The organism is Microcoleus sp. B5-D4 (assembly GCF_036705145.1).
Classification (GTDB): domain Bacteria; phylum Cyanobacteriota; class Cyanobacteriia; order Cyanobacteriales; family Microcoleaceae; genus Microcoleus.
On record NZ_JAUBTV010000042.1, the window covers coordinates 1 to 57,671 of the forward strand.

At 45.8% G+C, this 57,671-nt stretch carries 56 protein-coding genes (1 of these 56 running past the window's edge); 35 read left to right on the forward strand and 21 right to left on the reverse strand.

Translation table 11 applies throughout. The features are described 5' to 3' along the window. Positions 1-119 precede the first annotated feature (119 nt). From QUB10_RS19285 to QUB10_RS19305, 5 genes are all read right to left on the reverse strand, one after another. A complete protein-coding gene (locus tag QUB10_RS19285; protein WP_333204640.1) occupies positions 120-1,256 on the reverse strand; it encodes a phosphodiester glycosidase family protein in 1,137 nt (378 codons plus the stop codon). 34 nt (positions 1,257-1,290) lie between these two features. Continuing rightward, the gene (locus QUB10_RS19290) at positions 1,291-2,448 is read right to left on the reverse strand and encodes a transposase (protein WP_333204739.1); all 1,158 of its coding nucleotides are present in this window, start codon (positions 2,446-2,448) and stop codon (positions 1,291-1,293) included. Further along, positions 2,372-2,989 carry an IS607 family transposase gene (locus QUB10_RS19295; protein WP_333204642.1) on the reverse strand — a complete coding sequence of 206 codons (618 nt, stop codon included), beginning with the start codon at positions 2,987-2,989 and terminating at the stop codon, positions 2,372-2,374. The genes QUB10_RS19290 and QUB10_RS19295 overlap by 77 nt, the downstream gene beginning before the upstream one ends. A 325-nt stretch (positions 2,990-3,314) precedes the next feature. Further along, positions 3,315-6,440 carry a phosphoenolpyruvate carboxylase gene (ppc, locus tag QUB10_RS19300; protein WP_333204644.1) on the reverse strand — a complete coding sequence of 1,042 codons (3,126 nt, stop codon included), beginning with the start codon at positions 6,438-6,440 and terminating at the stop codon, positions 3,315-3,317. 556 nt (positions 6,441-6,996) lie between these two features. Beyond that, positions 6,997-7,239, reverse strand: coding sequence for a hypothetical protein (locus QUB10_RS19305; protein WP_333204646.1), 243 nt, complete (start codon positions 7,237-7,239; stop codon positions 6,997-6,999). A gap of 614 nt (positions 7,240-7,853) precedes the next feature. Between QUB10_RS19305 and QUB10_RS19310 the strand changes: the two genes are divergently transcribed. The 4 genes from QUB10_RS19310 (at position 7,854) to QUB10_RS19325 (ending at position 14,904) form a co-directional block, all read left to right on the forward strand. After that, positions 7,854-11,372, forward strand: a complete 3,519-nt coding sequence (locus tag QUB10_RS19310) for a hypothetical protein (protein WP_333204648.1) — start codon at positions 7,854-7,856, stop codon at positions 11,370-11,372. Positions 11,373-11,478: 106 nt separating this feature from the next. Beyond that, positions 11,479-14,352, forward strand: coding sequence for a zinc-dependent metalloprotease (locus tag QUB10_RS19315; RefSeq protein WP_445300779.1), 2,874 nt, complete (start codon positions 11,479-11,481; stop codon positions 14,350-14,352). 183 nt (positions 14,353-14,535) lie between these two features. Then, positions 14,536-14,679: a hypothetical protein gene (locus QUB10_RS19320; protein WP_333204652.1), complete on the forward strand. Its 144-nt coding sequence runs from the start codon at positions 14,536-14,538 to the stop codon at positions 14,677-14,679. Positions 14,680-14,691: 12 nt separating this feature from the next. Continuing rightward, positions 14,692-14,904: a XisI protein gene (locus QUB10_RS19325; protein WP_333204654.1), complete on the forward strand. Its 213-nt coding sequence runs from the start codon at positions 14,692-14,694 to the stop codon at positions 14,902-14,904. A gap of 109 nt (positions 14,905-15,013) precedes the next feature. Here QUB10_RS19325 and QUB10_RS19330 read toward each other — a convergent pair whose 3' ends face one another. Together QUB10_RS19330 and QUB10_RS19335 are read right to left on the reverse strand one after the other, a co-directional pair. Next, complete coding sequence (locus QUB10_RS19330) at positions 15,014-15,637, reverse strand: Uma2 family endonuclease (protein WP_333204656.1); 624 nt, start codon at positions 15,635-15,637, stop codon at positions 15,014-15,016. Positions 15,638-15,770: 133 nt separating this feature from the next. Then, a complete protein-coding gene (locus QUB10_RS19335; RefSeq protein WP_333204658.1) occupies positions 15,771-15,977 on the reverse strand; it encodes a hypothetical protein in 207 nt (68 codons plus the stop codon). 151 nt (positions 15,978-16,128) lie between these two features. Between QUB10_RS19335 and QUB10_RS19340 the strand changes: the two genes are divergently transcribed. Continuing rightward, positions 16,129-16,968 carry an ATP-grasp domain-containing protein gene (locus tag QUB10_RS19340; RefSeq protein WP_333204660.1) on the forward strand — a complete coding sequence of 280 codons (840 nt, stop codon included), beginning with the start codon at positions 16,129-16,131 and terminating at the stop codon, positions 16,966-16,968. 162 nt (positions 16,969-17,130) lie between these two features. Here QUB10_RS19340 and QUB10_RS19345 read toward each other — a convergent pair whose 3' ends face one another. After that, entirely contained in the window at positions 17,131-17,487 is a 357-nt protein-coding gene (locus QUB10_RS19345; protein WP_333204662.1) for a DUF5615 family PIN-like protein, read from the reverse strand. Then, positions 17,487-17,732, reverse strand: a complete 246-nt coding sequence (locus tag QUB10_RS19350) for a DUF433 domain-containing protein (RefSeq protein ID WP_333154900.1) — start codon at positions 17,730-17,732, stop codon at positions 17,487-17,489. The genes QUB10_RS19345 and QUB10_RS19350 overlap by 1 nt, the downstream gene beginning before the upstream one ends. A 60-nt stretch (positions 17,733-17,792) precedes the next feature. Between QUB10_RS19350 and QUB10_RS19355 the strand changes: the two genes are divergently transcribed. Next, positions 17,793-18,107 carry a DUF433 domain-containing protein gene (locus QUB10_RS19355; protein WP_333204664.1) on the forward strand — a complete coding sequence of 105 codons (315 nt, stop codon included), beginning with the start codon at positions 17,793-17,795 and terminating at the stop codon, positions 18,105-18,107. A gap of 138 nt (positions 18,108-18,245) precedes the next feature. Here QUB10_RS19355 and QUB10_RS34285 read toward each other — a convergent pair whose 3' ends face one another. Further along, positions 18,246-18,428 (reverse strand): GNAT family N-acetyltransferase, encoded by a 183-nt coding sequence (locus tag QUB10_RS34285; protein ID WP_445300780.1) that lies wholly within the window; start codon positions 18,426-18,428, stop codon positions 18,246-18,248. A 45-nt stretch (positions 18,429-18,473) separates the two neighbouring features. Here QUB10_RS34285 and QUB10_RS19360 point away from each other — a divergent pair, with 45 nt between their 5' ends. Together QUB10_RS19360 and QUB10_RS19365 are read left to right on the forward strand one after the other, a co-directional pair. After that, entirely contained in the window at positions 18,474-19,244 is a 771-nt protein-coding gene (locus tag QUB10_RS19360) for a CPBP family intramembrane glutamic endopeptidase (RefSeq protein WP_333204666.1), read from the forward strand. Positions 19,245-19,259: 15 nt separating this feature from the next. Further along, positions 19,260-19,799: a DUF1349 domain-containing protein gene (locus QUB10_RS19365; protein WP_333204668.1), complete on the forward strand. Its 540-nt coding sequence runs from the start codon at positions 19,260-19,262 to the stop codon at positions 19,797-19,799. A gap of 151 nt (positions 19,800-19,950) precedes the next feature. Here the strand turns inward: QUB10_RS19365 and QUB10_RS19370 are convergent, their stop codons facing one another. Both QUB10_RS19370 and QUB10_RS19375 read right to left on the reverse strand, forming a co-directional pair. Then, positions 19,951-20,229 (reverse strand): Photosystem I reaction center subunit PsaK, encoded by a 279-nt coding sequence (locus QUB10_RS19370; protein WP_333204669.1) that lies wholly within the window; start codon positions 20,227-20,229, stop codon positions 19,951-19,953. A 298-nt stretch (positions 20,230-20,527) separates the two neighbouring features. Beyond that, positions 20,528-20,740 carry a chlorophyll a/b-binding protein gene (locus tag QUB10_RS19375; RefSeq protein ID WP_333041855.1) on the reverse strand — a complete coding sequence of 71 codons (213 nt, stop codon included), beginning with the start codon at positions 20,738-20,740 and terminating at the stop codon, positions 20,528-20,530. 578 nt (positions 20,741-21,318) lie between these two features. On the opposite strand from QUB10_RS19375, the gene hflX reads away from it, so the two are divergent. The 9 genes from hflX (at position 21,319) to QUB10_RS19420 (ending at position 32,704) form a co-directional block, all read left to right on the forward strand. Then, entirely contained in the window at positions 21,319-22,911 is a 1,593-nt protein-coding gene (gene hflX / locus QUB10_RS19380) for a GTPase HflX (RefSeq protein ID WP_333257124.1), read from the forward strand. A gap of 471 nt (positions 22,912-23,382) precedes the next feature. Further along, positions 23,383-23,745, forward strand: a complete 363-nt coding sequence (locus tag QUB10_RS19385) for a PEP-CTERM sorting domain-containing protein (protein ID WP_333204671.1) — start codon at positions 23,383-23,385, stop codon at positions 23,743-23,745. 468 nt (positions 23,746-24,213) lie between these two features. After that, positions 24,214-24,477 carry a glutaredoxin 3 gene (gene grxC, locus QUB10_RS19390; RefSeq protein ID WP_333141250.1) on the forward strand — a complete coding sequence of 88 codons (264 nt, stop codon included), beginning with the start codon at positions 24,214-24,216 and terminating at the stop codon, positions 24,475-24,477. 67 nt (positions 24,478-24,544) lie between these two features. Continuing rightward, positions 24,545-25,504, forward strand: a complete 960-nt coding sequence (gene gshB / locus QUB10_RS19395) for a glutathione synthase (protein ID WP_333204673.1) — start codon at positions 24,545-24,547, stop codon at positions 25,502-25,504. 173 nt (positions 25,505-25,677) lie between these two features. Further along, positions 25,678-26,817, forward strand: coding sequence for a Gfo/Idh/MocA family oxidoreductase (locus tag QUB10_RS19400; protein WP_333204675.1), 1,140 nt, complete (start codon positions 25,678-25,680; stop codon positions 26,815-26,817). A 102-nt stretch (positions 26,818-26,919) separates the two neighbouring features. Further along, entirely contained in the window at positions 26,920-28,734 is a 1,815-nt protein-coding gene (locus tag QUB10_RS19405; RefSeq protein ID WP_333204677.1) for a CHAT domain-containing protein, read from the forward strand. 166 nt (positions 28,735-28,900) lie between these two features. After that, positions 28,901-29,482 (forward strand): hypothetical protein, encoded by a 582-nt coding sequence (locus QUB10_RS19410; RefSeq protein WP_333056703.1) that lies wholly within the window; start codon positions 28,901-28,903, stop codon positions 29,480-29,482. 167 nt (positions 29,483-29,649) lie between these two features. Further along, a complete protein-coding gene (locus QUB10_RS19415; protein WP_333204679.1) occupies positions 29,650-29,922 on the forward strand; it encodes a hypothetical protein in 273 nt (90 codons plus the stop codon). A 280-nt stretch (positions 29,923-30,202) separates the two neighbouring features. After that, entirely contained in the window at positions 30,203-32,704 is a 2,502-nt protein-coding gene (locus QUB10_RS19420; protein WP_333204681.1) for a glycosyltransferase family 2 protein, read from the forward strand. Here the strand turns inward: QUB10_RS19420 and QUB10_RS19425 are convergent. Beyond that, complete coding sequence (locus QUB10_RS19425; RefSeq protein WP_333204682.1) at positions 32,701-32,970, reverse strand: hypothetical protein; 270 nt, start codon at positions 32,968-32,970, stop codon at positions 32,701-32,703. The two genes, QUB10_RS19420 and QUB10_RS19425, sit on opposite strands and share 4 nt — an antisense overlap. Before the next feature lie 66 nt (positions 32,971-33,036). Further along, positions 33,037-34,464: an ABC transporter substrate-binding protein gene (locus QUB10_RS19430; RefSeq protein ID WP_333204684.1), complete on the reverse strand. Its 1,428-nt coding sequence runs from the start codon at positions 34,462-34,464 to the stop codon at positions 33,037-33,039. 907 nt (positions 34,465-35,371) lie between these two features. Between QUB10_RS19430 and QUB10_RS19435 the strand changes: the two genes are divergently transcribed. From QUB10_RS19435 to QUB10_RS19445, 3 genes are all read left to right on the forward strand, one after another. Beyond that, complete coding sequence (locus QUB10_RS19435) at positions 35,372-36,283, forward strand: heme A synthase (RefSeq protein WP_333204686.1); 912 nt, start codon at positions 35,372-35,374, stop codon at positions 36,281-36,283. A gap of 307 nt (positions 36,284-36,590) precedes the next feature. Further along, entirely contained in the window at positions 36,591-37,568 is a 978-nt protein-coding gene (locus QUB10_RS19440) for a heme o synthase (protein ID WP_333204688.1), read from the forward strand. Between the two features lie 158 nt (positions 37,569-37,726). After that, positions 37,727-37,966 (forward strand): DUF4926 domain-containing protein, encoded by a 240-nt coding sequence (locus tag QUB10_RS19445; RefSeq protein ID WP_333204690.1) that lies wholly within the window; start codon positions 37,727-37,729, stop codon positions 37,964-37,966. A 1-nt stretch (position 37,967) separates the two neighbouring features. Here the strand turns inward: QUB10_RS19445 and QUB10_RS19450 are convergent, their stop codons facing one another. Further along, positions 37,968-38,255: a DUF433 domain-containing protein gene (locus tag QUB10_RS19450; RefSeq protein WP_333204692.1), complete on the reverse strand. Its 288-nt coding sequence runs from the start codon at positions 38,253-38,255 to the stop codon at positions 37,968-37,970. 122 nt (positions 38,256-38,377) lie between these two features. Here QUB10_RS19450 and QUB10_RS19455 point away from each other — a divergent pair, with 122 nt between their 5' ends. The 5 genes from QUB10_RS19455 to QUB10_RS19475 all read left to right on the forward strand — a co-directional run bounded on the left by QUB10_RS19455 (position 38,378) and on the right by QUB10_RS19475 (position 43,252). Further along, a complete protein-coding gene (locus QUB10_RS19455) occupies positions 38,378-38,614 on the forward strand; it encodes a DUF433 domain-containing protein (protein WP_333204694.1) in 237 nt (78 codons plus the stop codon). Positions 38,615-38,870: 256 nt separating this feature from the next. Continuing rightward, positions 38,871-42,020 (forward strand): phosphoribosyltransferase-like protein, encoded by a 3,150-nt coding sequence (locus QUB10_RS19460; RefSeq protein WP_333204696.1) that lies wholly within the window; start codon positions 38,871-38,873, stop codon positions 42,018-42,020. A gap of 301 nt (positions 42,021-42,321) precedes the next feature. Next, the gene (locus tag QUB10_RS19465; RefSeq protein ID WP_333204698.1) at positions 42,322-42,528 is read left to right on the forward strand and encodes a hypothetical protein; all 207 of its coding nucleotides are present in this window, start codon (positions 42,322-42,324) and stop codon (positions 42,526-42,528) included. An 87-nt stretch (positions 42,529-42,615) separates the two neighbouring features. Then, positions 42,616-43,029 carry a hypothetical protein gene (locus QUB10_RS19470; RefSeq protein WP_333204700.1) on the forward strand — a complete coding sequence of 138 codons (414 nt, stop codon included), beginning with the start codon at positions 42,616-42,618 and terminating at the stop codon, positions 43,027-43,029. Beyond that, positions 43,022-43,252, forward strand: coding sequence for an HNH endonuclease signature motif containing protein (locus QUB10_RS19475; RefSeq protein ID WP_333204702.1), 231 nt, complete (start codon positions 43,022-43,024; stop codon positions 43,250-43,252). The genes QUB10_RS19470 and QUB10_RS19475 overlap by 8 nt, the downstream gene beginning before the upstream one ends. Positions 43,253-43,662: 410 nt before the next feature. Here QUB10_RS19475 and QUB10_RS19480 read toward each other — a convergent pair whose 3' ends face one another. From QUB10_RS19480 to QUB10_RS19490, 3 genes are all read right to left on the reverse strand, one after another. After that, positions 43,663-43,800 carry a hypothetical protein gene (locus tag QUB10_RS19480; RefSeq protein ID WP_333204704.1) on the reverse strand — a complete coding sequence of 46 codons (138 nt, stop codon included), beginning with the start codon at positions 43,798-43,800 and terminating at the stop codon, positions 43,663-43,665. Between the two features lie 21 nt (positions 43,801-43,821). Further along, positions 43,822-44,421: a class I SAM-dependent methyltransferase gene (locus QUB10_RS19485; protein ID WP_333204705.1), complete on the reverse strand. Its 600-nt coding sequence runs from the start codon at positions 44,419-44,421 to the stop codon at positions 43,822-43,824. 314 nt (positions 44,422-44,735) lie between these two features. Further along, the gene (locus QUB10_RS19490) at positions 44,736-45,416 is read right to left on the reverse strand and encodes a DUF2834 domain-containing protein (protein ID WP_333204707.1); all 681 of its coding nucleotides are present in this window, start codon (positions 45,414-45,416) and stop codon (positions 44,736-44,738) included. Positions 45,417-45,667: 251 nt separating this feature from the next. Here QUB10_RS19490 and QUB10_RS19495 point away from each other — a divergent pair, with 251 nt between their 5' ends. From QUB10_RS19495 to QUB10_RS19505, 3 genes are all read left to right on the forward strand, one after another. Then, positions 45,668-46,831, forward strand: a complete 1,164-nt coding sequence (locus tag QUB10_RS19495) for a baeRF3 domain-containing protein (protein WP_333204709.1) — start codon at positions 45,668-45,670, stop codon at positions 46,829-46,831. 18 nt (positions 46,832-46,849) lie between these two features. Continuing rightward, complete coding sequence (locus QUB10_RS19500; RefSeq protein WP_333204711.1) at positions 46,850-47,542, forward strand: SRPBCC family protein; 693 nt, start codon at positions 46,850-46,852, stop codon at positions 47,540-47,542. Between the two features lie 316 nt (positions 47,543-47,858). Next, positions 47,859-48,233: a signal peptidase I gene (locus tag QUB10_RS19505; protein ID WP_333204713.1), complete on the forward strand. Its 375-nt coding sequence runs from the start codon at positions 47,859-47,861 to the stop codon at positions 48,231-48,233. Here the strand turns inward: QUB10_RS19505 and galK are convergent. After that, positions 48,223-49,302: a galactokinase gene (gene galK, locus QUB10_RS19510; protein ID WP_333204715.1), complete on the reverse strand. Its 1,080-nt coding sequence runs from the start codon at positions 49,300-49,302 to the stop codon at positions 48,223-48,225. The two genes, QUB10_RS19505 and galK, sit on opposite strands and share 11 nt — an antisense overlap. A gap of 262 nt (positions 49,303-49,564) precedes the next feature. On the opposite strand from galK, the gene rsmA reads away from it, so the two are divergent. Then, a complete protein-coding gene (gene rsmA / locus QUB10_RS19515; protein ID WP_333204717.1) occupies positions 49,565-50,386 on the forward strand; it encodes a 16S rRNA (adenine(1518)-N(6)/adenine(1519)-N(6))-dimethyltransferase RsmA in 822 nt (273 codons plus the stop codon). A 99-nt stretch (positions 50,387-50,485) separates the two neighbouring features. On the opposite strand, the gene QUB10_RS19520 is transcribed toward rsmA, so the two are convergent. Next, positions 50,486-52,039, reverse strand: coding sequence for an ATP-binding protein (locus QUB10_RS19520; protein ID WP_333204719.1), 1,554 nt, complete (start codon positions 52,037-52,039; stop codon positions 50,486-50,488). Between the two features lie 90 nt (positions 52,040-52,129). Here QUB10_RS19520 and ispE point away from each other — a divergent pair, with 90 nt between their 5' ends. The 6 genes from ispE to QUB10_RS19550 all read left to right on the forward strand — a co-directional run bounded on the left by ispE (position 52,130) and on the right by QUB10_RS19550 (position 56,362). After that, positions 52,130-53,107 (forward strand): 4-(cytidine 5'-diphospho)-2-C-methyl-D-erythritol kinase, encoded by a 978-nt coding sequence (gene ispE / locus QUB10_RS19525; RefSeq protein WP_333204721.1) that lies wholly within the window; start codon positions 52,130-52,132, stop codon positions 53,105-53,107. 183 nt (positions 53,108-53,290) lie between these two features. Continuing rightward, entirely contained in the window at positions 53,291-53,644 is a 354-nt protein-coding gene (locus QUB10_RS19530) for a DUF3082 domain-containing protein (RefSeq protein ID WP_333204723.1), read from the forward strand. A gap of 75 nt (positions 53,645-53,719) precedes the next feature. After that, positions 53,720-54,346, forward strand: coding sequence for a DUF488 domain-containing protein (locus tag QUB10_RS19535; protein WP_333204725.1), 627 nt, complete (start codon positions 53,720-53,722; stop codon positions 54,344-54,346). Next, entirely contained in the window at positions 54,324-54,776 is a 453-nt protein-coding gene (locus QUB10_RS19540) for a DUF488 domain-containing protein (protein ID WP_333204727.1), read from the forward strand. Before QUB10_RS19535 ends, QUB10_RS19540 begins: the two co-directional genes overlap by 23 nt. A gap of 65 nt (positions 54,777-54,841) precedes the next feature. Next, positions 54,842-55,522: a dual OB domain-containing protein gene (locus QUB10_RS19545; RefSeq protein WP_333204729.1), complete on the forward strand. Its 681-nt coding sequence runs from the start codon at positions 54,842-54,844 to the stop codon at positions 55,520-55,522. Between the two features lie 105 nt (positions 55,523-55,627). Continuing rightward, positions 55,628-56,362: a hypothetical protein gene (locus QUB10_RS19550; RefSeq protein WP_333204731.1), complete on the forward strand. Its 735-nt coding sequence runs from the start codon at positions 55,628-55,630 to the stop codon at positions 56,360-56,362. Between the two features lie 486 nt (positions 56,363-56,848). On the opposite strand, the gene QUB10_RS19555 is transcribed toward QUB10_RS19550, so the two are convergent. Further along, positions 56,849-57,671 carry the 3' portion of an AAA-like domain-containing protein gene (locus tag QUB10_RS19555; protein WP_333204733.1) on the reverse strand. Its footprint extends 353 nt past the window's final position, so 823 of the gene's 1,176 nt are visible here — the last part of the coding sequence; its start codon lies beyond the right edge, outside the window; it ends in the stop codon at positions 56,849-56,851.

Consider the following 57,671-nt stretch of genomic DNA (forward strand, 5'->3'; position numbering starts at 1 on the left):
TCATTATTATCTCCGATGATTCACTTTTACTTCCTCAATCCGCGTATGTGCCAGTTGGGGGTGCGGAATGTGGGTTAGATCCCGATTCAGTGCGCGTTGCCGAATTTCCTTCTGCTAGATCAATCAAAAAACACTGATTTGTCCGGCGTTGGTCGAGCACCCTTTTGAAAGCGTTCCCAAGACTGCTTTAACTGAGCCGGCGCCGGATATTCTTTATCGTAAACCACCAGCACATTCGTCAAATTCCGTCCCGGTGGCAATAAAATCTGCCCCTGATGAGCCAAACCCACCGAAGCGCCCCCGTCCAAATTCATCGCTTCAAAACAGCCGATTGCCTGCATAACTTTAGCTTCTGCTTCCAAAGACAAACTATCAAGAAAAGTCACCAAAAATAACTTATCTCTCGAAGCCGGAAAGCCGATCGCCGTTCTCGAACCCACGCCCAAAACACCAGCATCTTTAAAACCTTCCGACAAAGGAGACAGCCAAACTTTCCCCGCTTTAACCAATCTCGGCCCGCAAGTCAGAGAAAACCAATGTTGACTCCAATCCGGCTTACCTTCAATCCTAGCCGTCACCATTTCCAATTGATTTCCGGCTTTAATTCCCAAAGTCGTGCCGTAATTTTCCCATCGGCTGTATTTCTGAAACTTACCCGCCGCCACCATATTTCCCAGCACAGATTTCTGCTCATCTTTACCAAAAAAAGTCCCGTTAGCAACAACAGCAGCCCGGTAACGCGACACCATATTTTCAAAAGGTTCGTCGCCCCGCGTGACTTTAGAAGTATTTGCAAAGTCTGCATTATTAGCTAACCCAATTGTGAGATAAATTTCGGGGTCTGCGAGGTCAATAGTTGTGAGATAAAAACTTGCGCCAGCTACATTTTGGCTGCTGACTTGTACGGGTTTTGCTTGCTTAGCAGAACGTTTGATAATTTGAGGTTGAGACGGTTGCGTGACCGGAGAATTTTCGGGCGATTTTACAATAGGATTACTCGGCAGAGGTTGATTGGTTTTTGCCCATTTTACAATGGGATTGGTAGGGAGAGGTTGAGGAGTTTGATTTGATTGTATACTTGATAAAAAAGCGAGTGACTTTTGCCACAGTTGAGCCGCCAGAGTCAAGAAAGTATCTCGGTTTTGGGCGATCGCAAAATAGTCAGCCGCAACCCGCGCCAAAGCTATACCCGTTAAAAATAAAAAAGTGCGCCGCAGCATCGGGCGACAACCTTCAGACTGTTTGCGTTTAGACATAAAAAATCTCAGCTAGGATAGCGAACAGATACATTTAACCCGGTAAATTCAGGACTAAGCCAGAATTTGCCGTGTATGGCAAGATAGAGAAAGCTGCAAGCTTTTCTATCAGGGAGGTATCTCTCAAAGCTTTCAATAAAATATTGCAAGCGCCATTGAAATCTCTGTCCAGAGTGTGTCCGCATTCTGGACATTTAAAGATTTTAGACCCGTTTAATTTAGTGTGGATATGTCCACACTTTGAGCAAGTTTTCGATGTGTACTCTTCTGTTACGTCTACTACAAAGCCCCCATGTTTAGCGGCTTGATGCTTCAACATTTGTTTAAAACGATAATGACTCAAAGTTACCATCGCTCTAGCTGTTTTAGTTGCCAGTCTGCGCTTGCCTTTCTTGACCATTTGTTGCGTTTCAAAGGTCGGCAACAAAATTAATTTGTATTTGACTGTCAAATGTTTAGCAGCTTTTTTGTGCAATTCATTGACTAAGTTTTTAATCTTAATCCGAATTTTTGCTGCTGACTTTCTCAAGCAATACCTCAACCGCTTGAGTTGCCTTCCTTTGCTCAACCCTATACGTGACATTAATTTGTCTAGATGTCTTGCCAGTCGATAGATACGACCGATATCATTCTTTCCTATTTCGATAAATTCACTGCCGTCAAAGCCAGTAATAAAAGTTCTCACGCCGGGGTCTAAAGCAATAGCTAAATCGCTTTTAATCGCTTCTATTTTAGGTGCATCAACAGCATAGCAAATAAACCATTGCCCGTCGCTCAAGCTTAGTGTTGGTTCGTGTTGCATTTCTTCAAAAATAGGCTCCGATGCTTTAAAGCTTAACCCCTTAGTAGACAGCGGATAAAAAGTCCCGGATTTCCAATTACACTTTTGGAACCTGATAGTCTGAGATGCGTCGAAACGGCTTCTAAACTTTGCTATTCCTTTTGACTTCTTAGCTGCTTTATGTGCTTCAAAAGCTTGAAATACTGCCATTTGTCGCGGGTTGTAAGGTTGCTCTGATACCCAAGCAGGAGCCAAGTCCATTACTTTTTTTCTTAAGTCGTACTTGCCAATTCTTTCGTTTTTAACAATAGCAATTGCTTGGTTGTAACACCATCTACTTGCTGCAATCCAAGTCCTCCATTTCGCTGCTAGCCCGATTTCCGGGTAAACTCGGATCTTCTTTGATAGCAGATTTGTATTTTCGGAGTCCGTAGAGTCGGCAACTGAAGACGTGGATGATGGCAAGGATATCTTCAACCATTTCTCGCTCTGGAGACAATTCACTTCTACTGAGAACCATGAGTTCGCAATCGTTCTGCTCGCAGATCCATTTGATGAGGTCGCCACCAAACCGGCACAGTCTGTCTTGGTGTCCGACCACAACTGTTGAGATAGATCCTGACATGATTTGTCCCAAAAGGGCAAGCAGTGATTTTCTTTTGAAGTTGAGTCCGCCTCCGATATCTTTGAAGACTTTAGCTTGCGGGTAGAGACTTTGGAGGTAGCCAACTTGTCTTTCGAGGTCTTCTCGCTGTTTGTAGCTGCTGACTCTGGCATAGATAGCTGTGACTCGGTTGTGTTTTGTTCCGAGAACGCTGTCAATGTCGTAGCGGCGCTGGTTGGAGGGAGTTCTGATTGCTGATATTTTGTCGGCAAGCTCCCAGTTTCTAAGCGTTTTTTCTGAGACTTGCAGGATTTTGCAAGCTTCTCGCGGTGTGACATATTTGGTCATCGGTGGCGGTAGAATGTTCTTAATCTAAGTTACCACCATCTACCAGCATTTACCGGAAAATTCCGGAAAATTATTTATTTCACATTAACAGTTTTCTATGGCTGTGACTATAGCGGTTCTCGGAAAGATGAGGTATTCACCAATTAATTAAAAATTCCCCAATCCCCCAATCTAAAATCTAAAATCTAAAATCTAAAATCTAAACTTGTACCTCATCTATCTGAGAAAGGCTATATAATGGGCGATCGCCTGAATTCTGAAACTACCAGTAGCAAGGTGCGCGCTTACGCACCTTGCTACTAATTCAAAACTCACAACTATTTGCCTAGCCGGTATTCCGCATCCCCGCAGCAATTCCATTAATCGTCAGCAGAGCTCCCCGCAACAATTCACCCTTGCTGTAACGCGAGTGAATCACCCCCGGAACCCCGCCACTACCGTGCTGCCGCAAGCGTTTCAGCAACGAAACCTGCAACAAACCCAAAGGCACAATCGTCGCATTTCGCAACTGCACCGATCGCTGCAGCGATGGATCTTCGTCCAACAAACGTTGGTGTCCGGTAATCGTTAAAACCAAATCGCGAATCAAGTGAAATTCGGTCGCAATTTGATCGAATAAAGCCTTAAAACGCTCCTTATCAGCAGGCAAAGCTAACTCCTGCACGTAGTGTTCTGCAATCTGCAAATCCACCTTCGATAAAGTCATTTCCACCTTAGAAATTACCATTCTAAAAAACGGCCATTTCAAGTAGAAATACTGCAAAAGTTTCATGTGTTCTTCCGGTTCCTCTAGCAAAAACTCTTGCAAAGCTGTACCGACACCGTACCAAGAAGGAAGTAAAAAGCGGCTTTGAGTCCAGCTAAACACCCACGGAATTGCTCGCAAACCGCTGATGTCTTTTTTGCCACCGCGACGGGCCGGGCGAGAACTAATTTGCAACTGGCTGATTTCTTGAATCGGGGTAACTTGGTGGAAGAAATCGACTAAATCCGGCTGTTCGTAGATTAAATGGCGGTAGTGCGATCGCGATCGCGCCGATAACTCCTCCATAATCTCATTCCAAGGGTCGATGCCATCAAAACCAGTGTGCAGCAAACTCGCTTGAATTACCGCCGCCGCCACAGTTTCCAAATTGTAAAGCGCCAACTCCGGCAAAGAATATTTAGAAGCCAAAACCTCGCCTTGTTCGGTAATCTTAATTCGCCCGCTAATACTCTTTCCAGGCTGAGCCAAAATTGCCTTGTAAGCAGGCCCGCCGCCGCGCCCTACCGAACCGCCTCTGCCGTGAAAAATCCGCAACTCTACATTGTATTTTTCCGCAACCATTTGCAAAGCCTTTTGAGCTTTGTGAATTTCCCAATTGCTGCTGAGGAAACCCGAATCTTTATTGCTGTCGGAATATCCCAGCATCACCTCTTGCAATTTAATAATTTCGATTGGGCATTTGAGATTTTCTGCGTTTTTTTCCGCTACTTCCTGCGCGTATCCTCCTGTTAGCAAAGCCCGATAAAGCGGCAGTTCAAAGATTTGCTGCATAACTTCCGGCGCTTTTTTCAAATCTTCCACCGTTTCAAACAGGGGAACTACTTGAATGTTGCTAATTCCTGTCGCCGGATCGTAAAGTCCGGCTTCTTTTGCTAACAGCAAAACGGCCAGTAAATCGCTGACATCGTGGCTCATGCTAATCACGTAAGTTTCGCAAATTTCCGGGCCAAACTCCTGCTGCATTTGCCGCAATATTCGGAAGGTATTGATCGTCTCGCAAGTTTTGGGAGAAAATGGCAATTCTGCTGGAATTAAAGGGCGGCGAGTTTGCAGTTCCGTTGCCAGCCAAATAATTCGATCGCATTCCGACATTTGATTGTAAGGCTTGGGCAAAATTTGCAAGTATTCAGCAATTTCGCTCAAAGCCTCGGAGTGTACTGTTGACTCTTGGCGGATATCTAGGTAAGCCAAATTAAATCCGTAAATTTCTACTTGGCACAGCAGATTTTCCAAGTCCCGACAGCTCAAACCTGTTTCCACTAAATTGTGCTCGATGAGCTGCAGCTCGGTCAAAAACTCAGCGCCCGATCGATAAAGGCCCGTCATTCCGGGATGTTCTGACAAAGCTTCGCGCTCCCGCTGCAACTCGTCTCCTTTGTAGAGCCGCCAATTGCGATCGCGCGTATTTTCCAGTCGCTGCTGCACGTAGGCCAGCTTCAACCGATAGGGTTCTTGCCGATAGCGAATCGCCCACTGCTCGTAAACATCCGGGAATTCCGATTTGTCGCGATCGAGAGATTCCAGCAATTCCGGCAGCACGTCGCTCCAGTGCAGCGACAAACTCAAAAGTTCGTTCAGCCGTTTCACCGCGCTGATGTACTTCTCTAGCACTAAGTGGCGCTGATAGCAAGCCGTTTGCCAAGTAACTTTCGGAGTCACAGAAGGATTGCCGTCCCTGTCCGATCCCACCCAAGAACCGAACTTGCAAAAATTGTAACTAGGCGGTTTCAGATAAGGGTAAGAAGCGTGCAGAGCTTGCTTGAGGCGGTGGTAGAGTTCGGGAATAGCATCAAACAGAACTTCCTCGAAGTAGTGGAGAGTGTATTCCACTTCGTCAAGTACAGTCGGCTTGAACTGGTGCAGTTCGTCAGTGCGCCACCAGAGACGAATTTCTTCCATCAGTTGCTCTTGGAGAGCCGCCGCTTCCCAGCAAGACACCGGGTAGGGGCTTGGAGAGTCGGCCCCGATCACCTGAAATTTCTCGTCAACTTGGTCTAGCTGTTGGAGAATCTTCGCCATTCGTCGCTGCTTGGTGCGGATCGTGTGGCGAACAATTTCCGTCGGGTGAGCGGTGAATACCAAGCGGATGTCTAACTGATCGATCAAGCGCTGGATTTGCTGGCTGGGCACGTTCAAGCGCAGCAGCATCGGGAACAGTTGGTGAAAAGTGCCGGCATCTCGGGCGATCGTCTCGCCGCTGTCTGCACCGCGAGGAGCCATTTGGGCTGGGACTGGGCCTTCCCGGTGGCGCGGGCGATCGGGGGCATCAGTTGCTTGTCCTGGCAGCTTAGAAAACATCCGCCCACCAGCATCGTTGCTGCTAGCGTAAGCTAGCTGTTGGTCTCGCTGTTCGTAGTGCTGTTCGACAATGTTGATCAACTGAAAATACAGTGCAAAAGCCCTAGCGGCACGGATGGCGGCGTTGAGGTCGAGCTTTTCGATTAGCTGTACGACATTCGACTCGCGAAAGTGAGTGGCTTGTCCCTCGGCGGAATTGACTGATCGCATTTGTTGGAGCAAATCCACCAATTCCTGTCCGCACTCCTGTCGCAGCACCGATTCCCACAAGTCCTCTACAACTTTGAGGCGATTTCGCAGAAACAGGTCTGATTTTGAGTAAGCGGGAGAATGGGAAATAGATGTTGCATCAATAGCCTGTTCTGAAGACTGGAGGACTGAACTCATCGGGCTGTTCCTCAATAGCTGCGGGTGTCTGTGAAAATTGTATGGTTTAGTTTCGCCTAAAACACTTTTGTTTGCAGTCAAATCTGAGACAACTTATTGCAACGTAGAAAGTAGAAGGCACTTATGTACAAATTATAAGGAAAGATTAATTCTCAAACCACAGATTGTACCTATTGTCAAGCTTTCAGATCACTTGACTTGCGATTTGAGATTTTAGACGATCGGCGTGAGACGATCGGCCAGAAGTGAGTTGAGTCGCGCCAAGTCGAACAATTTGAGATTTACTCCAAAGAAGAATCTGGGAAGTTGAACTAGGGTCGAAAATTTTTATCTGTCCCCGACTCCTGTCGCGGGCTGGTATCCGTTTTTGGGCAGGGTCAATCGATTTGAGATTTGAGATTTTCGATTGACTTGCGCGAGATAAATGCTCTTTCTTGAGGATTTTCGATTTGAGATTTGGGATTGATTCCACGGATAAATCACGTGGCGGGTACCACCTTTGAAATTCCTGGTCACAAAATTTAACTTCTAGCTGCAGCATCCTTCCTTGGGCTTTCTAATCCTGTGATTGAGGAAAGTTGAGTACGGGAAGGCGCGAACCCCGAAAGACTTCTTCGCTTTCAACGCCGATCGACGCAACAAACTCAGCAGCAGCTTTAGCCACCACCAACCCGCCCAGCATGGGTAAGGCGACCAAGCTCAATAAAATGTCTGAGGGAACTGGCAACTTTGGACTGTTAGGTGTTTGAGTTTTGAGCAAGTCTTGGTTTTCCGACGGCATAAATTCCTCCTGTGTCAATCCGTAATCCTCAGTTTACAGGGCAAATAATCATCTTGACCGCTGTTTTCTGACTAATAACTTCTGAGATCAAAATGTGACATCCGACGAAAGATATCCTGCAAGCGATCGTCCCCCCGTAGACAAGTCTATAAATATCTTGTCGCGAGATCATAAGCTCGCACTCGGAAAAAACGCTTTGTATAAAATCGGGATACTCCCCGAAGGCGCTCGTGGGACTCTCTCCGCGGAGCATGGCGAAACCCCAGCACTACAGTCAGAAAATAATAGACATTTCCCGAAAAGCCAGTCTTGAACAGGCATTCTGCCTGTTCCACAAGAATTATGAGAGAGGTTTAATTATTATTCGGATGCAAACGGAAACGATATGACTAATGACGAATAACTTCTTGCTTGGCTTAATTTGGACTTATCTGTGCCAAAATGTCGAGGTATTATCAAAAAAATATTCCCCAACGACTCGAAGCCGAGGGGATACAAGGCAAGACACTAAGTCCAGCATGGCTTAAACCAGACAAAACGGTGAGGCTCGGCAAATCAAATAATTGTCTGTAAAATCTGTAACTGTGCTATTTCTAGAAAACAAAACCAGCTTTGGCAAAATTTAGAGTTTCATGTTGAATGCGAACGGGAGCATATTGGCAGACAATCGATCGAGCGCCTCGCAGTGGGCCGGGGAAGCTTTAGGGCTTCCCGAAGTTCAAGTACAAGCGCGTTTGCGGGGAAATCACCTGCACATTTTGTGCGAAGCAGCGCAGTGTCCGTCTCAAGAATTGGTGACGGCGAGATTTACCAACGCCCTCGAACACACTGATTTAACGCAACTGCTGCCCGATCGACCTAAAATTTACCAGTTGTTTCTGTGCGGCCGCAAAATCGGTTCCCGACAAAATGACTGGACAGTCCGGCTCGATTGCAGCAGTCCCAAGCGACAGCAACAGCCACAGCAACCGGAACCAAAAGTTGCCGAAGTGCCCCCGCCAGCGAGTTCCCCCGACGAACCGCCAGCAAGCCCTAAAAGAGGCGGATTTTTCGGCAAATTTAAGAATGACAACCAGAAACTCAAACAGACACCAAAACCAGTAGAAACAGCAGCCCACCCGCCGCAAGTACGGGAAGAACTGGATTTTGACGCCGACAGTCTGCCCATCGCCTCCCGCATTGAATACCCAGAAGCTTTTGAAACTTCCCCCGTGACGATCGACACTTCGGCTGCTGCGACGCGGGAAGCTTTTAGTTCCGCCGTTCCCCCGCAGCAGAAAGCCAACCGTGGCGCAGTGGCTTTGATTCAATCCCCCCAAGCTGACTCAGGCGAGGGCGATCCTGATGGAACATTAACGGTTTCGCCGGAAACCTTGGCGCGCCGGGGCTATCCAGATGCGATCGCCAGCTATCTCAGCGAAATCCTAGGGCCGATGGGAGTTTCGGTGAAAGTAAGCATTCGCGAAAAAGAACTCAAAACCAGCCGAGAAACCCTGCCGGTGAATGGGCCGGAAAATATCAAGCCCAAGGAACGCCGACTGCTGGTGCTGTGCGAGTCAGCTTACAGCCCAGACCCCTCATTGCTGGCCGAACCCATCGCCGGCAGGCTACGGAAACTGCAACTAGAGGATTTCCGGGAAGCCGTGATCGCCAGCCAAGTCAGCGGCGAAGCGAAGCCGGACTGGCTGCTGCGAGTGGATTTGACTTCGCCGGACAAAATTCTTAAGGAATGGGCCAGGTGGGGAGACGTACAGTCGATCGCCAAACTGCTAAATCAACACTTGGCTGCATCGAGAGTCGAAGTGCGAGCTACCCTCAAAGAAGCAACCCTCCATCTGTTTTGCAGCAAAACTGCCAAAAAAGGACAAAAGCCTAAAAGGCAAGAATACCCCGACAAGCAGCAAACCACCGACGCGATCGCCCCTTTGTTAGCCTCCTTTGCACCCCAAGGCATCCGCGCAGCTACAATCTACGGCGTAGAACCAGCCAAGGACTCTCAGGCGGCGCCGGAGTCCCCCGTGTGGATAGACTGGGTAGACTTGCCAGCAGCCCACCACCCCGACTTGGCTGCGAACGCTAGAACGCTGGCGATCGAGGGCGACCAATTGGCTTTGACTTTTTTATTGAACAGGTTGCTCAACCCCAATCTCAGACGCAAGCTGGAAACAGGAGGGATTCGGGCTGTCGTGCTGCAAAAAGCCAACGTGCTGCACGTCATGACAGAAGCTCTGACTTGCCCTTCTCAGTCGAAGATAGGCCAGCCGGTGGTCAAATTTTTGCGACAGTTACAAATTCCGGGAGTGGCTGGGGTGCGAGTCTACGGACGGCGCGCCGGCCAGAAACTGCCTCTGTGGCGCTACGCAATCGACCTCAGAACGGCTGTTGACGAGGAATCAGCGACGGCACCCGCACCGGTTCCCTCGCCAGTGGCGGTGTTGGAAAAGGAACCGGTGCCGGAGTTTGCGCCGGAGGAGGATGGGAGTTTTTCGGGTTTGGGCGACAATTTGGTGTTCGATGCTCCGATGCCCAACTCCTGGCGGCCGCGTTTCAAAATCAGACTCCCCGGATACAATCTGGGCGAGCAGTTAGTTCAAGCTGCGGTGCAACCGCTTGTGGCTTCGGGTTTGTTTGTTCCTAACGATGGTTTATCCACGAATGCTGCTGCGCCCGGTGGCGTGAGAGCCGATCGCGCAGCAGGCATGGCTGTGATTTGGGCGATCGCCGGCTGTCTGCTGACTTTCAATACCGATTGGCTCCTCGGTCTATTTCTGCAATCTGCGACGGTCAGTCAAGCTCCTAGCGTCTCGGAAGTTTGCAGCGGCCCAAATTGTCAAAATTCAGCTCCCAAGGCTTCTGGCGACGTTACAGCCCGACTGCCGAAGGAAACCCCGAACCCCGTTCCCCCTGCTGAGGAGGTGAATTTGCCTCAAACTCCGTTGCAGCCGTCGCCGGAAGCCAACCAGCAAGAGGCTTTCAATGGCTCTGGGTTTACGAAACCGGGAAATACTAGCGTTCCTGTAGCTGATGTTTCTGCTCCTCCGGTGTTCCCGACTTTGAGGAGCGAGCAGCTTGACGATCAGATAGCGCGCTATCAAGAGTACATTCACCTGCACAAAAAACCGCCGGATATTTTAATTGTCGGTAGTTCGAGGGCGCTGCGGGGCATCGACCCGGCGGTTTTGGAAACCGCTTTGGCAGCTTCGGGCTACCCGGGGCTGAGGGCTTACAATTTTGGGGTTAATGGAGCTACTCTCCAGGTTGTAGATTCGCTCATCCGCCGGATTTTGCCGCCGCAACAACTGCCAAAATTGCTGGTGTTGGCGGATGGGGCGAGGGCTCTCAACAGCGGGCGGCCGGATTTGACTTTTAACGCGATCGCTTCTTCGGAAGGTTACAGACAATTGAGCCGGGGTAGTTTTCTGATCCGCACCAATCAATTAGAATCCGAAACATCGAAGGAAAGCGCCAACAATCCGGTGGCGACTGCGACTGAATTGGTGAACAATTTGGGAGAAGCTCAAGCTAATGTTCAGCAATTGGTGAGTCAAAAGTTGGTTGATGGTTCTGCAACTTACAAAAAGCGCGATCGACTTAAAGGGTTTTTGCGATCGATCGTTAATCCCTCAGCCCCTGTGGCAACCGACAGCCCCCAAACTGTAGCCCTGGGTGAACAAACTACGGAAAATGCCCAGCCCACTGCTATGAGTAAACCAGTCAGCGAGTATCAACCAAATGGCTTTTTGCCGATCGATATACGCTTCAATCCCGAAACTTACTTTCAGAAGCACCCGAAAGTATCTGGTTATTACGACTCCGACTATCAAAATTTTAAATTGGTAGGCGAACAAGCTCTAGCACTCAAAAATCTGATCGAATTTACCAAAGTTCGCAACATCAATCTGGTGTTTGTTAATATGCCTCTGACTGAAGATTATTTAGACCCGGTGCGGACAGGTTACGAACAAGAATTCCGGCAATATATGCAAGAATTAGCAGCTCAAAGCGGACTAATTTTCCTAGATAAGAGTTTATTGTGGCCCCAGGCGCGGGAATCTTTTTCCGACCCCAGCCACCTCAACCGTTACGGTGCAGTTGCAGTTTCTAAGCGCTTGGCTCAAGATCCCATGATTCCCTGGCCGGCGAAACAGTAGTTATAATTTTTGAGTGGTGAGTTATTTTAGAAGTTAAATGCTCCCAACGTTGCGAGTGCGACGCGACTATCTCAAAACTATTCTTTCCTGCGGCTGGACACTGAAAATGAAAAGATTGATATTTCCTGAAAATAGCAAAAATACACAGATAAAAAAGCCTAGAAAAAATCTGCCTTTGATATTTTTTATATTATCTTTAGCATTTTTCTTTTTCAGTTTGTATAAAGGTTTCTTTTTACCTTTAGCTTTATCATCTGGGCCGCCCAGCAACGAACAAAGTAGCGAACAGCCAACTCTGGCACCCTTTGAAGAGGTTGTCAAAGACGCGAAAAAGTTAGAGGGACTATTTACTCTTTACCGCAATCAAGCAACTGATAAAGTATATCTGGAAATTAAACCGCAACAACTCGACAAAAAGTTCCTGTGCTTTGTGACATTGGCATCGGGTTTGGGGGAAGCTGGCATTTTGAGCGGAATGCCGATCGGCGATTTCTTGTTTCAACTGCGGCGCGTCCAAAATAACGTGCAGTTTGTGATACCAAATATAAATTTTCGCACAAGTCCGGGCGATCCGCAAGCAGGTTCGGTAGCACGGGGATTTAGCGAGTCGATTCTCTATTCTTTGCCTCTCAAAAGCATTCATCCGCAAAGACAAACTCTGCTAATCGATTTAGGCGATTTGCTGATGAGCGACAAACGCGATTTACCAGGGGTAAAAGCGATTTTGCCGATGCTTTTGGGCGCTTCGTACTCGATCGATGCAGATAAGTCTTCTTTTAAAGATGTTAAAGCGTTTCCGCTGAATGTGGAGATTGCTTCGGTCTATGGTTTTTCTAGCGATAATGACAGTGAGCTTAACTATTTACCTTCGATTCCTGACAGTCGGGCTTTTAACCTCCGCATTCACTACAGTTTCTCGGAAGTGCCGCTAAATAACGGCTACCGCCCCAGACTTGCGGACGAGCGAGTGGGCTATTTCCTTACAGCATATAAGGACTTTTCTGACAAGAGCAGCCGGGAGCCTTTTGTTCGCTATATCAATCGCTGGCATTTGCAAAAGCAAATCCCGACGGCGCCGATGTCGCCTCCGGTACAGCCGATCGTCTTTTGGATTGAAAATAATGTGCCTCCCGAATACCGAAACGCAATTCGCGAGGGAGTTTTGGAGTGGAACAAAGCTTTTGAAAAGGCAGGTTTTACTGAGGCAATTCAGGTCAAACAAATGCCGGACAATGCTAAATGGGACCCGGCTGACGTTCGCTACAATACTATCCGCTGGTCGAGTTCTTTTGAGCCTCAGTTTGCCGGCATCGGGCCGTCTCGTACTAACCCCTTGACGGGGGAAATTTTGGATGCTGACATTCTGTTGGATGCTAATGTTGTCCGGGAAATCAAACAGGGCTATCGGTCTTTGGTGGAACAAAATCGATCGCTATCTAAGAGTTTTCAAGGGCGAAACGGTTCTAATACCAATCCCTGTCAGTTCGGGATGTATTCTCGCTATTTGAATGTGCTAGAAAATGGGGATTTAGGAAAAAGCAGCGGGGACAATGCTCAAGGTGGAATGGCTGATGATTTGCCGACTTTGGTAGAAAGATACCAAGAGCAAAAGCGCTCGCCTTTATCGCGGTTGATGTCGAGTTCGGATATGTGTTTTGGGTTGGAATCGAGCCGCCAGTTTGCGATGGGGGCAATGTCGATGGATCTGTTGGAAAATGCAGCGCCTAGCAGTGGGGCGATTGACAATTATGTTAATCAATATATCAGATATTTGGCTGCGCACGAAGTCGGTCACACTCTTGGTTTGAGGCACAATTTTCACGGGAGTACGATGCTGCAACCGGAGGATTTGAACAATACTCAGGTAACTCGCACGCAAGGTATGATTTCGTCGGTGATGGATTATGTGCCGATTAATTTGGCACCCCAGGGAACTGTGCAGGGCGACTATTTTCCAACGATTGTAGGGCCTTACGACGATTGGGCGATCGAGTATGGTTACAAGGTGATTGGCGGCCGGGACCCCAACAGCGACTTACCAGCGCTGCAACAAATTGCCAGCCTCGCTGCCCAACCCCAATTAGCTTACGCGCCGGATGAGGATTCTGTTGATATTCTTGACCCCGCTGCAAATACCTTTGATCTCAGCGCCAATATGCTGAGGTATTCGCAATGGCAATTGGATAATGCTAGGGCGATGTGGCAGCGTTTGGAAAAGCGAATTCCGGTTGGGAAAGACGGTTATAACGAACTGCGGGTGATGTTTGATTCGGTGTTCGGGTATTATGTTCAGCAGGTGATGAATGCGACTTTGTATGTGGGGGGGCAGTCGTTTAATCGGATTCGCCCTGGAGATACTAATGGGAAGTTGCCGTTTGTGCCGATCGAACTTTCTGTGCAGCGAGAAGCATTAGCAACCCTTGAAAAGTACGTTTTTGCGCCGGATGCGTTTAGTTTTGCGCCGGAATTGCTGAATAAATTGGCGCCTTCGCGCTGGGAACACTGGGGAAGTCCGGCTTTGGTGTTTCCTCTAGATTACCCGATCGGCGATCGAATTACTTTTTTGCAGCGGTTTGTGTTGCGGGTTTTGCTATCTCCGATGCGTTTGGCGAGACTGCGGGATGCAGAGTTAAAATCCGCGCCGGAAACTGCTTTGAGGTTGCCGGAAGTGTTGAATACTGTGCAAAAGGATATCTGGCAAGAGGTTTTGCAGCCGGAAAAGAAGATGCAAATTTCAACTTTTCGGCGTTCTTTGCAGCGGGAACATTTAGCAATTTTGATCGGAATGGTGCTGCGAAAAACGAGTGTTCCAGAGGATGCGCGGAGTTTGGCTTGGTATGAGTTGCGGCAGTTGCGGGAGGGTTTGAGCAAGAGTATTCGGAATTTGGATCGGAATGCGGATGCTTATACGCGGGCTCATTTGGAGGAAACGCGCGATCGAATTTCTAAGGTTTTGAATTCGCAAATTCAGTCTAATTAATTTTATATAGGGCTTACGCATAGGGGCCCAGAAACCGGGTTTTTTACGAGAATATTTCGTTGCAACCCGCAGATTCGGTAAAAAACCCGGTTTCTTAGAATCTCAGTCAAGTTAAAATAATTAAGTAAAGAAACCAGGTTTTCGCATGATCGGTTTTGACTCAAACACGGAGGAGATTATCCAATGGCAACCACAAATCAACCCGTAGATCAATGGCGTGAAACGTTGGAGAAAATTCTCCAATACTATGCGGATCTTCCTTATACTTATGGGGAGGTGATTACCTATGTGGTGGTCAGCCGCGATTCCTTCGGAAAGCTTCGCTAACGCAACCATTTTATGCTGATACATGAAGGTTGGGAAAATCATCTGCGAGTTCATGGCTATGTGGTTCATGCCGAAATTCGCAATGACAAAATCTGGATTCATTATGATGGTATTGAAGACGGCATCACTGATGAACTCGTCGCCTCTGGCGTACCCAAAGATCGGATTGTTCTGGCTTTTCATCCACCGGAAGTCCGAGAGTACACTGGATATGCGATCGCATAGTTTCTCCTCCCTCTTGACGAAAATTTTAGATAATATCAGCTTGATAGCGTATATCGTACCTTAATAATTTTTTGGCAATATGGAGTACCTTACAGATAAGTTAGAAACACTAAACTTCTGTCATGGCAAGAATTTGAGCGATGGTTAATACCAACTGAGGAAAAGTTGGAGAAACAATAATGGCTTCTCCTTGATATCGCTGTGCCTGATATTCACCATCGATTAAGCGGTTGATAGTCACCGTAGACTGTTTTGGAGAACCAATATACTGAACGCCTCCCAACCCTGCATAATCAACGATCCAATACTCCAGGATTCCTAAAGTTTCATACTCATTCAATTTGATGCGGTAATCATCCCGCCAATTCGTACTGACAACTTCGATCACCAAGGGAGGTGGAATATAGGCAGCAGCAGAGGCAGAACTTTGACGCATTCTGACCCATTCTTCCTTGGCAAACACCACAATGTCGGCTTTACGACTCGATTCACTTTCACCCGGGGCAGCGTTCAATCTGACTTGTTTACTTTGTCGAGGAACGTAGGGAAGGTTCAAGGATTGGCAATGATCTACCAAGAGACGACATAAACCATCGACGACATCCTCATGTTTGGCTGTGGGTTCACTCAGGGGCATGGCAACTCCATTGACTAGCTCAAATGACCTGCCGGAGTCGTCATCCCAGTTGAGAAATTCCTCGAAGGAAAGGGTTTTTTGGGCGATCGCAACCATTGATATTAACCTTTTGCGTAGGTTGGCTCTCTGTTGTCTGTTTCCAGCTTAACGTGAGGTAGAGAGATAGATCGCTGCTCTTGTAGGGTGCGTTAACGAAGTATACCGTAAACTTTGACACCTCTTCTCGTTTTTACTGCCCGCGCCCTGGTTTGGAATCTACGAAACCTAATGCTTCTGTGTCGAGAAAACTGGCGATCGAAATGGCGATCGAAACTGCGATCGGATATTCAATTTCCGCAGCACGCGCGATCGGAGCCGCTTGAATTCGTTCTGGCAAGCGTCTCAAAATGACTTCGGCATCAGCAGGAGAAAGTTGTTGTTGAAGTTTGGCTTGCATGGCATTCACCTGTCAGTGTCTAAGCTTCCTTTTGCAGCCATTGATTTTAATGATAACAAGACTGGTGTGGGCGATCGCTCCTGGTTTTTAGTCGAAATTTGCGCTACAATAATAAATTAATCTGGCATATGACTTGGGCGAGGGTAGCTAGATGGTTAGCTGGATTCTAGAAGATGGTGTATTTGGCTGCTCTATGGCTCCACTTGCAACGGAGATTCGCAAGCAAGGACACAATGTTAAGATTGTTGACTATACCAGAGGCATAACAGACTATCAACGCTTCTTTCCCCAAACAGAGTGTGTCATCTTCTATGGGTCACTCTATATAGCTGAACAGATTATCAGTTGGGATTTGTCTTGGACACCAGGAATTATCGGGACTATTGAACATTATCATTGCACAGCCTATTATCCTCATCTTAAACCTTGGCTGTTGAATGCAGGGGGTTATATTTGGCCGCTATCAGAGTTGTCTTCCTCTGTGGTTGAAAAGCCTAAATTACTTTTCAACATTGAGGAGAGTAAACGTTTGTTTATCCGTCCCAACAGTCCACTTAAACCTTTTGCAGGTAGTCTGTATTCTCCTAGAGAAGTGACGGACTTAGACAGTTTTATGAAACGCCATTACCTCGAAGACCCGAACATTTTGGTGGTGGTTGCACCGGAACAGTCCATTGAAGCAGAATGGCGAGTGATTATTGCCGAAGGGCAAATCTTGTGTGCTTCTCAATATCGGCAGATTGAGAAACCTTACTATCAATCCGGAATGCCTGAGATTGTGCGACAAGTAGCAGAAGCGGTGGCGCAACAACAATGGCAGCCTGACCCAATTTGGGTTCTAGATCTTTGTTGTTCTGGTAATTTGGCTTACGTTCTAGAGATTAATTTTCTATCGTGTTCAGCCTTGTATCAGTGTGATTTGAGCTTAGTTGTGAGAGAAGCATCAGAGGCGGCCTGGAAGCGGTGGGTCCAGAAGCAGCAAGGGATATAATATTTGGCACCTTGCGATCGAACGTCAAAATTACCCGTTGCTCAATCGATCGAAACTCACACCGCGATATAATTCCTCGATCGCCACTTCAAGCTGAATACTCTGAAATATCGTCACCCAAAGCCTGCCTCAATCCCCACAACTACTTGCTTCCGGCAATAACTACGGTAGGGGGCGTTGACGAATTTGATCGCGCTCCACCACCGTAAACCGTTCCTCAAATTGCAATCCTTCGGTCTGTAATAAATTTAACAATATTGATGCTGGTTCTTCCGGCGTGTGAGGACGAAACCGCAAATAAATGACACCTCTTGGCGAGCGCAGCCGCAAGCGATAAATAAGTTCGCCGTAATCGCGATCGAACGTCAAAATCACCCGTTCCTCATCCGCTGCACGAGCCAGAACCTCGGAATCCTCAATACCTGGAGAATCCTCGGTAACAGAAGCGACTTCAAGCTGCGCTTGCCGTAGAATTCGTACACTGAGGAGTGGAAAATTTTCATTTGCCAGAAACCGCATTAACTTGCCTCAGCAAACAGTAAAGGCGTGTAAAATACGTCTTCTTTGAGGCACTCCGCCGCGAAAGCAAACACAGCTTGTAAAGATTCAGCATTAAGTGTTGGGTAGTTTTCTAGAATTTGTTGCTGCGTCCAACCTTCTGAAAATAACCCTAGAACGAACTCCACTGATATTCGTGTCCCCTTAATTACAGGCTTGCCAAGCAGAATTTTAGGATTTGAGTGAATGTGTGCTTTCCAGTTCATAGCCAGTGCGCCTCTATAGGGTTTTCATCTATTATCAGCATAGTTAAAATTATAAAATTTATGACCGCAGCAATATCTATTGACATTGGTACGCTCATTACACGCACTCCCGGACTGCATGGTGGATGTCCCCACATCGTCGTCGGTAAAGGCGTTACCATTCGCCGCATCCTAACCTGGTACAAGCGAGGATTGAATGCTGAAGAGATTTGCGATCGCATTTCTCATCTCACCCTCGCCGAAGTCTACGCCGCACTCACCTACTATCATGCCAACACCCAAGAAATTGAAACTTATTTGCTCAATCAAGCAGCAGAAGCCAAGGGTCTTGAAGCTTTGCACAGCAACTTTGGTAAATATGAAATGCTAAGATAATAAATCATACATCGCCCACAGAAAAATCTACAAGATAATCACTATCCTCAAACTGGGAAAGAGAAACTGATGTTTACCGGATAAATTTAGGGGGTGTAGGAGGAATATCGGCAATGAAGTAAAGTTTGGTAACAAGACTCAACACTTGTGCTCCTTAACTAAACTGTAAAGTTCGAGCTCTTCAAACTGCCCTCGGTGAAAAACACGCTGTTTTTGGCTACCTTCCTGCGTCATCCCCAGCTTTTCTAGCACCTTAGCCGAGGCTATATTCCGCCTGAGACAAGTTGCATAAATGCGATCGAGCTTTAATGTTTCAAATATTCAAGACTGATTTAGTGTAATTGATTCGTTTTTTTCTCAAAAATTATGTCTGCTAACACTGCAAAAAATCATTACTTCCGATTGGCATTGTTTTGGGCGTTTCTGGGTAGTTTGGGAAGCTTGGCGGTGTTCCCTTATGCCCTGTCTCTCAATCCGGCACTAAGTCAATTGCCTGCACCGCTACCTGTTGTGGCGATCGCCTCCGCCCTGCAAACCGGAATTTTTCTAATTCTCTTTTGTTGGATTGGGCTTCGCCTCGGTAACTCGATCGGACTTGATACCCCCATAGCTCGTGCTTTGGTATATCGACAGCCTTTCGCGCCAATATCTAAATCTGCCCTTAACACGGCGCTAATTGTAGGCTGCATCGGTGGAATCGTCCTGATTGGATTGAGTTTAGGGTTTGAACCTTGGATGCCGCCAATGGCTTCAACAACTGCGTTAAAAATTGACCTCTGGAAACGCATATTAGCTTCCTTCTACGGAGGCATCACCGAAGAACTCTTGCTGCGACTGTTCGGTATGACATTGATTGCGTGGCTACTTTGGAAGATTTTTGAGCGAGACAAACCGCAACCCTCTACATTGATTTTTTGGCTGGCAATTGTGGCGGCGGCAATATTGTTTGGTGTGGGTCATTTGCCTGCGGCTGCCAATCTCTGGGGACTAACCCCAATCGTGATTTTCCGAACCATTTTGCTCAATGCCCTCTTAGGGATTCCCTTTGGTTTTCTTTACTGGCGTTGGGGATTAGAATATGCTATGTTATCTCATTTTTTGGCCGACTTGGTACTGCACGGAATTGGAGGAAGTTAGCAGGAGATGGAAACAATGCAATGGTACAATGAACCTTTACAATGGCATGAGGATAACGATGTTATCCACATTACCGCCGACGCAAAGACTGACTTTTGGCGGCACACTCATTACGGATTCATTCGCGATAACGGCAACTTTTACTACCGTCAAGTCTCAGGCGACTTTACAGCCGAAGTCAAAATTACTGGTTGCTATCGATCGCTCTACGATCAAGCAGGATTGATGATTCGAGAGAGCGAAAATATCTGGCTCAAGTGCGGTATTGAGTTTGTTGAGGGAGTGCAAAACGTGAGTGCGGTTGTGACACGAGACTATTCCGATTGGTCTGTTATGCCGCTTGAAGTGCCGCCTGTTTCCCTGTGGCTGCGGGTAAAGCGCCGAGCTGAAACGGTGGAAGTGCTATACTCGTTGAATGGGTCAGACTATTCAATGATGCGACTGGCCTATTTAACTGAGTCACCAATCGTTCAAGTTGGGTTAATGTGTGCGGCTCCCCAAGGTGAAGGCTTTGCAGTCGAATTTGAAGGCTTTAAGCATAGTAAGCTGAGCTAATGTGGATGGTAAAAAAACCGATTTCGGCGCCACTCCATATATAAAATTAAAATTAGGGGTGAGTGCTTTTCACTTACCCCTGCCATTTTTTCTCTGCTTTTTAACAAACAAATTGCAGCAAGAAATCGCCACAAAAGAGGAGCAATTGCTACTAGATAGCCTTGTCGATACTCAGCGACAAAATCGTGAATACTCCCAGCAAATGACCTGCGCTCATGCAAGCCAGAAATGCTGGTACGCTAACATTGTTGAACAAAGACGGGAAGGGCAAAGGCATTTTTGGCCCGACGTGGGGATACCAAATTCGGCGGCTGAGAACTAGCAATGCTAAGATATTGCAAACAAACATCACTAGAGGCTTTTGCCAATTTCCTGATGCTGTGTCAGTCACAGTCGATGCTACTACTGCCAGTAAATTTGAGTTAATCATCGTTGATGCTCCTATTTTTCATAAATTATCAGAAATGCTCGATGAGATTTCTTGCCAAAAATACAGCAGGGGCGATCGCCTTTACGTAATAAATATCTGTTGCTATTAATATTAACCGCGCCAGCGACAGCGCCCCCACCCGTAATTATCTAATCACAGCAAGAAGTCTTTTAATGCCATTCAAAAGTAACGAAAGATACAAAGGGACAAAACCATACTCGCTGCCATTTGTAACTTTTAGCCTGTCGGGCAGTGGCGGCATTTCCTCACGCTGCCAGACAGGATAGACTGCTCGTCATTACTGAGCAATGTAGGTAGGCAGAAAGTGGAGAATGTCGCGCAGAACGCTATATCCAGCAGCATCCCAGAGCAAATAAGCTAAGAAACCGATCATCGCTAAGCGACCGTTCCAAAGTTCTGCTTGCGGGTTGAAGCCAAACAAAAAGGCATTCCGATCTTTGCCGTTGTAAGCATTAGCTGTAGGAGGCAGGTTAGTAGGACGAGTTTCCATGTTTTTACATTCCTTAACAATGTTCGCTTCTCATGGTAGCGGCCTAATTTCTGCTTTGCTATCTGTCTCTAGGCTCAAGATACACACAAGTCTAAAGGAGGATTTTGAAACGGAAAAAAAAGTGTTAACTTTTGTTTCGCGATATTTTTCAGCGATCGCCTGTATCTGTAGATACTAAATACAACTGCAAGTTGAGATTGCTGCTGTGAAAAGCCCGATCGCCCCGTAGCGACAAACAACGGCGCTGGTGACTCGACAATACTGAAGCCGCCAGCTCCTAGACGCAAGAAAATTTAGTAAATTTCAACTTAAAACCCGAACACGATCGCCCTTGAGTTAACTAAAATAGGAGATAAACAGATCGATCGGGAGAAACAGTTATCGAAACCATCTACGGCAATCTTCAGGGTTTAAAGTCCAGCCAGCTCAAGCAACTCGAAAAGCTTTACCACCAGCGACTACCGGGCGATCGCATCACCACTGCGGAATTCGCCCAGCGCGTCGCGGCCATCAGCACGGAAATAGACAAACCAATCTGCACCTACATCAACCGCCGCGGACAAGTAATTCGCGTCGGGGTGGGTTCACCCAGGCAAACGCAGATTGCGCCCCTAGAATTACCCCGGTATGGGGGAGGTCGCCTCAGCGGCATTCGCTGTATCGCCACCCACCTCAAGCCAGAAACCCCAAGCGAAGCAGCTCTCACCGCAATGGCTATTCAGCGCCTGGACGCCCTGGTTTGGCTGACACTGACGGGGGGAGGATTTCAGCGCCGCGGCGGTGGTGGGACTGGTTACATCCAAGAAGCTTATCTCGCTCACCTGATACCCCAGGGAGACCAGCCAAATTTTGAGTTCTCTGTTTTGAGCGCTCAGTTAGAACCAGATTCAACTGATGAAATAGAAGAGCCTTCAATTCCCAAGTCACTAATTCAAAATCCACACTTTCCCTGGAAAATATCAGAACCGCTGAATTTGGACGAACTCGCCGACCAAGACTTTCTGGATTTGGTGGAAGGACTCGAAGCAGAGTTTCAAGCAGAGTTTGTCGCTAAGCAGGTCGATGCAGACCAAGATAAAGTGCTGTTAGTAGGTGTCATGACTCAGCACATGACTCAGTTGGAGTTTGAGGACGGCCTGGCAGAAATCACGCGGCTGGTTGAAAGCGCCGGCGGTCAGGTACTGCAAACAGTGCGCCAAAAACGATCGCGCCCCCATCCGCAAACAGTCGTCGGCGAAGGCAAAGTTCAGGAAATTTCCCTCACCGCTCAGACGATTAGCGCTAACCTCGTTGTATTCGATCGCGACCTGTCCCCCGCACAAATACGGAACTTGGAAACTCAGATAGGTCTTCGCGTTGTCGATCGAACAGAGGTAATTCTCGACATCTTTGCCCAAAGAGCTCGATCGAGCGAGGGTAAATTGCAAGTCGAACTCGCTCAGCTAGAGTACGCCCTGCCCCGGCTCAGAGGTCGCGGTCAGGCAATGTCGAGACAGGGTGGCGGTATCGGTACCAGAGGCCCTGGGGAAACCAAACTAGAAACCGAACGCCGGACGATCGCCAAACGCATTTCTCGATTGCAGCAAGAAGTAAATCAACTGCTGGCGCACCGCTTCCGGCTGCGGCAGAATCGGCATCATCACGACGTACCCTCAGTGGCGATCGTCGGCTACACCAACGCGGGTAAATCGACTCTGCTCAACCTGCTCACAAATTCCGAAGTCTATGCCGCCGACCAGTTATTTGCCACCCTCGACCCCACAACTCGACGGTTGACCATTTCCGGCGTCACCGGGGAACCCCTGTCGATCGTCCTGACAGATACAGTGGGCTTTATTCGTGAACTGCCTCCCGCTTTGATCGACGCTTTCCGGGCTACCCTCGAAGAAGTCACTGACGCTGATGCTTTGCTGCATCTCGTCGATCTCTCCCATCCCGCGTGGCAGAGCCAAATTCGATCGGTGATGAATATTTTGACCGATATGCCCGTAACTCCCGGCCCAGCCCTTGTAGTTTTTAACAAAATTGATGCCGTGGATGGAGAGACTCTCGCCCTCGCCCGAGAAGAGTTTCCTCAAGCCGTATTTATTTCAGCGGCCAAAGGTTTGGGGATGGAAACTCTCCGCGACAGACTAGCTCAGCTCGTTCAATACGCCCTCTACCCTCGGTAAACACTTAAATATTCCTTTTGAATAGTTGACATGGGGGAATATACGTACATATACTGAGGACAGATCTAGTCGAACTATGAGATTATAAAAGAGTAGTCAGATTGTGCATGGCAAAGTACAATACAGCAGCTCTATTTTGCGATCGGTTAAATAAATAATTTCCGGAGGCCGCGGTCAAGGTCAAAACACTCTTTGTTAATGGCTGTAAGGGCTGTTGGTTCAGAGGTTGCAAAAAGATGTTGCTTCACTCTGGCCCAACCACGGTACGCGACGTAAAAGTGAAAGAGAATAATATTATTATGAAAGTGTTTGGGCACTCACCTCAAGCGCTATACTATCTTTTACAGACGTCGGCCAGAGAATACATCCATTTATTGATTGTAAGAACTCTAAAATCCTTGCCCGTCGTACAGCGCTAATCTCTAGGACTATTTCTATTTTTCGATTTTACCACTGTTTAACTAAATAGTTATGTGTACGCCACTGGCAAAACTAGCAATTGGACTCTCTGCCACAATGGCAACAGCGTTTTACTATCTAGCTGCCGCCCCTCCGGCTTCAGCAAAAGTAGATGTGTGTGGGCCTTTTAATTACTCTAGTGCCTGTCTCCCCGACCCGGAATCAACACCCCCCAGCCCGGAACCAACACCAACGCAACCAGACCCACCATTGGCGAGTCCGGGGAGTTTGTCCCAAATATACAGCACACCTTTGAGAAACGCATCATCAACTGCTATTCCTGAACCGGGTACTGCGATCGCAGTCCTACTGACAGGTGCAGGAATGATCTGTTCGTGCAGAAAGAGAAACAAGCAGGTTGGTCCGCAGCGCTAGGCAGGCTGATGACCAACCTGTTTGCCTTCAAAATGTCTCCGTTTTTTTAAGCGTGAGTATTTGTTTACTTAAATTTATATAAAAAATAACTTGACACCTAGCTTGTGCGCTGCAAATAGAGCCGGATGTTGAAGGAAGAAAGCTATAGCGACTTCAGTCAGGATAAAAAGAAGGAAGAAGACAAATGCACTTCCCGGCAAGGGTTTCAGCAATGAATAACTTCCGGTGCAAAAGAGCAGGTTGCTATATATAATAAAAATTAAAATATAAAAATAAAAATAAAAATAAGATTGGTTAAGATCAATCCTTCGGACAGTTTTTGAGAGCCTACCGTAGAATAAGGGTTTCAAGGCTCCTAGGCAAGTTCGCTAGCAACGAAAAATCCAGGGTTTCAGCCTAGGAACTAAAAACAGTCCGCACTATGGTTAAGATTACAATTAAAAAATATTGTTATTGCTTGAGCGTCCCATGACCCCTAAAGTAGAAATTTACACTTGGAGAACCTGCCCGTTTTGCATTCGTGCCAAAGCACTGCTGAAACGAAAAGGGGTTGATTTTACAGAGTACGCGATCGACGGAGATGAAGCAGCACGGGCTCAAATGAGCGATCGAGCCAACGGAGGACGCACCCTGCCCCAGATATTCATTAATGACCAACACATAGGCGGCTGCGACGACATCCACAGACTCGATACTCAAGGCCTGCTCGATCCGCTGCTAGCAGCAAAATGAGGCATTCCCTGTCGAATTTTCCGTTAGCCCAAATTTTCCTGCGACCCATTCTTAATTTTAATTGACAATGAAATTTGCATTCATCATCGATCCCCTCGCGCGACTAATTCCAGGACACGATACCAGCGTAGCGCTGATGGAAGCCGCTCAAGAGTTGGGTCACGAAGTGTGGGCAACTCAAGCCAACGAACTAAGCGTCATCGGCGGCAAAACTTGGGCAATGCTGAGTCGGGTAGCCCTCACCCCAGTAAAAGTGGTAGAGGGACGCTGGGAGGCGGCTGAGGCTTGGTACCAGGTAGAACAGCCTACTTTGCAGCCTCTGGAAGCAATGGACGCAGTATTTATGCGGACCGACCCCCCAGTCAACATTCCTTACCTCTACGCTACTTACCTTCTAGATGGCATCGATCCGGCTAAAACTTTGGTAGTTAACAGTCCCAAAGGATTGCGGGCGGCGAATGAAAAGATGTATGCTTTGCAATTTGAGGGAGCGATTCCTGAGACAATTGTTTCTCAAAACAAGCAGGTAATTCGGCACTTTGTCGAGAAAAAAGGAGCAGCAGTTCTTAAACCCTTGGGTGGCAAAGCTGGCGAGGGGATTTTGTTTTTGGAAGCGGACGATCGCAATCTTAACTCCCTGGTCGAAATTAGCACTCAACAAGGGCAAATTCCCGTGATGGTTCAGACTTATCTGCCGGAAGCCAAAGAGGGAGACAAGCGGATTATATTGTTAAACGGCAAGCCGATCGGTGCTATCAACCGCATTCCCACCGGAAATGAATTTCGCGGCAACATGGCCGTCGGCGGCCGAGTCGCAAAAACAGAAATTACCGATCGCGAACTGCAAATTTGCTCTCAGTTAGAACCCGTGCTGAAACGGGACGGACTGTACTTTGTCGGCATTGATATTATTGGCGGCTATCTCACAGAAGTTAATGTCACCAGCCCTACAGGGATCAGAGAAATTGACTTGTTTGACGGCGTTAATTTGGGCAAACAAGTGATTGAATGGGTAGTTAGTCATTAGTCAGTAGTCATTAGTCATTAGTCATTAGTTATGAGTTATTAGTTATTAGTTATTAGTTATTGGTCGCAGCTAACAACTAACAACTAACAACTAACAACTACCAACAGCCAACTATCAACAGCCAACAGCGAACAGTCAACAGTCAACAGTCAACAGTTAACAATTATTAAATTATGTCAAAAATTGGCGTTGCAGTAGTCGGTACAGGTTTCGGTCAAAAAGTACACATTCCCGGATTCCAGGCCCATCACCGGACAGAGGTTGTAGCTGTTTACCACCGGAATTTAGACAAAGCAAAGGATCTCGCCTCTACGCACAATATCCCCTACGCTTGCGACTCGATCACCGATATAGTAGCCATCCCAGAAGTAGCGGGAGTCAGCATTTCCACACCGCCCTTTTTGCATTATGAAATGGCAAAAACCGTCTTGGAAGCAGGCAAGCATTTATTATTAGAAAAACCCACAGCCCTGACAGCCAATGAAGCCAGGGAACTTTACCGATTGGCAAACAACGAATCTCAAACCGATTTTAAAAATGGTGGTTCGAGAGCAATTGCCACAATGGACTTTGAGTTTCGCTTCATCCCCGCATGGCAAATGCTAGCAGAATTATTGGCAGCAGAATATGTGGGAGAAAAGCGTTTAATTAAGATTGATTGGCTGGTTTCGAGCCGCGCTGATGCGAGTCGCCCCTGGAATTGGTACGCGCAAAAAGAGCGAGGCGGCGGCGTTTTGGGCGCGACAGGTTCTCACGTTTTTGATTATATTAGCTGGCTGTTCGGCGCGCCCCAGAGGCTTTCTGGGCAATTGATTACAGGAATTTCGCGGCGGCCAGATCCGAATGATTCGGGAAAATTAAAATTAGTTGATGCAGATGATTCTTGCACGTTGATGTTGGAATTAGCTGGGGGAACGCCTTGCCAAGTTTGTTTGAGTTCTGTTACTTATCAAGGGCGGGGACACTGGGTGGAAATATACGGGAGTAAGGGTACGTTGGTGTTGGGAAGCGACAACCAGCAAGATTACGTCCACGGATTTCGCTTGTGGGGTTCCCAAGGTGGAGAACCTTTAGCTGAAATCAAAATTCCTCAAAGATTGGAGTTTCCTCAAGTTTATCCAGACGGGAGAATTGCACCCTTTATTCGAGTAGTAGATAGGTGGGTTGAAGCAATAGATGCCCGTAAATCCTTGATACCGTCCCTCAGAGAAGGGGTTTACTCGCAGTTGTTGATGGATTTGACCCAGGAGTCGAATGCTACGGGGACTTGGGTAGATTTACCGAGTATTGATAAATTTTTGGGCACTAAGTAAAAACTCCCAAAGCAATCTCTCGCACTCGATCGCACCCCAAACCCGATAAACTACAAATAGAGAAACTCAATTTAACCCTATATCCAGAGTCGGTAGTTGTGAATGGCGCGCCCTGAAAGTCCTTGCCTCAGTATAGCGATCGCTCGCCTGAGAACCGCTGGGGCAAACCATTTTGCCACTTGGGTTCTACAAGCTCCCTATCCCAGCGGGTACGTTCACCACGATTGTATGTGGCCCGATACCCTATCCCAATCTTGGAAAGCTTGGCAGGAAATGTTTTCGCCCTCCGGGACAATTCACGAATTGCCCCTAAATCCTGATGGCAGTTTGGTCTCGCCAGAAAACAACCAGAATATACTGGCAGAAACTGAACAACGAATACCGACGCCCTCTGTGCCGCTCCACCTCGGTCAACGGGGGTGGGGCGACAAAGGGGATCAGCATCCGCCTCGGCCACCGGCAAGCTACAGCAGCCGCCTGATGCAGCATTTGGGGATTAATCTTTGGCAGTGGCTGTTTGAAGGGCCGATTCAGGGTAGTCTGCAGGAAAGTAAAGGTATCGCGATCGGGCAAAATCTACCCCTGCGAGTGCGCGTAGACTTGCGCGAACCGTATTTAATTGCTTTACCTTGGGAAATTATGCAGCCTCAAGCTGGTCAACCAGCAATTTCTCTGTCGCAGCAATTGCTTTTTAGCCGCACTACCAGCAATGTTGAACCTTTGCCACCCCTGCATCCTGCGGAGTCGCTCAACATTTTGCTAGTTTTGGGACAAGCAGAACCAGGCGGCGGTGCTAATTCTCAATTTTCCAACAATAATAACGGTCATTTGCAGTTGGGAGAAGAAGCACTCGCCCTAGCTGGCATTCTGGAAAGTGCTTTTCAAACCGACGACAGTGGCAAATATTTTGACATCAGCGTTCCGACTCGCGTCGATACTCTGATCGAACCTACTCCGGCGGAACTCATTTCTCGGCTGGAAACGCAAGCTTACAACATTCTGTTTTACGCCGGCCACGGGATACCGGGCCCCGATGGCGGTTTGCTGTTTTTGGGGCCGGAAACGGCGATTAATGGCACTGAACTAGCTCAGGTATTAGTTCGGTGTCGCGTGACTCTGGCGGTGTTTAATGCCTGCTGGGGAGCTCAGCCGGCGGTGGAGAGGCTGCACTCAACTAACGGCCAGCAACAGGCGATCGCCCGCAGCAGTTTGGCTGAGGTACTGATCCATCACGGGGTGCCTGCGGTGTTGGGGATGCGGGACTCGATCGCCGATCGCGAGGCCCTGAGTTTTATCCAAAGTTTTGCCCAAGCTTTGGCCGGACGGATGTCGATCGATCGCGCCGTCGCCGTCGCCAGACAGCAGTTACTGACGCTCTACAAGTTCAATCAACCGGCTTGGACCCTGCCTGTGCTGTATATGCACCCTGAGTTTGACGGTCAGCTAACTGAGCCGGTAGATGACCTGAAAACTGAGTTGCCTTTAAATTCTTCTACTTGGCTGGGACGGTTGCCGTCTTGTGCTTATTTGCGGGGGCGCGATCGACCCAATGGCAAATCCACCGACTCGAGCAATCAGGTTTGGCCCATTCGCGCGGGTATGGTTCGAGTCGGACGCTGGGAAGAAAACGACGTAGTGATTCGAGAACAGTGGGTTTCTCAAAAACACGCCGAGATTTTCTGTCGCAACACGATCGGAGATAGCCGGGAAGAACCTAGCTACTTCTTGCGCGATTTTTCTCGCTACGGGACTCTAGTTTTGGGATCTGAGGGATGGCAGAGAGTTCACCACCAAGAATTGCTGCTACGCAGCGGGACTCAGCTAAAATTTGGCAGTTCTCAAGGTCAGATTTTTGAGTTCACTATTGAGGTTCCTAAAACTTCGGGCTACAGTGAGACTGATTGCGGAACGAATTAAGGTGCGGGTGTAGCTAATGAAGACAAGCGGCGAGTAGCACAGCAAAGTTCTAGGCGTTAAGTCTCCAGTCTGAATTTAAGAGAGTTACTCACCACTGATAGCTCGGCACTAGCTCTTGGCACAGTCCCCCCTCTGTCTTTTCCTTTTCCCACTTAGGTATTACATCATGGCTACCCAATCTACTGATTCTGAATATTTTCGAGATTCTCAAACTCAGGCCCAGATGGAACTTCTCGCCACAATTGTTCAGACTGATGTTGCTTACCCCTGGAATCCTGCACAGCTTGAATCGGAATCTTATTTAACTGCCCTAGAGCAGGAATTTGCGCTATCTGATTCATTCAGCGACAGCGATATTGCCCTGAAGTCGCAAGTTTTATTTTCGCAATTAGAACAAGTTTGGCTGACGACTGCTCTGCAAAAGTCTTTGCGCGAGAAATTTGCTCGCGTTCCTCAAGATTTTTTGGCCAGCATCGCTCAAAGCGTGCAAAACGCCACTGTTAAGTGTCAATCTTTAGCTGACCAAATGGTAGAGTGCGTCTTAGATATTTTGCCTCAGTGGGCTGAGGAAGATTTGCAGGTGTTGGCACGTCCTTTGGCTTATGCCATGCGAGATGTTGATTCGGAAGGGGGGGAATTAGTCATGGCTACTACAAGACCTTGGGCTCACTTGTCGGAAATAGAACAAGCCAGAGTTAGTTTGGCTGTCGCCCGCTATGCAATCTCGCAATTAGAAATTGCTGATTAGTTTTTTGATGGCTGGGTTTTTGGGCAGCTATGGCGGTAATTTTTTTAAATTAATATAAAATTAATCTACCTTTAGTTAGATGTCAAATTCGTCTAATTGTTAAATCCTAGGGATTGCTATAGTTTGATATAGCAATCCTATTGGATTTTTAGACAAGATAATTTTTTTTGAACTATAGCAAGCGCGCCCGACGGTTAGGACTGGGATGTGGCAGCATTTTCAATCAGCTTTTTATGGGCGGCGTCGCAGAAACGGCCCACAAGAAATATTTTTTATGGTGGAACAGGCCCGAAAGCCTGTTGCTGACATTGCTGAAATCCTTGCCGAAGATTGCTTTTGACCCCCTCGCATCCAGGATAAAAGCCCCCGGATTCATCCGTCCAGAAATAAAAAACCTGTATCCGATGAAACTTGCCCCCCGAATTGATCCGTGGGGTTAATGCTAAAATCTAAAATCTAAAATCTAAAATCTAAAATCGATTGACTTCTCTCCTCGGTAACTAAAGCCTTATTTCTTCTTGCTTCTGCTATATTTTGCCAGGTTTGGACTCGCTAAGCAGTTTGGCAACAGCAAGCAAGATGAATTATCATACAATGGTCAGAATGTTAAAAAATGTAAATATACTAATGGGGGTGTGTCGGAATTTTCAACTGAATTAAAAAGTGGACAGCAGGAAACCCTTACTGTTGCATGCACGATCGGGACTTTAAAATTATTTTATGACAACTTCAAGATTTGATTTTCAAGACTTGAAACGCCGCTTTGGGCGGATTTCGCGGGTGCCGATGGCAACGCTAGTCGTGTTGGGGGTGGTTGCTTTCGCAGGTGCGATCGCCGCAGCCTGGTTTGGCAGTGAAGGTACAGTCAGCGGTATTTTTGCCACAATCAACACTTGGCAGCAAAACCCGCCTGTGTGGCTGCAAGTGCCTGCTACGAGCAAGATGTATTTGTTAGTGCCGACTTTTGTGCTGGTTTCGGCCGCTTTAGCTGCAATTAAAATTTCGCCTCAACCGCAGAAATGGTCGCGCGCTGTAGTAGTTGCAATAGTTCTGGCTTTAACCATTCGCTACGTTTTATGGCGATCGCTCGCTACTCTAAATTTAACCGATCCCCTCAACGGTATCTTTAGTTTGGGGCTGTTTTTCCTAGAAATGCTACTGGTATTCAACACCAGTATTCAATTGTATTTAATGCTGAGAATGAAAGACCGGCGTCGAGAAGCCGATCGCATGGCAGTTGCAGTGGAAGCTGGAAACTTCACCCCGCCCGTAGATATTTTTATCCCAACTTACAACGAACCGGCTTTCATTTTACGGCGCAGTGTAATCGGCTGTCAAGCCTTAGATTATCCCAACAAAAAAGTATATTTGCTCGACGATACCAAGCGGCATGAAATCAAGTTGCTAGCAAAAGAACTGGGATGCGAGTATATAACCAGACCCGATAATATTCACGCCAAAGCTGGAAACATCAATCATGCCACAGCCCTAACAAATGGAGAACTAATTGTAGTTTTCGATGCAGATTTTATTCCCACTAAAAACTTTTTAACTCGCACAGTTGGATTTTTTCAAAATCCAGAAATCGCCCTCGTTCAAACACCGCAAAGCTTTTACAACCACGACCCCATCTCCCGGAATTTAGGTTTAGAAAATGTGCTCGCGCCGGAAGAAGAAATCTTTTATCGGCAAATTGAAATCATCAAAGACAGCGCCGACAGCGTGGTTTGTTGCGGTACATCTTTTGTAGTGAGGCGAAGTGCTTTAGAAGCAGCCGGAGGCTTGGTCACAGATTCAATCTGCGAAGATTATTTTACCGGAATTCGGCTGTCAGCAACCGGATATCGCTTAGTTTATTTAGATGAAAAATTGAGTGCTGGTTTGGCGGCTGAAAGTATAGAGGCTCATCTAAATCAACGGCTACGCTGGGCGCGAGGCACGCTTCAGGCATTTTTTATTGATTCCAATCCTTTAACAATTCGCGGTCTCAGATTCGTACAAAGGCTGTCTCATTTGGAAGGATTGTTGCACTGGTTTACCAGTTTAACCAAGGTTTTATATCTGTTGATACCTTTAGCTTATTCATTTTTTGGAATAATTCCTTTGCGGGCAAGTGCGCGGGAATTGCTGTACTTTTTCCTGCCTTACTATTTGGTGCAACTGACTGTGTTTTCTTGGCTGAACCGCCGATCGGGATCGGCTTTGCTTTCGGATATTTATTCGTTCGTCCAGTGTATTCCTTTAGCGGTGACGGTGGTGAGTTCCATGCTGAATCCGTTTGGGAAAGGGTTTCAGGTGACGCCAAAAGGAATGGCGAGCGATCGCTTTCGTTTTAACTGGAATTTGGGATGGCCTTTGATTGTCTTGTTCGCAGCTACAGCAGTCAGTTTGTGGCACAATTTAAACATTAATTTAGTTAAAAATTTTGGCACCGTACAGTCAATATCAGAAAGTGCAGATTTGTCAAAAGGCATGGGTTTGGGATGGATTTGGAGCGCGTACAACCTGCTGATGCTGGGGATTGCCTTGCTGATTTTGGTGGATATTCCTAAGCCGGACATTTACGAATGGTTCAATTTACGCAGGGTTGTACAACTGAATATTGGCGGTAAAAGTTTTTGGGGTATAACAACTGTAATTTCGGAAAGTGGCGCGGAAGTTGCTTTGACACAGTGGCCAAGTTTTGCGGTGAAAAATAAAGGCAGTAAAGAGAGTTTTACAGCAGCAGAGATTTTGCCAAAATATGCCGTTCCGACAACTTTATCCCAGGGTAAAATAAAAGCGCTCCCTCGCAGTGCGACAGTCAAAGCAAGTATATCTGTAGGGGCGTCTGTTGTTGAGTTGGGCACTGAGCGTCGTTTGGCCAAAGGTTTGATTGATTGCGATTCGGCGACTTTGGAAATTATGGAAGAGAACTGTTTTATTCCTGTGGCTAAGATTGAGTTGGTGAGCGATAAATCTCTGTTGGAGTCGAGTTTTCGGGATGGAAAAGAGTGCAGTTTTGTGGAATTTCCCACTGTGCGAATTGCGTTCGATCGCCTGAACATTAGCCAGCACCGCTGTTTGATCGAAATGCTGTACTGTCGCCCGGGCCAGTGGCAGCGACAGGAAACTCCCGGAGAATGGCGCTCGCTGTGGCTGTTGTTGAGAATTGCTTTGAAACCGAGGGCTGTTTTTGAGAGGAATAGGGCAGTTAGACCGATCGCAGTTTCGCAACTTTAGATCGAGTTTCCATCCCGCGCGGCTTGCACCAAACCTTTATCGCGCCAACAAACAATCCCATCAAGCTGCCCCCGCCAAAGAACAATGGTACATTTTATAGCAACCGCCAAGACGGTTAGGACGTTGTTAGGAATGAGAATTAAATAACTTAGAATTTTGATGGTTCTTGTGGGATGGGCGTCCCGCCCGTCCAGAAAGGGCGGGCGGGACGCCCAACTCACAAACTTGTGTAAATTATTTAATTCGCGATCCTTAATGGCTGACACGATTGATTTTATTGCTTCTTCCTTCTTCCTTCTGCTATACATAGACAAATGACCAGAACTTGTTTTTTAATTAATCGGCACAAACTCGTAACCGTAACTGGTGCGATTTCCGGGTTTAACAGTTACTAATTGAACTGCGCGATTACGATCGCCCGAAGGTAAAAACCGAATCGGGCCCGATGCTCCTTTTGCCGAAAAATCTGACGCCGATAAAGCTTGTTGAATGCCTGTACGAGTCGGATTGCGCCCTAAACCAACAATTAACGCGATCGCCGCATCGTAGGCTAAAGCTGTGCGCCAACTTACTTCAGCATTCCAAAGTTGTTTGGATGTTTGGGGAAAGTTTGACTGCGGATCTGCGAGAATGTGCCAAGGAACAGCCAGCACCATATCTGTTGCTCCTGCGCCACCGATTTGCAGTGTTTTAGCAGTATAAGCACCGTCTCCCGCTAGTAATGGCAGCCGTTTGGCGTTTACTTGCACTACTTGCAAAGCTTGGTCGATCGTGGCTGAATTGGATGCTAACATAATAACTTCTGCTCCTTGGGCGATCGCAATTTTAACGCTCTCGGCAGCATTAAAATTGCCCTTAGCAAAGTCAAATTCGCCTACTATTTGTCCTCCATCTCCGTAAATAGCAGTAGTGAATTCACTTTTTAAAGATTTGCTATAATTGCTAGCAGAATTGAAAAATACAGCAGCTTTTTGCTTTTGCAATTTTCCCAGCATATAGCGGGAAAGAGCATTAGCCGCAAACCTATCGCTCGGCACTGTGCGAAATATATTGTTACCCACTCCTGAAAGCTGCACCGACGTACTTGTCGGAGAAATTGCTACTAATTGTTTTTGCTGGTAAATCTTGCTGGCTGCTAAGGTTGTATCTGAACCAAAATGCCCGATTACTCCTAAAATTTCCGAGTTATTTGCTAAAGCAGTGGCAATTTGGGCAGCAATTGCTGGGTTGTTGTCATCGTTAGCAATTAGCACTTTTAAGGGAGTACCGCTAATGCCGCCGCTTTGGTTGATTTCATTTTGAGCTTGAGCTACCCCCCGCATAATTTCTAGAGCAGCATTGATATCGCCACCAATGGGAACTGCGGCGGCAATTGTGTAGGATTTTTGGTTGCCAATACGGGCGTTGTTGAGGTAAATTAAGGCTTCTGGATCGTTGCGATTAGCTTGCAGGGAAGTTTCCATGTTGGCAATAGCTGCGCTGTAGTTGCCAGATGCGATCGCCTGTACTGCTGCTTGTTTGGTTGTTGTGGCTTGCTCTGGAAGTAACAGTTTTTGGCCAGCACTCAGACGCTGCTCAATGGCCAGCTCTGATTGCGGGGAATTCCCCGTCGGAGGCTTGGGAATTGTCTGATTTGGGGGTGATGAACCTCCGAGATTGATGCCGCCTCGGCTTGTCAGCCACCAAATACCTGCACCGGCTAGCCCGATCGTAATTAGGAGGGATAAGATGAGAACAGCAGTTTCATTTTTTTGTGACATAATTTTACATTTTTAGATTTTTGAAATAACGAAGTCATTACTCATTGTCATTAGTTATTAGGAGCAAGTAAAAAACATTGATCGAGGAGAACAAGTGATTTTAACTTGGCGATCCCGAATTGATGTAGGGTGCGTCAGATAGAGTGATTGTATCTATCAATTGATGCTCTCGGAGCTGAGGCACCCTGCAAGCCTAAAATCCAGTAGTCACTACTCCCTTATTATATGCGATCGCCCGGACATGATATAATTCAGTAACATTGGCATAGTCAAAATAGCGATCGCACTGTTTAGTCTGAATGCTTTCAAGGTGGTTCCATCAGAAAAGTGCAGGAATTTTTATAAGTTACGGCTTCAAAGATTAGTGAACCCTACCCTGCAAGAGCGCCACTTCCTCCATTCCAAATTTAGTTAAGCAGGCAAGAAATGATAACTGGTGGATTAGATAAAACGCTGAGTGTTGGAACAGAATTATACAATCTGAGGTGAGTAAACCTGAGAACTACCTTGAAAAACACCTAGGGGGCTAACTCTTCAGTCCTGTATTTAGTTACAAATTTTTACGTTAAAGTTGGGTATATATCATAAACCTTTCAAAAAAAGCTTTTCTTAATTATATCTTTATTTTTCTCCGCGAGTGGGAGTGGGAGGGAGGCTGTAACAGCAAAGGGTTGGGTAAAATAATTAAAGTTTGTTGAAATTTATAAAAATAGCTGCAATACTTTGTAATGTAAAGAGGAAAGTTGAAAAATATCTAAAGACAAACTAATTGGATTGCGATGTCGCTAAGGTAGTATATATGACGGTTTGTCACAGAAAAAGAGTGTTAAGCTCCGCTAAGCTCAGCAAAAGTAAAAGCTCGCTATTTCATTAAGTTCGATCGATAACAAAGGCTAAGGTAAAGTTCATGGCAAACTCAGTTTTAAATCAGCCAAACGCAGCAGGAGTGCAGTGGCAGCCAAAAGATATTATCCGCGGTCTAGTGTGGAAAATTGCGATCGCAACCTGGCTGTTAATGGCAGTAGGCAGCGCCACGCGAGTGATGAATGCGGGGCTCGCTTGCCCCGACTGGCCGCTGTGCTACGGTCAATTAATACCTGCAGCGCAAATGAATTTGCAGGTATTTCTGGAATGGTTTCACCGGTTGGACGCAGCAGCGATTGGCTTGAGCGCGATCGCACTTTTAGGACTATCTTTGTTTTACCGCAGCCGCCTGCCAAAATGGCTGCCTTGGGCGAGCGCCGGAGCACTATTTTTAATCGTTTTTCAAGGCGTCTTGGGCGGCTTGACAGTAACACAACTGCTGAGATTTGACATCGTTACCGCTCACTTGGGAACAGCTTTACTATTTTTTGGCGCCCTCCTAGTCATCGGTTTCATGCTGACTCCCTACGAAGCTACAGGAAATGTCGGCAAATTAGCTTGGGTAAGTTCGATCGCAGCATTGTTAGTTTACCTGCAAAGTTTGCTAGGAGCATTAGTAGGCTCTAGATGGGCACTGCACCAATGTTTGGACTCCTCAGAATTGTGCTCGGTAATGAACAGCCACATCGCCGGTATCGTACCAGCTACAGCAGCGACTTTAGCCGTAGCAGTCATGGCTTGGCGGCAGCCTGCACTGAGTCCAAACTTGCGAAAACTGGCTAACTGGGCGAGTGTTTGCCTCCTTGCTCAATTAGTTCTGGGATTAGCAACTTTCCGGCTGCACCTTCAGGTAGAACCGCTGACAGTCGCCCACCAAGCAGTCGGTGCTGCTTTGCTGGGAACCCTGATAGCTTTTAGTGTTTTAGCTTGGCGCGATCGAGTTTTATCAGCTTGAGAGTAATATTATGTCCGGTAGCATCGTTATTATTATAATCCAAGGTCTTGTAGGGGCGGGTTCACCATGATTCTCGATAAAAGCCAACAGTTTCATAAACCCGCCCCGCCCATACAAGCACCAATCAACCGGACACTCTCTAAAACGCAGATTTATCTATTCCTTGAGTAAGAGAGGGCTGATTTATCTCTCGTCGGTGGGGGCGGGTTTATTAATCCTTTTAGCTACTGCAGATATCTCTCGTAAAACCCGCCCCTACGAACCAATGACAACTAACTGACAACTGAAAACTAACAACTAATAACCGATGCAAGAAGTTCTTACAAACAATAGCCCCCGCCTCCACGAAAACTTTTCGCAAGTGGTGAAAAGTTACTATCAACTAACAAAACCCAGAATTATTTTACTGCTGCTAATCACCACCTCAGCAGGAATGTGGATGGCCGCCAAAGGAGAAGTCGATCCGCTATTGCTGGTATCAACTATTACTGGAGGCGCTTTAGCTTCTGCGTCGGCGAATACGATTAATTGTGTCTACGACAGCGACATCGACTATATCATGGAGCGCACCCGGTGGCGGCCGATTCCTTCGGGGCGTGTCAAGAAGCGCGATGCTTTGATATTTGCGATCGCCCTAGCTACAATATCCTTTACATTGCTCACAGTTGTTGCCAACTTATTAGCCGCATTGCTAGCAATGTCAGGCATCCTTTTCTATGTCCTAATTTATACCCACTGGCTGAAGCGTCACAGCGTGCAAAACATCGTCATCGGCGGTGCAGCAGGGGCGATTCCCCCGCTAGTTGGATGGGCTGCGGTTACGGGAGATTTGAGTTGGGGTGCGTGGCTGCTGTTTGGGATTATATTCCTGTGGACACCGCCGCATTTTTGGGCATTAGCAATGATGATTCGCGATGAATACAAGGAAGTAGGCGTGCCCATGTTACCGGTAATTGAGGGCGACGAAGAGACAGCCCGCCAAATTTGGATTTACACGCTATTGATGATTCCTGCAACTTTCCTGCTAGTTTATCCCCTGCATTTAGCGGGCGCGGTGTATGCGGGAACAGCTATTTTCCTCGGTGCTATTTTTGCCCAAAAAGCTTGGTTGCTGTTGCAGACTCCAGAGGATAAGATTGTTGCGCGATCGCTCTTCAAATACTCTATTCTGTATCTGATGCTATTGTGCGCGGGAATAGTGGTTGACAGTTTACCTGCGACTCATAATTTTACTACTGCTGTTGTACAAAATGTGCAAACTTTGATTAGTGCAGTTGTGATGTAGTAATCAGTTAAATTGCCATGATTAAAATGAAGCCCGCATCTTGCGGGTTTTGTTTATGGTAAAATAGTGGTAGTCATTCTCCCATCTGCGTTAATCAGCGTGCATCTGCGGTTAAAAAAGAGCGAATACCTATCCTGTCAATAACTGAGGATATTGTGATGACGTTACACGAGTATGATGTTGTTGCCTTGATCGCAGAAATTCAGGCAATCCATAAAGCAACCTATCAGACCATTTTGCTCAGACCGGGACAAGTTGGCACTATTCTTATGAGCTTTGACGATCGCGCTTATCTAGTAGATTTTGCGGATGCTCAAGGTAATACCTATGCAATGGAAACCATTCCCTCAGAAAAACTTATGCAACTTGTTTATGAGCCACTTCCTGTTTACGCCTAACCTACAAATAATACCTTGCTTCTAGACGCTTGGCTTCTGCTGCTTGATGGATCAAATCAGTTTCAATTTCTGCGGTGTTGGCATGATAGTAGGTGAGTGCGGCGTAGACTTCGGCGAGGGTGAGATGTCCGATGCGATCGCAAATCTCTTCAGCAGTCAATCCTCGCTTGTACCAGGTTACAATCCGACGAAGGGTAACGCCTTTACCGACGATGTGAGGACATCCACCATGCAGTCCGGGAGTGCGTGTAATGAGCGTACCAATGTCAATAGATACTGCTGTGGTCATAAACTATCGAAGTTTGAATGGACTGATCTCTATTACAGCATAGCGATCGCAGAATTCGCGGTGTGAGTTTTGGGCGATAAATGAAGTAAGCTAGAGACAAAGGTTTTAAACAATTTTAACCAATGCCAGCATCCGTTGCTTATCTGTTTGACAGAATCACAGTGAACCCCAGACAATGTGGCGATCGTCCCTGCATCCGGGGAAAGCGGATTCGAGTCATCGATATCCTAGAGTTGCTAGCTGCGGGTGAGCAAATTTTTGAGTTTCTCGAAGAATTGCCAGACTTGGAAGTTGACGATATTAAAGCTGCGCTTCTGTATGCAGTCCGCAAGCTCGACCATCCCGTTTTAGCCGCATGACAATTTGGTTGAATGCTCATTTATCGCCAGCCATTGCTGTGTGAATTACTGCTACTTTTGGTTAAATACATTAGCGATCGGCGGTATTTTTCTATTCTATTGGGTATTATACCGCAACTGCGATACAATTATAAGTTAGGCATACAGCTAATATTCTTTCCAAACAATGAAGCGCTCCTGGTAGTTTCTGTAAGGAATTAGGGCTTAGGGAAGCTTCTCAAGTCTAATAAATCCAAATTTGACTTTCACAAAAAAAATGGTTAGCGATCTTGACAACTTACTTTCAGAGATAGCAGAACTTAGTGGAAAGGAGATGCAAAATAAAAGAAATGAGTATGCACGAAAAATAATTCAATTTCAAAATCTTTCTAATTCAAATTTTTCGTCGCAAATTTTATTTGCCTCTACCAATACTCCGCAACAAAAGCAGTTTGTTGCGGCGTGTTTACTCCGGCTTCTTTGTCGCAATGAAAATGCGATTTGGGACGATTTAGATTTTCGCAACAAAACCTTTAATATTTTTGACGAACAGCTTTCCGAAATTTACCCAAGTCTAAAAATAGGAGAGAGAACAGAAACTCATGAGAAGCTTTCTCACCTCAAAGATATTGAGAGAAAAATGCTTGAGGAATTCAATGTAATTGTATCAAATCTGACAAGCCTAAAGCTTGCAGTTGAGTATCGCAACAACATCATGAAAACATTGAAAAAGCCCATAAATAAATTTTTTCTATATAATTTCATCGATGCTCCTCTTCTCTCTGGTGAAAGGCTGGATGAGCTATTTGAGGCCCTAAAGTCTTATGAAGAAACATCTGGTGTGGCTCGCATGGAAGTATTTCAAGATGTAAACAATATTTTTTCTATGTATATACATGATGTTGACCAATGCCATTCAGAGTTTGCTTCCCTTTGCCTAAGAAGCGCATTCAAGAAAATCCATAGTTTAATTTGTGATGATTTTGGCAAGAGTGACATTATAAAACCAGCAAATGTGAAGTTGTTGCATCCTGACCGAAAATATCCTTTTTATAAGATAAATGAGCGAATTGAACTGAAACTCGTTTTAAAGAATGAAGGCTTGGGATATGCGTTTGATGTCGAAATTGAAGTTGTGGATGCAGATGGATTGACAACAGAATTTAATCAGACTGTTGCAACAGAAATGAAGATTGAGAGCATCAATATAATTTTGCCAGTTGTAGTTTCACGTACTAAAACTGCAAATCCAAGCTTACTAATTCACTATTCATGGCGCAATTATGATAATCGTGAGGGTTTTGAAGAAGAACTATTTGAATTTGAATCCCAAAAAGAAGATATTGATTGGGATGGGTTGAAATTTAGAAGACCTTATAGCTTGCAAGCCGTTGAGACAGAAGAAGAACTTGTTGGTCGAAAAGAACTGGTAGCAAATATATATGCCAACTTGATTTCAGATACTATTCAATCAGTTATGATATTTGGACAAAAAAGAGTTGGCAAGACATCCATAGCGAAAGCAATAGCTAATAAAATTCAGAAGGAAATAGATTTTGTTCCTATCTTTGTCAAAGTTGGCGATTTAGATAAAACCTCTCCCAGGAACTTTATCAAAACCCTCGGTGAGGCAATTGTAGAAGAGACGCAATATCATAATCAATTAAGTAAATCGGGAATTGATAAACCTGTTTTCGACGAAGTTTTATCTCCTCCACTTGCTACCTATTTTAAACGCATAAAAAGGCTTTTTTCTAAACTTAAATTCATTATTATTATTGATGAATTTGATGAAATACCTAGTGAGCTGTATCGTTATACAGACATTGGCAATACGTTTTTTCACAACATTAGGAGTTTAAGTCAAGAGGGAACTCAAATTGGCTTTATACTCATTGGCGGAGAAAATATGCAAATTATCCGTGAATCCACTGATAGATTAAATCTTTTTCACCCTGTTCAGGTTGATTACTTTGACAAGGAAAGATTCTTTGGAGACTTCAAAGAACTGATAAGGTATCCTGTCCAAGATATACTTGAGTTTAGTGATGGATCAATCGATGAGATATACAGACTAACTGAAGGGAATCCATTTTTCACAAAATTTGTCTGTGATAAATTATTCAAGCAAGCTTGTGACAAAAAGGATTCATATATTTCAATTGATGAAGCTAAAGAGGCAATAGCTAGTTCCATAGAATCACTTGATACGATAAATGTTAATCACTTTTGGATTGATGGCATTTGGGAAGAGCAATGTGAAAGAAGAGATCAAACCCAAACTCAAAGAAGAAAGTTTTTAATAGCATATGCGGAGATCAAGCGTTGTAGCGGAAGAGTTAGACGGCAAGAAATTCTTAAGTCTCGGATTCTAACTGATGTTGCAACTGAGGCTATGATTGAGAACTTTATTAACAGAGGTATTCTTTTAGATGATGAAGGAGATTTTCGCTTAAAACCTGAGCTATTCGATGAATGGCTTGTTCAAAGAGGTAGTCAATTACTTACTAGCAGTTTATCGGATGCTAATGCTCTTGAAGAGTTAAAGAGTAAAGAAGATAAGGCATTTGTAACAGACAGAGAAATTATTGGTTTAACTAAGAATTGGGATTTATATCGAAGCACAGAAATCACGCCTTCTCATGTACGCGCTTGGCTAGATCAATTTTCGGATAATCTAGAGCGTCGTCTCATGTTTAAATTACTGGAGAATGTCACATTTTACAGTGAAATTAAAATTCGAGAAAAACTCAGAATTATTCACAAATTCACAAAAAAAGATATAACTTTCTCTATTAAGGAGGATCAAAGACGTAGCCGTGAAGTCTTGTTGAGTAGTTTTGACAATCCCGCAAAAAGTAGTTCTTCATATGCACGTATGTATGCCGCTGAAAATAAGGTTATTAGTAGTCATGTGGCTTCATTAGAAGATATTCCTAAAAGCTTAGATCAAGACCATGAGAAAAGAATTTCTGCAATAGTGTTTATTGATGACATAATAGCATCAGGTGGATCTATCATTGATGGCATTGAGAAGCTAAATCTAATATGTGGGAAGACCATAGAGGGAAGGAACATTAAAGTTGTTATAGCCACTATCTGTGGTCTTGAATCAGGAAGAGAAGCTATAGAAAGAACGGTGGAATCAAAAATACCCTTTAAAGTTGAAATATATATATGTGATACTCTTGATGACTCTAATCGTTGCTTTACTGATAACTCATTAGTTTTCGATGATGAGGGAGAAAGGCGGAGAGCAAAAGAAATCGCACATAAATATGGTGTAAAGCTACAGAAAAAAGGTCCTCTTGGCTTTGATGGAGGGCAATTGCTAGTTGTATTTAAGGATACCTGTCCTAATAACTCACTTCCGATATTGTGGTGCCATGTTGAATCTTCATGGACACCATTGTTTAGAAGACATTAAAATCTTGATTTGAGTAGACATCAATTGAGTTTATATGCCTAACACTGCGTTGGTGCGGACGGTTCGGTGGGTGTTCGAGATTATCTGCCGCCGCACAACTTTACCGTTAGACTGCTAAATCTGAGTTGGGTAGTGGCTTGAATGTATCTACAGCACTTTCCAGGTAAGTGAAGTACAGAGAAACCGGGTTTCTTGAATAAAACCGATTTCTGGCGAGAAATCCAGAAGAAACCGGGTTTCTGGGGTGTACTTCATCAACCTGGAATCCGCTGTATCAAATTCCAACTAACAGGTGAATGCCATGCAAGCCAAACTTCAAGAACAACTTTCTCCTGCTGATGCTGCAGTCATTTTGAGACGCTTGCCAGAACCAATTCAAGTGGCTCCGATCGCGCGTGCTGCCGAAATTGAATATCCGATCGCCATTTCGATCGCCATTTCGATCGCCAATTTTCTCGACACAGAAGCATTAGGTTTCGTAAATTGCAAACCAGGACGCGGGCAGTAAAATCGAGAAGTCCCAGGCGATGAAGTTCGAGATAAGGTGAAAGCCCGATCGCTAAAATGATGAATAGATTTTGCTGCCAAGATAACCATGACCACCATCACCCTCAACCTCTCTCCCGAACTCGAACACCAGATCCGCACTGAAGCATCTCGACAGGGCGTTGAACCCGATCGCTACATTCTCAACACCCTGCAAGAACGCCTCCAGCCTAGACTTCCAACCACCCAACCTACAGAAGCCGACTTGCTGCAACAAATTAACATCGGCTTTAGTGCACAAACCTGGGAAGAATACCATGCCCTCATCGCCAAGCGTCATGCCGAAACCCTGACTCCCGAAGAACACAAGCAACTGATCCAAATGAGCGATCGCCTTGAACAACTCAATGTTGCCCGCATTCAAGCCTTAATTCAACTCGCAACCTTCCGCAACCAACCTCTGACGGAGCTCATGCAAACCCTCGGCATCCATCCTCATCCCGATATCGTTGATTATGCCTGAATCCCGCCTCACACAGCAGCAACGAAAATTCATTAAACAACGCGCCAATGGTTGCTGCGAGTATTGTCTCAGTCAAGCTAAATTCTCTCCAGACCCCTTCTCCATTGAACACATTATCCCTCGCTCCAAAGGTGGCACCAGTGATTTGGATAATCTGGCGATCGCAGCTCATGGGTGCAACAACTTCAAATACAGTCAATCGATTTTAGATTTTAGATTTTAGATTTTAGATTTTAGATTGACCCCACGAATAAATGCGGGGGCAATAAGTGATTTTCGATTTTCGATTTGGGATTGATTCCACGGATAAATCACGTGGCGGGTACCACCTTTGAAATTCTTGGTCATAGTGAGGAGATCGACCCCATTACAGGTAGCTCTGTGCCACTTTATCATCCTCGACAGGATAACTGAAGCGAACACTTTACTTGGAGCCGCGATTCGACTCAAATGTTGGGTTTAACACCGACTGGACGCGCTACCATCGATCGGCTGCAACTCAACCGAGAAGGAGTAGTCAATCTTCGAGGAGTCCTGCATTCTATCGCTCTACATCCACCTCACAATGATTCGTAATTGAATATCCGATCGCAGCGGCGATCGAAATTGCGATCGCCCTAATCTCGACACACGTTACACCAACGCCCCTAACGCTTTCAATGTCGATTTCTGAGCATTCCTCAATCCCGTTGCCCCTTGAATATTCATACCTTCAAACAGCCGATCGCCCATCAACGTCCTAATACAGCCACCAGTTGCTACATCCCACACTTTAATGGTGCGAATGATAAATTAGGTCTTTTGGGCAATGATATAAACATGATTTTCAGGATACTGGTCATATTCGAGATGGCGGCAGGTGCAATGATGCTCAACCAGAATTTGCAGGAAAGTATCTACACCCAAAGTGCTGTAATCAAAGTCTTGACCTTGAAATGCTCCCGAAACCTCGCTGCTTGTATGTCCGCCGCCACAAGTGAACAGGAGCACTCCATTGGGTTCAAGCGCATCGCATAGCTTTTGTATCACAGGCGCTTGCTTGTTGATTGGCAGATGAAACGTGCTATCCCACGCTGCAATCAGGCTGTAAAGTTTCGGCGGCAGCCAATCACAAATGTCTTCCCGGTAAAACGTGATTTCTGGATGTAGCCGCTGGGCTAAATCGATCATTTCCCTAGAAATATCAAGTCCTTCAGGCTGAAATCCATGCTTGGATAAACTGTTAATAAAACGTCCGCTGCTTCCACACCCGACATCAAGTGCTGCGTGCTGCTTAGAAGTAAATTTGATCGCCCGTTCTAATTGGGCAATCCCGTAGGTTGAATCTTGATGCTGAGTTTGCCACCATTGGGCAATTCGGTCGTAGCGGGCCGATGTATCATTTGGCTCCATAGAGTGACCTCATAAGTGTCGCGAATTAAATAATTTACACAAGTTTGTAGGGAGTAGGGGTTGGGCACTCTTAGCCCGCCCTTTCTGGACGGGCGGGACGCCCATCCCACAAGAAGCATCAAAATTATAAGTTATTTAATTCTCATTCCTAAGTGTCGATCGAGATTTTCAGGACAATTAAAATCTTTCTCCACGGTACACCCAGACTACACGATCACCCCTAACCCTCTCAAGGTCGCTTTTTGAGCGTTTGTTAATCCCGCCCGGCCTTGAATATTCATTACATCTTGAACACTACCAAACTTTTTAATGTTTCAATTTCGGGCTGTCAGTGGGAAAGTGGCGATTTCAGTTGCCGATTCTGGGAGAGGGGGGCGTAGACAAAGATAAGTTAGCGGCCCTAACAGCGGAACTAGAGACACTGCCCAAAAAATGCGATCGTCCGAGAGTCCACGGCGTGCCATGTCGTCTCCCAAAAGTGAGGGAAATATTACAGCCATCAAGCAACAATCCCAAGTTATTAAATGTACAAAAGGAATTGACTGCCACTGCTTGACATAATCTCCCCAATCTCCATTTAACCAAGCCCAAGCTAACAGCCAGATAGTAGTTAATAAAAGTACAATCCCTGTCCAGCGGGAGTCTGATATTTTGATCAACATATCTTTGCGACCGGAAAATTGTGGCTGGGGCTGGCGGAGGAGTAAGTAGGGAATTAAGCCGATGATACCGGCGCCGTTGGAAGCGATGAAAGCAGGCCCAGCGGATATATTTTGGGTTTTCTCATCAATGAATAGGAAGCAAGCGTAGACCATCGGCCACACTCCCATGAGAGCGAATATGGTAACAAGGTAGGGGTTGATTCCTTCTAGCTGGAATTTGAGCATTTTTTCCATAACTGTTAGCGTTCCGGGCTGATCGAGAGGAGCTAGCAGCAAGGTGTAGGCAATAAATGTTGCCCACAGCAACCCCAGAAACAGTTTTGTTTTCATCATATATAACGAGTAGTGGAAGCCGACTAAAGTAAATTATGGTAAAGTAGCCGCCGAGTTAGCGCCGTCTATCTTAGGTAATAAGCAGTTCGATTGGAACAGCGGCGGGAAACCCCGTTTTAGTTCGGGGATGAAATGCTCTACAGCAGCCGATCCTTACTTTAGGCAGACGCAGGAGCCGCGTCAGGAGAGATACATTTTAAAGAATCGGTTGTTTTTATTACAAAACCCCCCTTAGAAAAGGAGTTTCAGCGGTGAAATTAATATCTGTAGAGGAATTCAAAGCACTGGTACAACAATCTCCTGGATTGTGCGTATCAATTTATATGCCAGTCGCTCAAGGAACAGAAATTCAACAAAATCCGATTCGGTTCAAAAATTTAATCAGAGAGGCTGAAGACCAAATAGTAGAGTACGGATTTGACAAAAAAGAAGCTGCCCAATTGCTAGAGCCAGTCCGAGCAGAAATTGACCAGGAAAACTTTTGGGAAAATCAAAGCAACCTGCTGGCGATTTTTGTCGGTTCGGGATTTTTCCGCTACTATACCTGTCCGGTGAATTTTGACGAATTAGTGGTTGTGAGCGACAATTTTCACGTCAAACCGCTGATGCCTATGCTGACAGGAAATAATTTATTTTATGTTTTAGCTCTCAGTAAAAAGGAAGTGAGGCTGATTCGGTGTACGGCTTACAGTGCTCGGGAAGTTGAAGTTGAAAACTTGCCGAAAAGCCTTGAGGAGGCTTTGCGATATGACCCGACTGCTAAAGATGGTCAGTTTCGGATTGCTACTTCAAAAGGAGGCACTAATAATTCTTTTCAGCAGCCGGGAAGTTTTCACGGTCAAGGAAGTCCAGACCGAGATGAACCCCAGCAGGAAATATTGCAGTATTTCCACATAATTGATGCGGCGCTGCACGAATATTTGCGAAATAAAAAAGCTCCTTTAGTGTTAGCTGGAGTGGAATATTTGCTCCCGCTTTACCGAGAAGCCAATACCTACCCGCATTTACTTGAAGAAGGAATTACAGGCAGTCAGAAACTTCTCAAGCCGGAAGAGTTGCGGGCCGAAGCTTTGCCGCTGGTGGAACCTTTGTTTTTGCAGGCTCAGTCAGAGGCGATCGCACAATACCACGATCTCACAGGAAGCGATAAAATTTCTGCTGATTTGAAAGAAGCTGTTTCGGCTGCTTATTTTGGACGAGTCGATCGACTATTTGTTGCTCTTGGCGTTCAGCAGTGGGGTAGTTTTAATCCCGATACGAACTCGGTACAAATCCACCCAGAGGCAGAATTGGGCGACGAAGATTTGTTGAATGCTGCAGCAATTCAAACTATTCTCAACGGCGGAACTGTTTACGCTATGCCGCCGGAACAAGTGCCGGCCGAGGCGCCTTTAGCTGCTATTTTCCGCTATTAATTTACCCGGTTTAAACCAATGGAATCTACTTCAATGACAAATTCCGACAAACAAAACCAAACTAACACCAGCGATACGGAACGCTGGGCATCTTTAATAGGGGGCGGGGCGCTGGTGCTTTTTGGTTTGTCGCAGCGTTCACTCAGAGGTGCTTTGCTGGCGGCTGCGGGCGGCGGTTTAGCGGCGCGCGGACTGGGGGTTGTGGAGGGTTTGCAGTCGGCTGCCGATCCGAATCAAAGCATTAAAGTTGAAAAGACGGTGACGATCGACAAACCGGCTGATGAATTGTACCGTTTATGGCGCAATTTTGAAAATTTGCCTCGGTTTATGAAGCATCTCAAACACGTTACTGTCATCGATGAAAAACGTTCTCACTGGATTGCCAGCGCGCCGATGGGCAATAGTGTGGAATGGGATGCCGAGATTGTCCGCGAAGAAGAAAATCGCTTAATTGCTTGGGCGTCTGTGGAAGGATCTGATGTTGACAATTCGGGTTTTGTGCGCTTTCAACCGGCACCCGCAGGACGCGGTACTGAGGTAAAAGTTGTGATCGAATACAATCCTCCGGGCGGTGCAATTGGTGCTGGTGCTGCTAAACTATTTGGCGAAGCTCCCGAACAGCAAATTGCCAATGATTTACGTCGCTTTAAGCAGTTGATGGAAGCTGGGGAAATAGCGACTACGGAAGGTCAATCTTCGGGCCGCAAGTAAGTTAGATGGTGTCTCCGGATCTAACTAACATCTTGCACTATTCTCAGAACAGGCAAGATGCCTGTTCCACAAAGAATTAATTTATTGTGGGGAGTAGGGGTTGGGGAGGAGATCCCGCCCATCAAAAACTTATTGAACAGGGTGCAAGATGTCAGATATAACTAACATCTTGCACCATTCTCAGAACAGGCAAGATGCCTGTTCCACAAAGAATTAATTTATTGTGGGGTGGGCATCCTGCCCGCCCATAAAAAGCTTATGGAAAATGGTGCAAGATGTCAGATCTAACCATCTTTGTTGTTTACCTGATTAGCTGATGTCATCTCAAGTGATTTTCGGAAATGCGGGCGCTGAAGGTGCAAGTCGGGGCGGTTGGTTTGCGGGTCATTTTATTACCCCTGAAAACGACGCGCGATCGACTTCTGTTTTAGAGGTAAAATGGGGCACTCACCCCGCCGGAGATTGTAGGACTCAGTGGGCGGTAAATGCGGCAGCCACGACGCTTTCTATCCTGGTAAAAGGGCGGTTTCGCCTACAATTTCCCGAACAAGAAATCTTGCTTTCTCGCGAAGGAGATTATGCTCTCTGGCTGCCGGGAGTGCCTCATTATTGGTCTGCCGAGGAGGAGTCGGTAATCGTGACTGTGCGGTGGCCTTCCCTACCGGGAGATAGTTCGGGAATTAAGAATTAACTTTAATTTCGGGAACCAAAACGCGGCCGCTATAACCTGCGCGCTGGTAGCGATTGATCGCCTCGGATGCGATCGCACCCGCTTTCCCACTCTCCACCAAGGCTACGCAAGCACCGCCAAAACCTCCGCCCGTCAGCCTTGCGCCGAAGACTCCGGGGATTGACTGCAAGATTGCCGCCAGCGTGTCTACTGCCGGCACCGAAACTTCGTAGTCGTCGCGCTGACTGGCATGGGAAGCATTCATTAACTCGCCAAAACGTTTTGCTGGCAAAGATTTTACCGCTTCGAGTACGCGGTTGTTTTCAGTAACTACGTGCCGCGCTCGTCTTCTGAGGGGTTCCGGCAATACTTCGACAGCTTGAGGATCGGCGATATCCCTGAGAGCTTTAACTCCCAATATCCGCGCGGATTCCTCACACTCGGCGCGTCGCTGGTTGTAGCCGCTTCCTGCTGCCAGTTCGTGGCTTTCGCCACTGTCAATTATTAAAATTTCTGTGTTTGTGGGAAAAGGTATCGGGCGGCATTCGAGGCTGCGGGTGTCGATCAATAGCATGGTGTTGGTGTCTGCTAAACTCGACGCCATTTGATCCATGATGCCGCAGTTCAAGCCGGCATATCGGATTTCGACTTGCTGTCCGATTTGAGCTAGCCGCACGTCGTCTAGGGGGAGGTTCAGCAGCGCGCGCAGTCCTCTGAGGGTTGCTATTTCTAAAGCGGCGCTGCTGGACAAACCGGCTCCGATCGGCACAGTCGAGGTAATGTAGAGATTTATTGGCGGTACTTTGTATCCTTCTTTTTCTACAAGTCTGAGGCAGCCACAGATATAACTGACGAATTTTTGCGGTATGGTATCGTCGTCTGAAAAATTTATGAGTTCGTCATATTCTGCTGAATAAACATGGTGTCGATCGTCACTGCTGAAGCCGATTTGTACTGTTGTGCGCTGGGGAATCGCAGTTGGAAGTACAAATCCATCGTTGTAGTCTGTGTGTTCGCCCAGCAGGTTTACTCTTCCGGGTGCGCTGGCTGTGGTTTGGGGTAATGTACCAAATACTCGTTGGAATTTCATTTTTGGGGAATTGGTAATTGGTTCTTGGTTATTTGTTATTGGTTATTTGGAAAAACAGCTATCCGTGTATCCGTGCCTTCCGTGTCGTGCTGTTGGGAATTGGGAAAAAATTAATTTATTTTTTATCGTTTATCCTTTTATAGTGCCCATGTTTTTTGGTTAATTCAACCCCTGTTAACAAAAATAAACATGACCGTAGGTTAGGAAAAGATATAGAGCTGTGATAGAATGACAGGCTAAGATTTCTCCAAAAATTCAAAAAATGCGATCGACCAGACCCCGGAAACAGTTTGCTCAACATTGGCTCAAAAGCGAGAAAGCCTTAGATAAGATTGTGAAAGCGGCTTCTTTGGATCGCGATCGTGTCCTGGAAATTGGGCCGGGCACGGGGATTTTGACTCGGCGTTTGCTGCCTGCGGCTGAGTCTGTTGTTGCTGTGGAGATCGATCGAGATTTGTGTCTCAAGCTAGCCAAACAACTCGGCAAAACCGACAATTTTTTACTCCTACAAGGCGACATCCTGGAAATGGACTTAGAGGCGGAACTAACGGCATTTCCCAAATTCCAAAATCCGAATAAAGTTGTTGCCAATATTCCTTATAATATTACTGGCCCGATTCTGCAAAAACTGCTGGGAACGATATCTGTTCCTGCGGCTAAACCCTTCGATGCGATCGTGCTATTAGTGCAGAAAGAAGTCGCCCAAAGGCTTTACGCTAAACCGGGTTCGACAGCTTTTGGCGCGCTGTCGGTGCGGGTGCAGTATTTAGCAGAATGCGAGTTAATTTGCGATGTGCCGTCTAAAGACTTTTTTCCGCCGCCAAAAGTCGATTCTGCCGTGGTGCGGCTGCTTCCCAGACAGATAGAAACTGCGGCGGTTAATCCGCGCTATTTGGAGAATTTAGTTAAGTTGGGATTTGGTAGCAAGCGCAAGATGCTGCGAAATAATTTGAAAGGGGCTGTGGATTTAGATAAACTCGTTCAATTGCTAGAAGAGTTACAGATCAATCCTCAATCTCGCGCTGAAGATTTAAGCGTGGAGCAATGGGTAAAGTTGAGCAATAATCTTATGTGCGAGGTTTGAAGTTCAGGATTGTGTTAGATACCCGAATTATTAAATAATTCGGAGATATGGGTGTTTTTTTTTATCAAGACTTTTACCTGTGACTACTAACAGTTGAATTTAGGTTTTCTGGGGTTTCTGAAAGGTTTCTTGCAGGCTAATCGGAATTTTAATAATAAATTCTGCACCTTTCCCGGGTGCAGAAATACACTGCAATTCGCCTTGATGTCTTACTGTGATAATTTGATAGCCAATAGATAATCCTAATCCCGTGCCTTTGCCTACTGGTTTAGTGGTAAAAAATGGATTAAATAACTGGTTTTTCACCGATTCGATTATTTCTGGCCCGTTGTTGCTAATTCGGATTTCTACCACTTCACTGTCTAAAAGTTTAGTAGAAATTTTGATGACGGGGCGATTAGCTTCATTGGCTGCAATCGACTGGCTGTGACTGTCATCTTCTAAAGCATCAATAGCATTAGCCAGGATATTCATAAACACTTGATTTAGCTGTCCTGGATAGCACTCTATTTGGGGTAAATTGCCATATTCTTTGATAATTTGAATTTTCCCTAAGCCCGGCTTAGCATTCAATCTGCTTTGCAAAATCATCAGTGTGCTGTCAATTCCTTCGTGAACATCGGCTAATTTCATATCGGCTTCGTCATGGCGCGAAAAAACTCGCAGCGACTTGACAATACCGAGAATGCGCTCGGCCCCGTTTTTCATAGAAATTAATATTTTTGGTAGGTCATAGATAATAAAATCTAAATCTACAGACTGGAGTTTTTCTTTAAGTGTGGGTAGGGGATTCGGATACTGCTCTTGATAGATATTCACCAATTCTAGCAAACTATCGGCATACTCGCGAGCGTGAGTAACATTCGCGTAAATAAAGTTAATCGGATTGTTGATTTCATGAGCAACTCCAGCGACCAATTGCCCCAAAGATGACATTTTTTCGCTTTGAATTAGCTTTGATTGAGCCTGCTGCAATTCAGACAAGGCTTGTTCGAGCTGTTGAGTTTGAGACTTTAACTCTGCGGTGCGTTCCTCAACTCGAATTTCTAATTCTTCTTTAGATTTTTTTAGTGCAGCTTCTGCTAATTGCCGCTCGACAATTTCCGATGCTAGGAGTCGGTTTGCCAATTCTAACTGTTGAGTTTGAAACTTTAACTCTGCGGTGCGTTCCTCAACTCGAATTTCTAATTCTTCTTTGGCTTTTTTTAGTGCAGCTTCGGCTAATTGGCGATCAACAATTTCAGCTTCTAGGAGTCGGTTGGCGGATTCTAACTGTGCGGGACTGGGAAGTGCTAGGGCTTGAGGGATTAAGTCTACCAAAAGTATGGCTGTAGCAAATGAAATAAGGGCAGTAATTGCTTTCATTGTTCCTGAAAGCCAATAGGTAGGATGCCAAAGTGTCCAGAGTTCAAATATGTGAGTGATGCCACAGGCGACGATAAAGGCTCCAAACAGGGCAAAGATCCAATCAAAGGGCAAATCTTCGCGTTTGGAAATAAAATAAATCAGTGTAATCGGGATAGAGAAATACGCGAGTGCAATGATAGAATCTGAGGCAACGTGAAGCCAGACTAACGGGGTATGCCAGAGATAGCAGTGGCCGTGAGGAATAAATGACCCGGAAGTAAAAAAAGTTTTCCACATTTCCTGCATAATATTTCCTTTGAGTTGTGAGAAAATGGACTCTGACTGGTGTCAATTAATTTCAACCAGGGGTTTCTTTCACCTGCGGCTTAATCACCTATGCGTTCATATTCTCTGCTAGCTTCCGCAAAAATCAATCTGTATCTGGAAATCATAGGCGATCGCCCCGACGGATTTCACGAACTGGCGATGGTACTTCAAAGCATAGATTTAGCCGATCGAATTGACTTGCGCGCGATCGGTACGGACACGATTCGCGTGCGCTGCGATCACCCACAAGTCCCTCCTGATAAGAATAACCTGGCCTACCGGGCGGCGGATTTGTTGGCGAAGCAATTCCCCGATGCTTTGGCGAAATACGGCGGAGTCGAGATTGTTATTCACAAGCAGATTCCGGTGGCGGCGGGGCTCGCCGGTGGTTCTGCAAATGCGGCTGCGGTTTTAGTCGGGATGGATTTGCTGTGGCAATTGGGACTTACTCAGTCGGAGTTGCAAGAGTTGGGGGGAACTTTGGGTTCGGATGTGCCTTTTTGCATTGCTGGAGGTACGGCTTTGGCAACTGGTCGCGGGGATCAACTGTCGCCACTGCCTGATTTGGGGGGCTTTTCTGTGGTGTTGGCCAAGTACCGTAACCTCAGTCTTTCTACCGCATGGGCGTATCAAACTTATCGGCAGCAGTTCAGTAGTTCCTATTGTGCAGCGGCAGATTTGGAGTGCCGCCGGCAACGGCTGCATTCGGGCCCGATGGTGGGGGCGATCGCCCAAAAAGATCGATCGAAAATTGGTCAATTGCTGCACAACGATTTAGAAAAAGTTGCTTTGCCTGTGTACCCGCAGGTGTTGCAGTTGCGGGAGGCTTTTGAGTCGGCGGGGGCTTTGGGAACGATGATGTCGGGTTCCGGGCCGACGGTGTTTGCGCTGGCCGAGTCTTCAGAGCAGGCTCAGCAGGTTTTGGAACGGGTTAAAAGTGCGATCGCTTCTCCCGATTTGGATTTTTGGGTAGCACAGTTTAGCAATACTGGGATTCGGATTTTTTCGGAGGGAAATGATGTAAAAGCGCCGATTCCGAGGGTGTAACTCGAAGAGGGTGGGATCGCGCTCGCCTGTTAAACCTGTCTAACAGGCTATGGGTCAAGATGAATCTAACTTTTCGCAGAGTGTATGGAGATCGAAGAACTGATAAAATGTCTTCAACAGAGATTTTAGTTTTGGTAAATTAACCAAAAATCTAAAATCTAAAATCTAAAATCTAAAATCGCAATGACTGATTTAACTAATCCAAATTCTACTTCTAAACCTCTGAGTTCGGCTGGAGATGCAACCTCTGCATCTTCGACGCAGCCGACGATTTTGCGGTGCGTGATTGGTTCGCTGATCGCGGGCGGGTTTGCGGCGGCTTTGTACGCGCTAACTTTGTCTATAGTCCAAACTTTTGCAAATTCCCCCATTCATTCTGACAATGTGACGGCGATTAATATTGGCGCGGCTGTGCGAACTTTAGTCATGGGGATTGTGGCTTTGGGCGCGGGTGTTTTTGCTTTTGCGTCTTTGGGTTTGATGCTGCTGGCTTTGCAACTTTTGATTCAAAAGTTCGTGAAAAAACCCACAGGTTGAAGTCTACAGGTTGAAACCATCGGGATACACAAACTCTCCTCCGCAAGGCAAAGACTGAATAGTAAAATCGAAGCAATGGAATTATTTACGATCGGACACTCCAATCTGAGTATTGAAGCGTTTGTTTTGCTGCTGCAACAACACGGAATTACGGCGGTTGCGGACGTGCGATCCCATCCGTTTAGCCGCTATTTACCTCATTTTAATAAATCCGAAATTACAGCTTATCTGTCAAATGTCGGCATTCAATATGTTTTTTTAGGCAAAGAGTTGGGCGCGAGACCGGAGGATTTAAGCTGTTACGATACTAGCGGTAAAGCGTTGTACGATCGCATAGCAGCAACTCCTCTATTTTCCGCAGGAATTCAGCGCTTACTCAAAGGCGCAGCCAACTATAAAATCTGTTTAATGTGTGCCGAAAAAGACCCGATTACTTGTCATAGAACTATTTTAGTTTGCCACAAGTTGAAAGATTTTAATTTACAGATTAATCATATTCTGTCCGATGGCAATTTAGAATCGCACCAAGATTTAGAAGAAAGACTTTTGAGCAAGTTTAACAAAGGAAAAAAAAATAATGAGCCAATTCAGCTAAGCTTGTTTGAATTAGAGCCTCAAGTTAAACAGGAAATAGTTGATTTAGAAACAGCTTATTATCGTCACGGATTGGACATCGCTTATGTCACAAAAGAAAGCAATTAATTTATTTACAATTGGTTTCACTCAAAAAAGTGCGGAGGAGTTTTTTGGGATTTTGATGCAAGCGGGAGTCCGCAGGGTTATAGATACGCGGCTGAATAATGTGTCGCAGTTGGCGGGTTTTGCTAAGCGGAAAGATTTAGAGTATTTTTTGCGAACAATTGGCAATATTGAGTACGTTCACATTCGGGATTTAGCGCCGACTCAAGATATTTTGGATGATTATAAAAAGAAAAAGGGAGATTGGGAGGTTTATGAACAGAAGTTTTTGGGCTTAATGGGCGATCGACAAATTGAACACAAGGTTTCATCGGATATTATGGACTGTGCGTGTCTGCTTTGTAGCGAACCAAAACCTCATAATTGTCACCGCCGCTTAGTTGCTGAATATCTCAGCGATAAGTGGAAAAATGTCACCATTAATCATCTGTAATTTAGGGAAAATACTGTATCATTGTGGGATGAATCTAAAATCTAAAATCTAAAATCTAAAATCGAATGACTCGGATAATTTGTCTCGCTAATTCCTGGAAACGCGGCGACAGGTGCATCGCCGGAATTAATGAGGTTAAAGGTAAGTGGGTGCGTCCAGTTTCTGACTTACCCGATGGTCAGATTCCTAAAGAAATGCGGCAGATAAATAGACTTGAACCCGCGTTGTTAGATGTTCTAGAAATTCCTCTGGCGAAGACGGGGCCAGACTTTGGGTTTGAGTGTGAAAATCTTTCTGTTTTACCGGGAAAATGGCGGCAAGTTGGGAAGGTTCCGCCAGCATATTTGTTGAAATATTGCAATAGTCAAGCATATATTTTACACAACGATTTGCGATATGTTACGGTAGAGTATATGCAGTCTTTGCCAAAAGGCGATCGCGTAACTTTGCAATTAGTCAAAGCAGTAAGATTTACGGTACAAAAGCTAAGTCAAAGATTTGAAGGTGGTAATAAATGGGAAGGATCTATTGTCACGCAGCATGGTCAAAGATTGGCTGCAACAATTACCGATCCAGTGTTTATTAGAAAGTTAGAATTGGGGTATCTACCGCAAAAAGCTTGTTTGGTAACAGTGAGTTTGAGTATGCCTTGGCGGCCCGATGATTGGGAGGGAGATGACCCTTGTTGGAAGTTGATTGCCGGTGTGATAGAGTTGTCGGAAGATGTTGTTGATGATGAAATTTAGTTTTTACCAAAATGGGCGATCGATTATTTATTTCTTTTTATTGACCGCAAAAACTCTGTTCGTGCTATAATTCTGCGGGACTATAGCAGAAAGGGGTGCTTTTTTATGAAAGCAGAGTTTTATTTTGACTGTCACAAATATATTTGCAGTTTAGTTCAAGTGGATTTTGTCAAAGAATTAAAAATTAAAAATCATCAAGGTTTTGTTTTGGCTGTTAAGCAAGGACAAAAGATTGGACTTTTGGGAAAAAGTCGCCATAATGCTAAACAAGTTGATGTATCTAAGCCACATTTTTATAATGTAATTAAAGCGGCTATGAGCGCTTTGGAATTAGAAACTAAAAATGAGGTGATATTAGATAGAAATCGAACTCTTGCTGATGCTGAAGAAATGATTCAGCAGCAAAACCGAGAAATTCGCCTTCTCAACGAACAGATTAGAATGCTTGCGACTAAGGTTGAGGAATTGTCAAGGGAAAAGCAGCAGTTATCAATGCAGCTAGTAGAGAAGGAAATCAGAGAAAATGAAATTAGTCAAGAAATTGATGATTTTCCTGCTTTCGAGGAAGATTTAGTGGTGGCGGAAATTGAGCAGGAGCTTGAAGAAACTGAAATTAGTAAAAAAATCGAAGAATTGTCGGTTCCAGCTTCTGGGTTGGACGTGCAGTTAATAGAAAATCTACCGGATTATGAGGGAATTGATGAAAAGAAACAAATGACCGAAAGCGATGTTAAAAGTGTCACTGTAGAAATTAGAGAAGAAGTAGAATTTCAAGGAGGCGAAACAGAAATTAAGCGACTGCCTAAAAGAGGTTCCCAGAGAAGGATGAGAAAGAAATAATGATGATATATCTTTTCTAGAGTGTGAGGCGCTATTTATAGCGAAAATGTGCGCCATATACACGCTAAATATAGAGTTGATGCGTATCTATTGTGCATCTTTTATTCCTCGCTATGTGGCAAATTTTCTCTAATTCTTGTCGGAAACCAACTGACGGCTGCTATTTGTCCGATCGCCCTGCTTTGTTCAATAAATCCGGGTACTTCTGCGATCGCCAAAAATGGAAAAGCTAAACTTTGAGCAGCACGATCGTATTTTCCCTCTACAAGCTGATATAGTTCTAAGGTTTGCCCGCGCTATCTCCAAAGTTCGGGAACGCCAAGGGAAGAATAGATTGTGAACTTATTTAGATAATAATTTGTGTAGTGAGACTCTACACCCAAATCCGGCGGCGGGTCTGTTTCTAAGTCAAAATTTTTGCTTCTGACTAAAGCTTAATTCTGGATTTAGAAACAGGTATCCGGTTCGATTTCTAGAAGCGGATTTTTACCGGATAAGATTAGGGTGTAGAGGAGGAATATAGGGAATAATATAAAGTTTTGTGACAATTTTCCACACTTGTGCTATTTGCCACATTTGTTCCTGCGAGATATCCTGCGCCCAAATATGATATAAAGCCAATCGGATTAAATGGGGATTTCCACCCACAAAATGTATTAGTTTCTCTACATCCTGTATTGGCAAATTCAATCCATGCCGAAGTGCTAAATCTTGCACTTGAGGGCTGGTAAAATCAGGTATTTCAACTGACAGCCCTAGATTAAATGGGGATTCATTGATATTGAGGGGAATATAAACTTCTGTCGAGTGTACTACTACTAACCGAAGTTGCTGCCAGATATTACTACTGCGATCGCCATACTTTCCTTTTTCGTACCAAGCTCGCAGCAGACCAAAAAAGTCAGAGGCAATTTCGGGGTGAGTGAAAACGCGATCGACATCATCTAAGGCGAGTACCAGCGGTGAATCGATTTGAGCTAATAAATAATTCTCAAAATAATCTGTGGTGTTATAATTGCTACCAAACATCTCATCCCAATAGTCTGCTAGTTTGTTCGGTAGCTTCAAGCTCCGACTCACGCAAGCACAAAACCATTGCAAGAATCGATCCAGATTGGTGAATACTTTTTCATCAGCCAGCTTGAGATTCAACACCACTGTTTGATAGCCCTGTTTTCTCCCCCGTTCCAGGATTCTTGCCATCAAGGAAGTTTTACCCATTAGTTGGGGAGCTTTGATGCGAATTAAGGCACCTGGTTGCAAAATCGCTTCGCAGGTGCGAGATTCAATGGGAGGGCGTTCTACATAA

Bases quoted from the DNA above. Each gene is read 5' to 3' on its own strand.
- grxC (WP_333141250.1), top strand. From the start codon at position 24,214: ATGACCCCTAAAGTAGAAATTTACACTTGGAGAACCTGCCCGTTTTGC.
- QUB10_RS19535 (WP_333204725.1), top strand. From the start codon at position 53,720: ATGGAATTATTTACGATCGGACACTCCAATCTGAGTATTGAAGCGTTT.
- gshB (WP_333204673.1), top strand. From the start codon at position 24,545: ATGAAATTTGCATTCATCATCGATCCCCTCGCGCGACTAATTCCAGGA.
- QUB10_RS19485 (WP_333204705.1), bottom strand. From the start codon at position 44,421: ATGGAGCCAAATGATACATCGGCCCGCTACGACCGAATTGCCCAATGG.
- QUB10_RS19540 (WP_333204727.1), top strand. From the start codon at position 54,324: ATGTCACAAAAGAAAGCAATTAATTTATTTACAATTGGTTTCACTCAA.
- QUB10_RS19465 (WP_333204698.1), top strand. From the start codon at position 42,322: ATGCAAGCCAAACTTCAAGAACAACTTTCTCCTGCTGATGCTGCAGTC.
- QUB10_RS19445 (WP_333204690.1), top strand. From the start codon at position 37,727: ATGACGTTACACGAGTATGATGTTGTTGCCTTGATCGCAGAAATTCAG.
- QUB10_RS19365 (WP_333204668.1), top strand. From the start codon at position 19,260: ATGCAATGGTACAATGAACCTTTACAATGGCATGAGGATAACGATGTT.
- QUB10_RS19470 (WP_333204700.1), top strand. From the start codon at position 42,616: ATGACCACCATCACCCTCAACCTCTCTCCCGAACTCGAACACCAGATC.
- QUB10_RS19405 (WP_333204677.1), top strand. From the start codon at position 26,920: ATGGCGCGCCCTGAAAGTCCTTGCCTCAGTATAGCGATCGCTCGCCTG.
- QUB10_RS19505 (WP_333204713.1), top strand. From the start codon at position 47,859: ATGTCATCTCAAGTGATTTTCGGAAATGCGGGCGCTGAAGGTGCAAGT.
- QUB10_RS19350 (WP_333154900.1), bottom strand. From the start codon at position 17,732: ATGAACTGGAAAGCACACATTCACTCAAATCCTAAAATTCTGCTTGGC.
- QUB10_RS19460 (WP_333204696.1), top strand. From the start codon at position 38,871: ATGGTTAGCGATCTTGACAACTTACTTTCAGAGATAGCAGAACTTAGT.
- QUB10_RS19315 (WP_445300779.1), top strand. From the start codon at position 11,479: ATGAAAAGATTGATATTTCCTGAAAATAGCAAAAATACACAGATAAAA.
- QUB10_RS19310 (WP_333204648.1), top strand. From the start codon at position 7,854: ATGTTGAATGCGAACGGGAGCATATTGGCAGACAATCGATCGAGCGCC.
- QUB10_RS19385 (WP_333204671.1), top strand. From the start codon at position 23,383: ATGTGTACGCCACTGGCAAAACTAGCAATTGGACTCTCTGCCACAATG.
- ppc (WP_333204644.1), bottom strand. From the start codon at position 6,440: ATGAGTTCAGTCCTCCAGTCTTCAGAACAGGCTATTGATGCAACATCT.
- QUB10_RS19325 (WP_333204654.1), top strand. From the start codon at position 14,692: ATGCTGATACATGAAGGTTGGGAAAATCATCTGCGAGTTCATGGCTAT.
- QUB10_RS19410 (WP_333056703.1), top strand. From the start codon at position 28,901: ATGGCTACCCAATCTACTGATTCTGAATATTTTCGAGATTCTCAAACT.
- QUB10_RS19520 (WP_333204719.1), bottom strand. From the start codon at position 52,039: ATGCAGGAAATGTGGAAAACTTTTTTTACTTCCGGGTCATTTATTCCT.
- QUB10_RS19450 (WP_333204692.1), bottom strand. From the start codon at position 38,255: ATGACCACAGCAGTATCTATTGACATTGGTACGCTCATTACACGCACT.
- QUB10_RS19330 (WP_333204656.1), bottom strand. From the start codon at position 15,637: ATGGTTGCGATCGCCCAAAAAACCCTTTCCTTCGAGGAATTTCTCAAC.
- ispE (WP_333204721.1), top strand. From the start codon at position 52,130: ATGCGTTCATATTCTCTGCTAGCTTCCGCAAAAATCAATCTGTATCTG.
- QUB10_RS19475 (WP_333204702.1), top strand. From the start codon at position 43,022: ATGCCTGAATCCCGCCTCACACAGCAGCAACGAAAATTCATTAAACAA.
- QUB10_RS19490 (WP_333204707.1), bottom strand. From the start codon at position 45,416: ATGATGAAAACAAAACTGTTTCTGGGGTTGCTGTGGGCAACATTTATT.
- galK (WP_333204715.1), bottom strand. From the start codon at position 49,302: ATGAAATTCCAACGAGTATTTGGTACATTACCCCAAACCACAGCCAGC.
- QUB10_RS19375 (WP_333041855.1), bottom strand. From the start codon at position 20,740: ATGGAAACTCGTCCTACTAACCTGCCTCCTACAGCTAATGCTTACAAC.
- QUB10_RS19420 (WP_333204681.1), top strand. From the start codon at position 30,203: ATGACAACTTCAAGATTTGATTTTCAAGACTTGAAACGCCGCTTTGGG.
- QUB10_RS19370 (WP_333204669.1), bottom strand. From the start codon at position 20,229: ATGATTAACTCAAATTTACTGGCAGTAGTAGCATCGACTGTGACTGAC.
- QUB10_RS19400 (WP_333204675.1), top strand. From the start codon at position 25,678: ATGTCAAAAATTGGCGTTGCAGTAGTCGGTACAGGTTTCGGTCAAAAA.
- QUB10_RS19530 (WP_333204723.1), top strand. From the start codon at position 53,291: ATGACTGATTTAACTAATCCAAATTCTACTTCTAAACCTCTGAGTTCG.
- QUB10_RS19340 (WP_333204660.1), top strand. From the start codon at position 16,129: ATGGTTAGCTGGATTCTAGAAGATGGTGTATTTGGCTGCTCTATGGCT.
- QUB10_RS19335 (WP_333204658.1), bottom strand. From the start codon at position 15,977: ATGCAAGCCAAACTTCAACAACAACTTTCTCCTGCTGATGCCGAAGTC.
- QUB10_RS19355 (WP_333204664.1), top strand. From the start codon at position 17,793: ATGACCGCAGCAATATCTATTGACATTGGTACGCTCATTACACGCACT.
- QUB10_RS19435 (WP_333204686.1), top strand. From the start codon at position 35,372: ATGGCAAACTCAGTTTTAAATCAGCCAAACGCAGCAGGAGTGCAGTGG.
- QUB10_RS19430 (WP_333204684.1), bottom strand. From the start codon at position 34,464: ATGTCACAAAAAAATGAAACTGCTGTTCTCATCTTATCCCTCCTAATT.
- QUB10_RS19285 (WP_333204640.1), bottom strand. From the start codon at position 1,256: ATGTCTAAACGCAAACAGTCTGAAGGTTGTCGCCCGATGCTGCGGCGC.
- QUB10_RS19320 (WP_333204652.1), top strand. From the start codon at position 14,536: ATGGCAACCACAAATCAACCCGTAGATCAATGGCGTGAAACGTTGGAG.
- QUB10_RS19345 (WP_333204662.1), bottom strand. From the start codon at position 17,487: ATGCGGTTTCTGGCAAATGAAAATTTTCCACTCCTCAGTGTACGAATT.
- QUB10_RS19360 (WP_333204666.1), top strand. From the start codon at position 18,474: ATGTCTGCTAACACTGCAAAAAATCATTACTTCCGATTGGCATTGTTT.
- QUB10_RS19295 (WP_333204642.1), bottom strand. From the start codon at position 2,989: ATGACCAAATATGTCACACCGCGAGAAGCTTGCAAAATCCTGCAAGTC.
- QUB10_RS19440 (WP_333204688.1), top strand. From the start codon at position 36,591: ATGCAAGAAGTTCTTACAAACAATAGCCCCCGCCTCCACGAAAACTTT.
- QUB10_RS19545 (WP_333204729.1), top strand. From the start codon at position 54,842: ATGACTCGGATAATTTGTCTCGCTAATTCCTGGAAACGCGGCGACAGG.
- QUB10_RS19500 (WP_333204711.1), top strand. From the start codon at position 46,850: ATGGAATCTACTTCAATGACAAATTCCGACAAACAAAACCAAACTAAC.
- QUB10_RS19550 (WP_333204731.1), top strand. From the start codon at position 55,628: ATGAAAGCAGAGTTTTATTTTGACTGTCACAAATATATTTGCAGTTTA.
- QUB10_RS19455 (WP_333204694.1), top strand. From the start codon at position 38,378: ATGCCAGCATCCGTTGCTTATCTGTTTGACAGAATCACAGTGAACCCC.
- rsmA (WP_333204717.1), top strand. From the start codon at position 49,565: ATGCGATCGACCAGACCCCGGAAACAGTTTGCTCAACATTGGCTCAAA.